Consider the following 57671-nt stretch of genomic DNA (forward strand, 5'->3'; position numbering starts at 1 on the left):
GGGTAAATTGTATCATTTTGTGAAAGTGACTGAGTAAAGGGATAAGAAAGGACATATAATGTAATGGGAAAAGTAAGAATGGCTGATATTGCCGCAAAGGTAGGAGTCAGCACTGTAACTGTTCATAATGCTCTGGCCGGCAATAAGGGCGTTAGTGATGAGATGCGGGAGAAAATCCAAAAGGTGGCAGATGAGCTGGGTTATCATCAGATGACGGCAGCAGCCAAGCGTGAACGCAACAAAGGCGGTCTGCGCAATATCGGTGTTATTATTTCTGAGAGATATTTGGCTACATATACTACTTTTTACTGGAAAATGTATCAGGAGCTTGCTTTGGTTGCTACTGATAAGAATTGCATGGCTGCAGTGGAAATACTGAAGCGGGATATGGAGGAGAATTTCATCCTTCCGAGAATTCAGGAAGAGCATACTGTGGATGCTCTGATTGTAATGGGGGAAATCAGCAGGGAATATATTCATTTTATGAAGAAACATACAGATATGCCGGTGATATTTCTGGATTTTTATGACAAAGAACTGGCTAAAGATGCAGTTATTGCGGACAATTTTTATGGTATGTATCTGATGACTGAATATCTGTTTGAACAGGGGTTTACAAAGATGGCTTATGTTGGTTCTATTCATGCCACCAGCAGTATCATGGATCGTTACTGTGGTTTTTATAAAGCTCAGTTAGAACATGGACAGATTCTTCCAGAGGAATGGCTGATCGAAGACCGTGATGAAAAAGGTTCTACGCATATTAAGCTGCCACAGCATATGCCGGAAGCCTTTGTATGCAATTGTGACCTTACTGCCGGAATACTGATTCTGGAACTGGAGAAACAGGGATATCGTGTACCGGAGGATATTTCTGTAGTCGGTTTCGATAATTACCTGTATCCTGGATTCCCGGATAAAAAGATTACCAGTTATGAGGTAAATACCCTGGTAATGGTAAAAGTAGCACTGGAAAAGGCACTGAAACAGATTAAGAATCCGGATTCAGGACGAGGCTTAAGTATTGTTTCAGGAAAAATCGTAGAAAAGGAAAGTGTACAGAAAAGCTGTAGAGAAAGTTGAAAAACTAAATGAAAAATTAAATATAGGAATATGAAACATAAAAAATAATCTATTAAAGATTAAGCGTTAATGCTTGTAGCTCGCAGGAAAATCAAGAAAATTGGTTTACCTGTGAGCTTTTTTGCTGTGAAAATATACAAAAACAGAACTTAAATATTTGTGGTTTTTCCAAAACTATTTTTTAAGCAATTAAATATTGATAATTAAGTTAATCGTGGTACAATCAAACCAGAAAATATCAGGACAGAATGACAGGAGGAGAAAAATGGGTACATTTGTGAAGGAAATTGAAGAGGAATTAACACAGAAGCTGATCCCTTTCTGGGAAAACCTGAGGGATGAAGAATACGGCGGTTTTTATGGCTACATGGGTTATGACCTTAAGGTGCAAAAGGATTATGAAAAGGGATGTATCTTAAACAGCAGAATCCTGTGGTTTTTTGCCAATGCCTATATGACACTTGGAGAAGAAAAACTGAAAGAGGATGCAGATCATGCCTATGCATTTCTGAAGGAGAAATGTCTGGACAGAGAATATGGTGGCATGTTCTGGTCAGTCACTTATGACGGGAAACCGTCAGATACAACGAAGCATACCTATAATCAGGCATTCGCAATTTATGCTCTCTCTTCCTATTATGATGCAACAGGAAACAAGGAAGCACTGGAGATTGCCAGAGGTCTTCAGAAGGTGATCGAGGACAGATGTACGGATGAGTATGGATATCTGGAAGCTTTTAACCGCAAATTTGAGCCGGAAGAGAATGACAAGCTTTCTGAGAATGGTATTATTGCAGAGAAAACGATGAATACCCTGCTTCATGTTTTTGAGGCTTATACAGAATTGTACCGTGTGACAAAGGATCCGTTTACAGGAGACAGGCTTCGTTTTATGATGGATCTTTTTGCAGATAAGGTATATAACAAAGAACTTGGCAGACAGGAAGTATTTTTTGACAGAACCTGGAACAGTCTGATTGATCTGTATTCCTATGGACATGATATAGAGACTTCCTGGCTGATGGACAGAGGTCTGGAAGTACTGGATGATGAAAAATATACCGCGAAGATCACACCGATCACAACAGAGATTGCAGAAAATATTTATCACAGAGCTTTTGTGGATCATTCTCTGATGAATGAATGTGAAAACGGGGTCAATGATACGAGGAGAATCTGGTGGGTGCAGGCAGAGACAGTGATCGGCTTCCTGAACAGATATCAGAAGGATCCGGAGAAAAAGGAATATTTACAGGCAGCAGAGGATGAATGGAATTATATTAAAACTTATATGTGGGATCCAAGAGATGGTTCTGAGTGGTTCTGGTATGTAAAGGAAGACCACACACCTGGAGACGGACCTATTGTAGAACCATGGAAATGCCCGTATCACAACGGACGTATGTGTATGGAAGTAATAAGGAGGATGAAAAATGCTGAGTAAACAGTATTACGTTGAAAAAGCGAAAGTAGAAAAACTGATCGCAAGAAAAAATCAGAAAACAGATTTTTATCATGGAATTTATGATCGTTATGAGTATCCGGTACTGACAAGAGAATTTGCGCCGGTTGAATGGAGATATGACCTGAATCCGAAGACAAACCCCAATTTTCAGGAACGTCTCGGAATCAATGCAGTGATGAATTCCGGTGCTATTGAGCTGAACGGAAAATATTATCTGGTTGTCCGCGTAGAGGGAAATGACCGTAAATCTTTCTTTGCAGTAGCAGAGAGCGATACAGGAATCGACGGAGGAATCGGATTTGGTCTTTGTGACGATATTGAGCATGCAGTGATCGATGAAGAGAAGATTATCAGCAAGAGAATTTATCATCCTCTGACAGAGTCCAAGAACGGTGCAGGTGCAGTGCCGATCAGAGGTAAGAAATGCTGGATCAATATTGCTCACGGTGTAAGAAATACAGCAGCAGGACTTCGTTATGTTCTCTATGTATTCGGAACAGATTTAAATGATCCGTCCAAAGTGATCGCTGAGCCATCCGGTGTATTTCTTGTTCCGCTTGGAAAAGAGAGAGTCGGAGATGTTTCTAACGTAGTATTTACAAACGGTGCAATTGCAAAAGATAACGGAGATGTTTATATCTACTATGCATCCTGTGATACAAGAATGCACGTAGCGACAACTACAATTGATAAACTGGAAGATTATCTGTTCAACACACCAAGAGATCCGCATCGTTCTCCTGACTGTGTAAAACAGCGCTGCGAGCTGATTATGAACAATACATACCAGCGTTGGTGCGAAGATGAGTATTTTGACACAGACACACGAGCTGAGTTAAAAGCCATCGCAGATGATCCACAGGAGATCAAAGAACGCTTCTACAAAGATCTTGAGTTTGGTACAGGCGGACTCAGAGGAATTCTCGGTGCCGGTACAAACCGTATGAACATTTATACAGTAAGAAAAGCAACTCAGGGACTGGCAAACTTTATCATCAAAGAGAATGCTCAGGCTAAGGGTGTTGCCATCGCATTTGATTCCAGACATATGTCACCGGAATTTGCCAAAGAGACAGCTCTTTGTATGGCTGCGAACGGAATCAAGGCATACATTTTCCCATCTCTGCGTCCGACTCCGATGCTTTCATTTGCACTTCGTGAGTTAGGCTGCACAGCTGGTGTGGTTGTAACTGCAAGCCACAATCCACCACAGTATAACGGATACAAAGTTTACTGGGAGGACGGCGCACAGATCACAGCTCCTAAGGACAAAAGATCATCACAGAAGTTCAGGCAATCACAGATTTTGCTCAGGTGAAGACAATGTCCGGGGAAGATGCAAAGGCAGCAGGTCTTTACGAAGTGATCGGTGAAGAGATCGATGATAAATATATGGAAGCTCTTAAGAAACTGGTTCTCCGCCCGGAAGCCATCAAAGAGCAGGAACTTCCTGACGGAGATTTCCCGACAGTAAGCTATCCGAATCCGGAAGATAAGAATGCATTTACACTGGCTCTGAAACTTGCGAAGGAAGTAGACACAGATATCGCAACAGGAGAGACTTCTGTACTGTCACTTCCGGAATCCAATGTTCTGTACTTTGAGCTGGAAGATGGCGCATGGTTCTGCGTAAGACCTTCCGGAACAGAGCCGAAGATTAAATATTATGCAGGCGTAAAAGGCGCAGATGCACAGGATGCGACAGAGAAACTGGAAGCATTATCCAAGGCGGTTGTAGAACTGTAATTGTCTGGATTCAGTATTACTCAGAACAGGCTATGAGCAAGATGTAAATTGGATAGTTGTTCAGTTATTGATAACATACAGCAGCAACCTGGAATATTAGATTTAATTACAGAAATAATATTGAAATATCTATTTGGTTTAGGTAAAATAATGGATAGATAATAAAGGAAAAAGGGCACGCAGGAGAACCTCTCAGGCGTGCCTGAAAATAAATGGAGGGATTTTTCAAATGGCAATTTTGAAATTAAAACCAAGCTGCAAAGATTATCTCTGGGGCGGCACAAGATTAAGAACAGAGTTTGGAATTGAATATGACAAAGATCCTCTGGCAGAGTCTTGGGAACTTTCCTGTCATCCGGACGGACCAAGTTATATCGTAAATGGGGAGAGTGCAGGAAAAACTCTTCAGCAGTATATTGATGAGAATGGCAAAGAGATTCTGGGAACAGACTGCCAGTCTTTTGGGCAGTTCCCGGTTCTGATCAAATTTATTGATGCGAAGAAAGATTTGTCTATTCAGGTACATCCTGACAATACATACGCGCTGAAGAATGAAGGACAGTATGGTAAGACGGAAATGTGGTATGTTATGGATGCTGAAGAAGGTGCAAGTCTTTTCTACGGATTTGCAAGAGAAGTTTCTGAGGAAGAGTTCGAAGAACGTATCCGCAATCACACTTTACCGGAAGTCCTGAACAAAGTTATGATTCATAAGGGTGATGTACTTTTCATTGATCCGGGCACCATTCATGCAATCGGAGAGGGAAGCCTGATCGCTGAGATTCAGCAGAATTCCAATGTTACTTATCGTGTTTACGATTACGGACGCAAGGGACCGGACGGAAAAGAAAGAGAACTTCATGTAGAGAAAGCTCTTCAGGTAACCAAACGTGAGCCGGCAGCTAAGAACAGAGATTTCGGACCGCATGTTGCATCCTGCGAATATTTCACAGTAGATAAAGTGGTTCTGGATGGCCTGAGAAGAAAGAAACTGACAGGGGAAGCAGACGGAACTTCCTTTGTAAGTGTACTGGTTATGAGCGGGGCAGGTAAGGTTACTGCAAGTGGCGAGACCATGGAAGTGAAGAAAGGTGACAGTATCTTTATCACAGCAGGTTCCGGTGAGTATGAGCTGGAAGGTGATATGGAGGCACTGATCACTACTGTGTAATTTGAAAGAGAGTGTCTGATTCAAATTCAGAGTTCTGTTGTTGCTGCCAGCTTTTTGGAAAAGACAGTTCCGGAAAATTTCACTGTGTAGCAGTCAATCAGGAGATTAATCTCAGCCGGGATAAAACAGTTTCCGGAAGCAAATGAAAGCTTCTATGAATACTGCAAACGTCAGGGTGGAGAAATTTATTAAATATGTGAAAAGCTTGTAAGTTTGGATAATGTCTGTGACAGCGGATAAGATTATGAAAAAGGTTTCTGCAGAAAATAAAAAAATCTGTGGGAACTTTTTTGTACTTTTTACAAAACATTTCCATATATAATGCTAAACAAAGGGATTTTAAGCGGAATCAGCCTTGCAATTTACAGAGGATACGTTATAATTAGAAAACGTAACAAATCGTAATTGGTTAGACCAATATAAAGGAGTTGAATATTTGAAAGAAAAGAAAGAACGAGATTGGAAGTTCATTATTGGTATGGTTGTTCTGATTGCCATCTTCGCAGTGATGGGAGGGGCTTTCTGGAATATGGTCGGAAAGCAGGCACAGATCGTAAAAGAGGAAGAGCAGGAGCAGGAAGCAAACGCGATATCCGCAATCTATATCGAGACAGGAGAATTTCTGAAAACCGGACTTTTTGTAGATCTGAACAATGGTACGATCTTCGATGCAAAAGTACCGGCAGAAGGTATTTACAATAAAAAGGGAAAATTAATTTCTGATGATGTATTGGAAAATGGGGATAAAGTAAAAATATACGGCGATGGGATCATGCTGGAATCTTTTCCGGGACAGTACCCGGGTGTGACGAAAATTCAGAGAACCGGAAGGACATCTCTGGAGGAAACACAGGAGTATGAAGATAAGGTAAACGAACTGATGAAACCTGTGGCAGTTCAGTAACTTTTGGGATGTTCAGTGCCGTAGAATCAGGTACGGTTATTCAAAAATGATGTACTTGTACCAGAAACAGTGGTGATGAATGTTCTGCAAAGTGGAGTGGACGGAGAAATCGTCCATGCTACATCAGCAAGAACGAAATTAGAGGAGACTGAAAATGAAATACGTAAGACAATTCTGGATTATTTTACTGATATCCGCAATGGGAGAGGCATTACATGTTCTAATCCCGCTTCCTGTACCGGCAAGTGTGTATGGACTGGTGATCATGCTGATCGCATTGTTAACTCATATTATCAAATTAGATCAGGTAAAAGAAGCAGCTGAATTTCTCATAGAGACCATGCCGGTTATGTTTATTCCGGCAGGTGTCGGACTTCTGACAGCCTGGGGAGTATTAAAACCTGTATGTGTGCCAATCATTTTAATCGTTGCGATCACCACAGTTGTGGTAATGATTGTGACAGGACGTGTCACTCAGGCAGTTATTCGTATGGACAGAAAGAAAGGACAGAAGAAATCATGACAAACTTTATGAGTAACTCAATATTTTTTGGCGCGGCGCTCAGCCTGATTGCATATGAGGTGGGACTTCTTTTAAAAAGAAAATTTAAGATGGCGATTTTTAATCCACTTTTGATTTCGATCATCGCAGTGATCGCAGTACTTTGCTTATTGCATATAGATTATGATACTTATAATCAGAGCGGTCAGTATATCAGCTATCTGCTCACACCTGCGACGGTCTGCCTGGCAGTTCCGCTGTATCAGCAGATGGAACTTCTGAAAAAGAACCTGAAAGCTGTTGTCATTGGGATTGTTTCCGGTGTACTTGCCAGCCTGGTCAGCGTGCTGATTCTTGCAAGGCTGTTCAGACTGAGCCATGAGCAGTATGTGACACTTCTTCCGAAGTCTATTACTACTGCAATCGGAATGGGTGTTTCAGAGGAACTGGGTGGTATCGTGACAATTACAGTTGCAGTTATCATCATTACAGGTGTTCTTGGAAATATGGTCGCAGAGACAGTGATCAAACTGGCACATATCGAAGAACCAATTGCCAAAGGACTTGCGCTTGGAACTTCCTCACATGCCATTGGTACTGCAAAGGCAATGGAACTTGGCGAGATAGAAGGTGCCATGAGCAGCCTTGCTATTGCGGTTGCAGGTTTGCTTACAGTTGTAGGAGCATCTGTGTTTGCACAGTTTATGTAAAATAAGTATGTAGAAAAATAAAGAAGATTATCATGCAGACAAAATCAGCATGGTAGTCTTCTTTTTGCCTGCAAATAAAATCAGTCGGATGAAATTATGAAATTGTGACGGAAGAAAGGTCATTTATTATCGGCAAAAAAAGTAAAACATAGAAACTGCAAAAACAGAATTTATTGCCGATAATGTGTTATAATAAGTAGTAGCATAGTAGAAACTGTAAAAGGGAGTGAATAATCTTATGAGATATCTTTTAGTAAAAGAAGTTGCAAAGAAATGGAATATTTCAGAGCGAAGTGTAAGAAATTACTGTACGCAAGGTCGTGTAGATGAAGCAAGACTCAATGGAAAAACATGGGAAATTCCGGAAGATGCACAGAAGCCGGGGCGTATTAACAGAAAAAAAGAAGTACCGAAAACTTTGCTGGAAATTCTACAGGAAGAAAAGAAAAACAGATATTCCGGTGGTATTTATCATAAGACGCAAATTGATCTGACATATAATTCTAACCATATCGAGGGCAGTCGTCTGACTCATGATCAGACAAGATATATTTTTGAAACAAATACGATTGGTATAGAAAATGAAGTTCTTAATGTAGATGATGTTATTGAAACAGCAAATCATTTTCGCTGTATTGACTTGATCATTGACAATGCAAAATCTACATTGACAGAGAAGTTTATTAAGGAACTACATTTGATTTTGAAAAATGGTACCAGCGATTCCAGAAAAGATTGGTTTACGGTTGGGGACTATAAAAAATTTCCAAATGAAGTTGGGGGTATGGAAACGGCGAGTCCGGAAGAAGTTTCCGAAAAAATGAAATCTTTTTTGATGGAATATAACGGTAAAAAAAGAAAGACATTTGAAGATATTCTGGAATTTCATGTAAAATTTGAACGGATTCATCCATTTCAGGATGGAAACGGTCGCGTAGGCAGACTGATTATGTTTAAAGAATGCCTGAAATATAATATTGTTCCATTCATTATTGAAGATGATCTGAAGATGTTTTATTATCGTGGACTGAAAGAGTGGAATATTGAAAAAGGTTATCTGACAGATACGTGCCTTACTGCACAGGACAGGTATAAAGCATATCTTAAATATTTTAGAATAGATTTTGCAGAATAAACAAAACAAATGTTCGAAAAAACTCTTCCATTTTCGAACAGGGTGTGGTATCATATAACAAAACAGAATATACGTTCGGAAAATATGTTCGATATAATCAAGGAGGAGACGGATTATGACAAATACAGCAAATACCACACAGGGAATGAGAAGAAAAAAAGCAAACCGTAAACTTTCTAAAACAATGGCCGTTATTCTGGGACTGATCGTGACAGCAGAATTGATCATTGCAGGTGGAATGATTTTTAATATTGATTTTCATTCTACGGATATGATTGCTTTATTTATGGGGTTTATGGTGTTATATGCGGGAGTGGTGGCGTTACTGACGGATAATTAATGTAATCATTAGACAAAAGACTTTCAAGATGGTATGATTGATATATTATAACTAGTGTAAAAGGGGTAAAGATGACCGTAAAATCAAGTCTTTTGGAAATGTTAGAGAAGAATAAGGGTGAGGTATTATCGGGAGAGCGTATTGCCGGAGAACTGGGATGTACCAGAGCAGCAGTGTGGAAGGCAGTGAAATCTCTTCGGGAAGACGGATATCGTATTGAGGCAGGTCCTAATAAGGGATATATGCTTGCAAAGGATACAAACCGTCTGTCACAGGAGGGAATCCGTCTGTTTCTGGATGATCCGAAAGTTAAAATAGATATTTATGATAAACTGGAATCTACAAACCAGACAGCCAAGAAAGAAGCCATGATGGGAGAGACCGGACACGGGGCATTTGTCATTGCCAGAAGTCAGACTGCAGGCAGGGGACGCAGAGGACGGGAATTCTATTCCCCTGCAGATGCAGGTCTTTATATGAGCGTGATCCTGAAGCCGCAGGGAACCATACATGACAGTCTGCTGATCACAACTGCGGCAGCAGTGGCAGTCTACAGAGCAGTTGCCCAGATCTGTGGAATCCAGCTTGATATTAAATGGGTTAATGATCTGTTTTATAAAGGAAAGAAGGTCTGTGGAATACTCACAGAGGCTGTCACAGATTTTGAGAGTGGAAATATTGAGTTTGTGGTAGTTGGCATGGGATTGAACCTTTATCTGGACCAGGAGAATCTGCCTGGGGAATTAAGAAATATAGCGGGAGCTCTTTATGAGACAAAAGAAGATGCAGAACAGACTGACCGTAATAAACTGACTGCAACGATCGTGAACGAGCTGCGAAAAGAAACAGCAGATCTGAAACTATCTCCGGATTATGTGGAACATAACATGATCCTGGGACATCAGATCACAATCACAGACGGGAACTCTTCCAGACAGGCATTTGCATTGGAGATATGCAGGGACGGACGGCTGAAAGTACGGGAAGAGGACGGGCAGGAGACAATATTGTCCTTTGGAGAAGTTTCGGTATCCATGTGAGAATAATAAGAATGGGATTGTTACATGAAGGTAGATTCCTTGATGTGACAATCCCATTTTGAGTCATGATTCAGAATTTGTTGTTTGTGATGAAGCATCCTCCTGAGACACCCCGGCAACAGAATCTTTTTTCAGAGATACCGGGCTTTTGTTGTTTGCGGTATCCGTGATATCGGTATCTGTACAGCAGTCAGGATTTATGATGTCTGTGGTATTTTTCTCTGCGTCAGTTGACATATTCGGAACACTCTGCTGATACGGACGATAAGGTGTCCAGTAATGTTCTTCCTCAGTGAAGCTGTCAGGCTGTTCTTCATCCAGTGCATCCTTCTTGCGGGTGAGAATATAAATTCCTGCAAAAATGATAGCAGCTGCAATCACAAGCTGTGGCAGATGATATGTGAATCTGCCGATAACATCAGCCAGATATCCGGGTAAGATCATATAGAGGAAATCTACCAGAGTGTTCCACAGAATAGAAGCACCAAGGAAAATCAGCAGAATCGCAGTTATCTTTCCGTGATGTTTAAGCAGAGAACTGATATCTCCTGCCAGTTCATCCATATGAAGGACATAGGAATCTTCTATGGAGTAAAATTCTTCCTCGGAAAGAGATTTCAGATTGTGCACATTAAAGAAACTGTAGAACCAGATGATCGGGATCAGGAACACCAGCCAGTCCATTCCGGTACAGGCTCCGATCGCAAAGACACCCCAGAATAAGAACATAATACTGATTCCCTGTTTTTTGAATCCCATGTACATTTCTCCTGCGCCTGGAATCAGGGAGAAGATAAAAAGCCAGAATCCACGTTTTTGTTTTTGCATACTTTTATTTGCCTCCATTCATTAATTTGCTGGAAAAATCACTGACATATTTTATAAAAGAACTGGTGCCATCACCAATGTTCTGTCCGAGTTCTCTGGTGAACTGGTAGAGCCTGCCGTTTTCATGTTCGGGCAATATTCTGTCTGTCTGAGAGGAAGTATCCTGATGTAAGGAAGTGAAATCCAGATTTGGGATACTGAATAAAAGCAACAGGGCAACCATCACACCTGCAGCAGTCTGAAGACTGTAATGAAGCAGCTGGATTTTGCGCGATGCTTTATTTGCTGCCCGGGCAAGCTGCACTTCACCAGAGTCTGCTTTGTCCAAAATCTGTTCCATCAGATAGGAGGGAGCAGTATCCGTACTGTTGTCTTCCTGTTCCATCATCTGATCCAGACAGAAATCGCAGTGATCAAGATGTGACAGAAACTCAATGACCTCCTGTGTGTTCATATTTCCGTTATCAAATTCTATTAAACCCTTCTTATTAATATGCATCTAATCACCCCTTTCAAGCATTTTTTTCAGCATTGCCCTCGCGCGATAGAGCTGTGTCTGAACTGTTTTCGGATTTTTCCCTGTCTGCTGTGCAATCTCAGGTACTGACATTTCCCTGCAGAAATGTGCGTAAGCGACTTCTTTGTAAGGACTTTTCAACTGCATACACAATGCCTCTACGTGAGTATTGGATGCAGTTTTCATATATTCATCTTCGGGAGAGGATTGCCTGTCCGGAATCTGGGAAAAGTAGGTGTCTTCTGTTGGAATACTTCGCCGTCCGGCTGCCTTCAGATAATCCAGACACTTTCGGACAGCAATCTTGCTTAGCCAGGCTTTTTCGTATGTTCCATCGAAACGGGAAAGGTTTTTGTAGGCAGACAGAAATACTTCCTGAGTCAGATCCTCGGCGTCGAATGGATTGCCGACGGATTTCAGGCAGATCGAATATATTAAGTTCTGGTATTGTTTGATAAGATATTCCAGATATTGCTTTTCTGTGATCATTACTGTCTCCTTTTCCCTGTTCATTTAATTATAACGCGGGAGAGGGGGGAATGGATTCAGATATTGAGGAATATAAAAAAATCTTTTGATAAGGGACGCGCAGAAAAATAGTTTGTTTTGGGTGCGGTTTCGGACGCTAAGATATTCTAAGTCATCAAAAAGCTGCTAAAACCATGAGAAATCAGAGCCAAACTCGCTTCGCTCAAACAGTGTCTCTGATTTCTCATAACGCAGTTTTTTGATAACTAAGAATATCTAAGCATCCTGCAAATGCACCCAAAACAAACTATTTTTCTGCGCTGGGTACTGGATATAACAGTTTTGGAGCTTTTTGTTTTGCGATGAGGTGAGGGGGAATATGGTGTAGAGGGTGGACGTGGACTTGATAAGGATGATTTTTTGTTTTATACTTGAGGGCAGTGAAATATAGATGGTGCAACGTAAGTATGGGAATTGTAAGTTTGAAGATTGGCAAAGGAGAGACAGCAGTTATGACAGAGACAAGACGTTTATATTATGAAGATGTATATAAGAAGGAATTTACCGCGACCGTTCTGGAGTGTAGGGAGCGTAAGAATGGGTTTGTTGTGATTCTGGATGAGAGTGCTTTTTACCCGGAGGGTGGCGGCCAGCCGAGTGATGTGGGAACTCTGGGAGATGTGAAGGTGACGGAGGTTCATGAGAAGGATGGCGAGCTGCTTCATTATACGGAGCAGGCGTTGGAAGTGGGCGCGAAGGTTGAGGGTAAGATTGACTGGGAGCGTCGGTTTGATTTGATGCAGCAACATTCCGGAGAGCATATGGTGAGTGGTGTTATCCATGCGAAGTATGGTTATGATAATGTGGGATTTCATATGGGGAGTGATGTAATCACAGTGGATCTGAATGGGATGCTGGATGAAGCGCAGCTTGCGGAGATTGAGAGAGAAGTGAATGAGAAAGTGTGGGAGGATAAGGAAGTTGTGATTACTTATCCAACTGCGGAAGAATTGAAGACTCTGGATTACAGAAGCAAGAAGGAGCTGACAGGTCAGGTTCGTATTGTAGATTTTCCGGGAGTGGATGTCTGTGCGTGCTGTGGAACTCATGTGACTCATACAGGTGAGATCGGAATGGTGAAGCTTCTGTCTGTAGTGAAATTCCATGATGGTATTCGTATGGAGATGATCTGCGGTAAACGTGTTCTGAATTATCTGAATATGGTGAATGAGCAGAATCATCAGATTTCCATGAAGCTTTCTGCAAAGATGGACAGAACAGCAGATGCGGTACAGCGTCTGCAGGATGAGAACTTCCGCCTGAAGGGACAGGTTGCCCGTATGGAGGAGGATATGTTCCAGGCAGAGGCGAAGAAGTGGGAAGGCGCAGGAAGTGTCTTGATTTTTAAAGAAGGGCTGGAGGCAGATTCTGTTCGTAAGCTTGCAGATGCGGTGATGAATACCTGTCAGGGATGCTGTGCGGTATTTTCCAGAAATGAGGATGGAAGCTACAAGTATGCTATGGGCGAGATTGACGGAGATCTGCGCCAGTATACAAAGGAGATGAATGCTGCATTAAATGGCAGAGGCGGCGGCAAGCCATTCTTTGTGCAGGGATCTGTGCAGGCAACAGAGAAGGAAATTCGTGGTTTTTTTGAGAAATAAACAAGTCATAGAAAATATCTGCTTATTCAATGTGTTGTAAAACGTTTTGTTTTAACTATTGGGAGCATTAACGATAGAGTTATATTGAGTGAAGGTTAATTTTGATGACAAATGAGTCTGGCTATTAAAAAGAAAAATGGATGGAAGTAGCGAAACGAATGAAAGCAGAGGAACAGAAGAAATGTTTGGAGAATGTCATGCGCATATAATTATGGACGGTGTGAATTACCGCCATGCGATTGATCTGCATAGGAATGGACCGGATGACAATGTGATAAGGGAACATTTGAAAATATATCAGGACAGAGGGATTATCTTTGTGCGTGATGGCGGAGATGCATTGGGAGTTTCAGCGCGGGCGAAGGAACTTGCACCAGAGTATGGCATTGATTATCGGACGCCTGTGTTTGCTATTCATAAAGAGGGGCATTATGGTTCAATTGTCGGGAAAAGCTTTTCTACGATGCCGGAATTTTATAAACGTGTGCTGGAAGCGAAAGAGCAGAGTGCGGATTTTATTAAGATCATGACGACAGGACTGCTGGATTTTAATGCACATGGAGCAATTACCGGAACACCGTTGGATGCGACGGAAGTAAAGGAAATGGTACATATTGCGCATGAGGAAGGTATGGCTGTGATGTCTCACACCAATGGAACTTACGGTGTGCAGGCAGCAGTGGAGGCTGGCGTGGACAGTCTGGAGCATGGGAATTATATGAATGAAGAAAGTCTTACCATGTTATCTGAGAGCCATACTGTGTGGGTGCCTACTCTGGTTACTGTGCGAAACCTTCTGGGTGACGGGCGGTATGCGGATGAGACTTTAAAACCAATTATTGAGACAGCAGAGGAAAATGTGAGAAAAGCATTTAGGCTTGGTGTGAAGGTGGCGCCGGGAAGTGATGCAGGAGCTTACCGAGTTCTTCATGGACAGGGGATTCAGGATGAAATGCAGGCATTTGTGCAGATTCTGGGAAATGAAGAAAAGGCTTATCAATGGCTGATGGAAGGCGAAATGGAAATCCGAAAGAAATTTTGTAGATAGAATAAAATAGACCGTAGCAAGTATTTTCAGAATTTAACTGAGAGTATTTGCTACGGTTTTATTTTTTACGAATCTTGTACTTTGACAGCAGTATAAATATTGGAAGATTTTGACCTGGAAGGATGGAAAGTAATGCGGACATAATCTCCGTATTCCATGCCTCCCTCGGTAAGGTTTTCAGCATTTTCGATGCGGAAGGTATCTACAGCTCCATCGTCCGTCTGTAAAGTGATTGTATTGGCGGTGCTGCCAATGATCGTACCGGATGCGGTAAAGGAAATATGTTTATTGTCAATGGTATCAGGATCCTCACCGGTTACGGCAATGATACGGACTGCTTCAAAAGGATTGGTCTGCAAGTCCCCGATATAGGTAACATTTACGTGAGAGCCAGGTGCAATCCCGCCTTTGAAGTAAGCTGGTATTGCGGACATATCAAGATTGAAGGTAGTATCACTTCCGGCTGGAAGAATCTGGAGGATGTTTGCATTTACTCCCTGTATAGTTGCCAGAAATTGTTTTTCGGTATTGGCAATCTGTTCAGGAGTTAATGTGACATTTGGAGCCGGAGTTGGTGTCGGATCAGGAATCTGCAAGTTTTCCAGATCGGAGATACTGAGTACTTTCAGATGACTTGCATTCAGGGATGCGGAAGCGTCATCGGAAGTGTCTGGAAATTTACCTTTGAATGTCAGGTAAACCCAGTTTCCGACCTTGATTCCGTTTTGATAATATTGCTCAGTTCCGGTAATCGGGTAGGTAGCAGTTTTACCCTTTTTTGATTTTATGGTAATTGTATTGGAGGTCAGGGAGATAACCTGTCCATGAGCAGTTCTTTTCTTTAGTTTGTTTTTTTTGTGATATTCATCTACGACTTTGAGAACATGCACGCTGCTGGTATCTGTACCGGAGAGCTGCCCCTCATAAATAATACTGATCTCGTCACCGGTGATCATTCCGCCCTTACATTCCAATGTGGCATTAGAAACATTAAATACATAAGAGGCACTGTCTGTATTCAGGATGAGCTGACTTCCGGAAAAATCCTGCAAGGTGCCGGAGAGCTCATCCATATAAACGCGGTCTTTGGCTTCGGTTGTAGTTGTGGTATCAGATGAAGAAGTGAGTTCCCGGACGGATGTATCTCCGGTAGATGTAAATTGTTCCAGTACAGTTCCAGGGCTGCATCCGGCAATAGAGAAGCTAAGACCGGCACAGACACATGCAGCAAGCAGTTTTTTCATAATATAGACAGGACCTCCGATAAATCATTCGTTTGAACATGATTCCTGCCGTATGCAATAATTATTTACAGAGAGGGATACCGTCTTCTGGTGGTTCAGGGATAAAATCAAAAATTTTCCGGTAGCTTTCCCATTCGTCATTGTCTTTGGCAGGAGTGCATATCAGGCCGGTACATTCCGTACAGGCGTTGGTATTCAAGTAATTATCATAACATATATTATAAGGATTTTGGCAGTTATTTTTGCATATTTCTGACATTTTTTTACCTCCATGATTATAGCAGACCGGGACGGAATATCTGTATTCATGTAATTTCTCATTGCTGAAGATGCCGGACTGCTGCATAATGTTATAGTATTAGTATATGCGGCTGTTTTATTCATAGACTTATGAGTGTTTGCAGCAATACTCTCAAGTAAAAAAGCAGATTATTCGTATAGAATGAACAAAAAGCAGCATTCAAATTTGTGAAAATAATAACGGAAAATATATTGTAATTTTTATGAATTGTGTTATAATTTCGATAAATAAATAATAGCGAAGTAGGATTTTATGCGTCAAGTGTTCACAGGCTGGGGAGTCGCCGTGAAACGAAAAGCAGAAAAGCGAGCTGCTTACGATATAATTTCCGCACCCGTTGCTACATGTGAGGACATCTCATAATGTGGAGGGATTATTATTTATGTAACTACTCTATTTTTTTAAACACATTATGGAGGTGTTTTTATTATGCAGAAAAAACAATATTGGAACGTAAAAACATTGGTGTTCATGGCTCTTCTGATCGCCATGCATCTGGTACTCACACGAGTTCTGGTCATTGATCTTGGTGCGTATCGTATTTCTGTGGGAAGTGTATGTACAATCCTTGCTGGTCTGTGGCTGGGCCCGGTAGCAGGTGGTGTCTGTGGATTATGTGCAGATATTATCGGATGCTTCATGAAAGGTTATGCGGTAAACCCGTTTATTACAGTTGCGGCAATCCTCTGGGGTGTTCTTCCTGCTCTTGCGAAACCATTGTTTGCAAACAGAAAGAAAACCGGAAAAACAGTTGGTATCTGTGTATCTATCGTGGTGACTGCAATTCTCAGTTCTCTGGTATTTACAACAGCTGGTCTTGTAATCATGCTTGGTTACAACTTCTATGCGATCATGCCGGGAAGACTGGTACAGTTTGCAATTATGATTCCGATCTACTGTGTACTGACCTGCCTGCTGTACTTCAGCCCGCTGACAGCAATGGTTGTTGGTAATGCGGCACCGGCAGTATTGAAGAAGAAAACCGTATAAATAAGGTGAAGGCAGAGAGCCAGAATTCAGAAAAAAATGATGGATCTGTTGAAATCAGAAAAACGGTAACAGAATAAGACTTGAATAATGGACTGATAAGATAACATAGCATGCGCGAACTATGTTAATTACATATCAATCGATTCCCCGAAAAAGAAAAAAGTGAAGATAAAGAAGCCCGCTGTGGAGCAGATAAATGAAACTGCTTTATAGTGGGCTTCTTTGATTTGAGAATATCATCGGATTTATTTTTGTACTTTCATTTATTTCTCAGGTGGGAAATTCCCATTTTCATCCGGCTGCACGCGGAACCAGTAGGTATAAAGCTGGTGAAATCCGAGTGATTTATAAAGTGCCCGGGCATTATCATTTCCTTCAACGACCTGAAGGTAAGCATTCTGTGCACCTTTTTTCATCCCCTCTTTCAGAAGTCCGGTGCAGATCTGGCGTGCATAGCCATGCTTGCGATATTCTTCTTTGACGTGGATAGCGTAGATACCTATATAATCACGATCCAGAATTCCAAGTCCGGTTGCAATAATCTGTCCGTCTATACGGATGGAAGCGCAGATCGTTTCTTTCAGGATGGCCTGATACATGGATGGAACGACCTTTCGATGAATCGGATTTGTGGTATTCTTTAAACGGAACAGACTTTCAATCCATTCGGAAGGAATGTTATCGCAGAAAGTCACGTCAGGATATGGTGCCTCCAGATGTGCTGTTTTCAAACTCATTGCCATGACGTTTGTTGTATGTTGGATTGCATATCCGCGGTTCTCCAGGACATAATCAAAGTCCGGGGAAACAAGGGGGCTGATTTTAAAAACAGCAGGAGTTCCCAGGCGTTTGTAGACGCTTTCGCAGTAAGGGATTTTTTCTCTCCATGTGAGAGTGGAATTTCCAAACTGCTCTACGCTGTTGGTTCTGTGTGTATAAAAATAGGAAAATCTCAGAATCCAGCCATCATACAGTTCCATCTTGTGAGAAGGCCAGGCATTCAGGGACATATCTTCGATTTGCTTAATTGTAGTTTCCATATAATAAGGAAGACTCCTTTCGATAAGATACTTATATACTGAAGTGTCTTTTTTGAATTATACAGAGTTTGAAAAAAATGTGCAAGGTTGTTTGGCATGAAGATCTATGATTTCAAAAGGATTAAAGGTAGATGAAAAAAACAGTTTTGAAATTGTTATGAATAGAAGAGAGTGTCATATGATCATCGAAAGTCAATCGGATATTCGCAATCCGCTTTCGCTACTTGCTCATAACCAAATAACTGCTTCGCAGTTTATCAGAAGGGGCTTGTACCCCTTCTGATACAAGCAAGTCCCCACCCACTGCTTATTGCTCTTCGCAATTGAAGCAGGGGACTTACTTGATTTGGTTAAATGGTCAGTGGAACTCTTTTATTATTACTTCATACAACAGAGTAGCAAGTAATTCGTGTCCATATCGAGTAAGGTGAATGCCATCAGTAGTAATCTGGTCAAATCCCTTTTGAATTGCTTCATTATTAAAGTAATCATGTAATGGCAGAAAAGGCAGATTGAACTTTTCGGAGAGCTGTCGGATATGAGTGGACATGGTTCGGACGTAAGGAATCCATGTCTGATATTCTTCGGGGTGAGGAAAGATAAATGGTTCCATGAGAATCACCTGTCTGGCATCTCTGGTAAGCAGTTTTAGTAATTCTTTATAATGTGCAACAAAGTCCTGCATCATTTGCTTTTTCTGGAACTCGGTGCGGTCAGTGTTCATCATCAGACCGATATCATTGACACCAATCAAAAGTGTGATAATTGGAGAGCGGTGCAGGGGAATTCTTTGCAGTCTGATATTTTCCAGAACTCTTGCTACAGTGAATCCATCAATGCCGTAATTTTTGAATTGCATTGTATCAGATATATTTATAGTATGTTTCTGAAACATTTCAGAAAGCATCTGTACATATCCGTTTCCCAGAGGGAAATCTTCGAATAAATGATTACAGTCCGTGATGCTGTCTCCGAGACAAATGATCTGCATAAAAATTTTCTCCTGTATAGTATGTCTTAAAATGGTATTACCAATATATAGATTGGTAAGTTTGGGAATATAAAATTTATATAAAAACTATATAAAATAATATCATCAGCTTACAGTTCGGTCAATGAAAAATGCCGTTTTTTCGTGAAAATGCCTTGGGAAAACTGTGAAAATAGATTTTTAATCAAAAATAACTGGATAGAATGTACAAAAAACAGAACTATTTTTGTCGGAAATGGTCAAAATGATTGTTGACTTTTTAATAGATTCGAATATAATAAACTCAAAATCTTGAATCTCTTAAAGAATTTATAAACAAATTATAAATTTTAAATATGATTATCCGGATGAATCCCAATCCTTAGCGGATGTGGATTAAATAAAATTTCTACCGGATAAAAAGATACTTTTCAGGCTTTCCGATAAGAACAGAAACAACAAAGACGGACCTCAAAATGGAAGAAGTGAAAAGAAATCAGAGGGATTCGAAATAGAAAAGGAGGGAAAAGAAACGGGTAATTTAGCAAGCACGTTAATGGAAGAACTTCAATGTAAGACAGTTTTTACCATACCTGTGTTTGGAGGAATACCGATCGCAGAATCAGTAGCAGTGACATGGGTGATCATGGCAGTGCTTTTAATTTTGTCATTGGTGCTCGTAAGAAACCTGAGTGTGGAAAACCCTGGTAAGAAACAGCTTTTATTGGAAGCAGGAGTAGGTTTTCTTCATAACTTCTTTGAGGATATCCTTGGAGAAGAGGGAAAAATGTATATTCCCTATCTGATGACAGTTGTCATTTACATTGGAATTGCAAACATTTTCGGTGTGTTTGGATTTGTACCGCCTACAAAGGATTTAAACTGTACGATTGGACTGGCCATTATCAGTATTTTCCTGATCGAGTATGCAGGATTTCATAAGAAAGGTCTGAAAGGCTTTCTCAAAAGCTTCGCAGAACCGTCTCCGGTCATGCTGCCGATCAATATTCTGGAGATCGCCATTCGTCCGACATCACTTTGTATGCGACTTTTTGGTAATGTGTTAGGAAGCTATGTGGTTATGAAACTTCTTGAGTTTATATGCCCGGCAATTCTTCCTATCCCATTCAGCCTGTATTTTGATTTCTTTGACGGATTCATTCAGGCGTATGTATTTGTATTCTTAACTTCTTTATTTATTAAGGAAGCTATTGAATAAAAAAGATTACTGTTCATACAGGAATATGACATCTATATAAGACCTGAGACGCGGGACATAAGGGATAAGACAGCAGTTATGAACAGCGCTTAAATGCTGTCCGGATAATCCGGTGGGTCATAACGGTCATAAACAACCGTTGGTACAGACATCTGTTGCACAGGCATCAAATGATCTCATCGGAATATCGACAGGATAGCATATTGTGAAGAAAGATTTGTAATATTTAGTTTATTTCAGTTAAACAACAGGAGGAAAAAGTTATGTTAGTAGCAATTGGAGCAGCAATCGCAGTTATGACAGGTATCGGAGCAGGTATTGGTATTGGTATGGCAACATCCAAAGCAGTTGAAGCAATCGCAAGACAGCCAGAAGCAGAAAGCAAGATCAGTAAAGCACTTCTTTTAGGATGCGCCCTTGCCGAGGCAACAGCTATTTACGGTTTCGTTATCGGTCTTCTGATCGTTATCATGCTTGGCTAATTAATGGATAAAGAATACATACGAAAGGCAGGTGGGACAGGTGATCGAGATTAACATCAACCTGGTCTTTACAATTATTAACCTGATTGTTCTTTATCTTTTAATGAAGAAGTTTCTGTTTGGTCCGATCCTTAACGTGATGGAACAGAGAAAAAACATGATCGACCAGCAGTTCGCAAGTGCCAAAGAAACTGAAGAGAAGGCATACGAACTGAAAGGCAAATATGAAGATGCACTCAAATCTGCGAAAGACGAATCCATGCGAATTGTAAACCAGGCGAAGGATGAGGCAAAAGTACAGGCTGACCGTATTGTAAAAGATGCAAATACACAGGTCGGTGAAATGCTTAATAAAGCAAAGGCAGATATCAAGACAGAGCAGGAAAATGCTATGAAAGCTATGGAAAGCAGAGTGGCAGAGATTGCGCTGGATGCAGCCTCAAAGATCATGGGAGAGAAAAACAGCAGTCAGCAGGATTTGTCCCTTTATGACCAGTTTATAAAAGAGGCAGGTGATTCCAATGACGGAAACAAGCATTAATTATGCAAAAGCATTATATGAGCTTTCTGTCCCGGAAGAAGCTGTTTTGGAGACAGAAAAGATTTTCGAGGGTACCCCGCAGTTAAAGGGTGTCCTTGAGAATCCGCTGGTTTCTTTAAAAGAAAAAGAACATGTAATTGACAGGGTTTTCCCACAGGAGATGAAGAATTTCCTGAAGATAACCTGTAAATATCAGAAAATCAGCAGCATTGAGGAGATTCTGGAAGCGTACGGTGATTACAGCCGTAAGCAGAAAGGTATCCTGAAAGCTGTCCTCACATATGTAACAAAACCGGAAGAAGCCCAGAAAGAGAAGATGGAGGATTTCCTTCGCAGGGAATTCGGAGCAAAGGAAGTCATTCTTATTCTGAAAGAAGACAAATCTTTGATCGGTGGCTTCATTCTTTCTGCCGGAGACAAAGAGTATGACTGGAGTCTCCGCGGACGTTATACGAAATTAAGACAGAAATTGACACGGAGGTGAATAAAAGTTGGCTGCAGTGAATCCAGATGAAATCATTTCGATTCTGAAAGAAGAAATAAAGAATTATGACGAAATCAGCAAGGACCAGGAAGTAGGAACAGTCATCTCCGTCGGAGATGGTATCGCCACGGTATATGGTATCGATCATGCCATGTACGGTGAGGTTGTAACCTTTGAGAATGGTCTGAAAGGTATGGTTCAGGATATCCGTGCAAACAGCATCGGATGTATCCTGTTCGGTAAAGATACAGGAATCAAAGAAGGAACAAAGGTGGCAAGAACCCAGAAACAGGCAGGTGTGCCTGTAGGTGACGCTTTTATCGGAAGGATTGTAAATGCTCTGGGAGCACCGATCGATGGTAAAGGCGAGATCAAGGCAGACGGGTATCGTCCAGTAGAGAATCCGGCACCTGGGATCATTGAGAGAAAATCTGTAACAGTTCCGCTGGAAACAGGTATTCTTTCCATTGACTCCATGTTCCCGATCGGCCGTGGCCAGCGTGAGCTGATCATCGGTGACAGACAGACAGGTAAGACTTCCGTTGCACTGGATACCATTCTTAACCAGAAAGGTAAAGATGTAATCTGTATCTATGTTGCAATCGGACAGAAAGCTTCCACAGTAGCTAAAATTGTATCTACTCTGGAGAAACATGATGCTATGGACTATACAACAGTATTCTCCTCCACAGCCAGTGACTGTGCACCACTTCAGTACATTGTTCCTTATGCAGGTACTGCACTTGCTGAGTACTTCATGTACAAGGGAAAAGATGTATTAATGGTTTATGATGATTTATCCAAGCATGCAGTTGCATATCGTGCACTGTCATTGCTTCTGGAACGTTCACCGGGACGTGAGGCTTATCCTGGAGATGTATTCTATCTCCATTCCAGATTACTGGAGCGTTCCAGCCGTCTGAATGAAAAGGCCGGCGGTGGTTCTATCACTGCACTTCCTATCATTGAGACACAGGCAGGTGACCTTTCCGCATATATTCCTACAAACGTTATTTCCATCACAGATGGTCAGATCTTCCTGGAGAGTGACCTGTTTAACTCCGGTATGCGTCCGGCGGTTAACGTAGGTCTTTCCGTATCCCGAGTTGGTGGTGCTGCACAGGCAAAAGCCATGAAGAAAGCAGCAGGAAGTGTCCGTATCGATCTGGCTCAGTATCGTGAGATGGAAATCTTTACACAGTTCAGTTCTGATCTGGACGAGGCTACAACTCAGCAGCTGAAATACGGAAGCGGACTTATGGAACTTCTGAAACAGCCGCTTTCAAGCCCGTTAAGTCTTCATGAACAGGTCATCACTCTTTGTGCGGCAACACACAAGGCAATGATGCACGTGGAAACTAAGAAGATGAAGAAGTATCAGAGAGATATGCTGGACTACTTTGACAGTGCTTATCCGGAAATCGGAAGAGAGATCGAGGAGAAGAGACAGCTTCCGGATGAACTGGCAGAAAAGATCGTGAAAGTGGCAGAAGAATTTGCAGATAAGAGCAGGTAGGTGTTGATATGGGCAGTACGAAAGAGATTCAGACTCGAATGAAAAGCATTCAGGACACCATGAAGATCACCAATGCCATGTATATGATTTCTTCATCCAAGATGCAGAAGGCCAAAAGAATCCTGTCCGATACAGAACCGTATTACTATAATATGCAGGCGGCAATTTCCCGAATCCTGCGTCATATGCCGGATACAGAGCATCCTTTTTTCAGTATCCGTCATAAAATCGCAGAGGAAGACCGTAAGATCGGTTGTATCGTAGTTACCGGTGATAAAGGTATGGCAGGTGCCTATAACCATAATATCCAGAAAATAACAGAACAGTTTATGGCAGAGCATGAGCACTGCAAGCTTTATGTGCTGGGTATGGTAGGCCGTCAGTATTTCACGAAGAAACATATGGATATCGCAGAGAACTTTCCATATACAGTACAGAAACCGACCATGCACAGAGCGCGTCTGATCTCAGAGGAGATTGTCAGAGCGTTCCTGGACAGAGAACTGGACGAAGTACGTATTTTCTATACGGAGATGCAGAGTGCAGTTGCAATGGAGCCGGTGAATATGCAGCTTCTTCCATTGAAGAAAGCAGAGTTCCTGCCAAATCAGGCAATGCTTGCGGACATGCCGCAGGAGGAAATTGTGCTGTCACCATCAGCCGATGTACTTCTGAATACCATGATCCCCAATTACCTGACCGGCCTGATCTATGGATGTCTTGTAGAAGCGTATGCCAGTGAAAATAATGCCAGAATGATGGCAATGCAGTCCTCTACGGACAGTGCAAAGAAGATGCTCAGGGAGTTATCCATTGAGTATAACCGTGCGCGTCAGGCTGCCATCACACAGGAAATCACTGAGATTGTCAGCGGTGCAAAAGCACAAAAAAGGAAGTGACGACGATGAACAAAGGTAAAATTGTACAGGTTATGGGACCTGTTGTAGACGTTGTTTTTGAAGATGGAAATCTTCCTGAGATCAAGGATGCCCTTGAGGTAGAGAACAACGGTAAAAGATGTGTAATGGAAGTTTCCCATCATCTGGGAAACAATATGGTACGCTGCATTATGCTGAGCGCAAGCGAAGGCTTACAGCGAGACAGAGAAGTCATCGCCACAGGAAGCGGCATTAAGGTTCCTGTAGGTGATAAGACACTGGGACGTTTATTTAACGTACTTGGTGATACAGTAGATGATGGTCCTTCCCTTGAGGGAGAACAGAAATGGGTCATCCACAGAGATCCGCCGGATTTCGAACATCAGAAACCGGCTGTAGAAATCCTGGAAACAGGTATTAAGGTTATCGACCTTCTTGCACCATATGCAAAAGGTGGTAAGATCGGTCTGTTCGGTGGTGCCGGTGTTGGTAAGACAGTCCTGATCCAGGAGCTGATCCAGAACATTGCTACAGAGCATGGCGGATATTCCATTTTCACAGGTGTTGGAGAGCGTTCCCGTGAAGGTAACGATTTATGGTCAGAAATGAAGGAGTCCGGCGTTCTTGAAAAAACAGCCTTAGTGTTCGGACAGATGAACGAGCCGCCGGGATCCCGTATGCGTGTTGCTGAAACCGGACTGACAATGGCCGAATACTTCAGAGATGAAGAACACAGAGATGTGCTTCTTTTCATTGATAATATTTTCCGTTTTGTACAGGCCGGTTCCGAGGTTTCCGCCCTTCTTGGACGTATGCCTTCAGCCGTAGGTTATCAGCCTACACTGGCTACTGAGATGGGTGAACTTCAGGAACGTATCGCTTCTACTAAGGATGGTTCTGTAACATCTGTACAGGCTGTCTATGTACCAGCAGATGACCTGACTGACCCGGCTCCTGCAACTACATTCGCTCATCTGGATGCAACAACCGTTCTTTCCAGAAAGATCGTAGAGCAGGGTATTTATCCGGCTGTTGATCCGCTGGAATCTACTTCCCGTATCCTTGAGCCGGATGTTGTTGGTGAAGAACATTATGAAGTAGCACGTAAAGTACAGGAAATCCTTCAGAAGTATAAAGAACTTCAGGACATCATCGCTATTCTTGGTATGGAAGAGCTTTCTGAAGAAGATAAGAGCACTGTATTCCGTGCAAGAAAGATCCAGAAGTTCCTTTCCCAGCCATTCCATGTAGCTGAGAACTTCACAGGTATCAAGGGTAAATATGTTCCTCTGAAAGAAACCATCCGTGGATTCAAGGCAATCGTTGATGGTGAGATGGATCAGTATCCGGAAAATGCTTTCTTCAATGTTGGTACAATTGAGGATGTTATCGAGAAAGCTAAAGCTGAGATGGGTCAGGCGTAAAGTTTCAGGTTTTCATCATGTTTAAGTCAGAGCGTTCAAAAGGAATGCTAAAGTGATAGTTGAAAAGTGAAACAAGGATTGAATAAGGAGACTTCATATGGCAGACACATTTGGTCTTGAGATTTATGCCAGTAATAAGTTGGCATTTGCAGGACGTGCCAGGACTCTGACCATTCCGGCTGTTGACGGCGAGCAGGCTTTTCTGGCACAGCATGAGAATATCGTTGCGGCTATCATTCCTGGGGAAATGCGTTTCGAGGAAGCAGATGGTACAAAGCATGTTCTGGCTGTGAGCAGTGGGTTTGTAGAGATGATCAATAACCGTGCGAAACTGTTCTGCCTGACAGCAGAGAGTCCGGAGGAGATCGATATCCGCAGAGCACAGGAAGCGAAGGAAAGAGCAGAGGAGCAGTTGAGACAGAAGCAGAGTATTCAGGAGTATCATATGAATCAGCTGGCGCTGTCGAGAGCTATGGCACGACTTCGAGTTACGAGTCATAAAGAGATATAGGGTTACATTTTGGTAAATGTAAGGAAAACCCCAAAGGGAAGTTCCCAAAGGGGACGCTTGAGCAGCGTCCCCTCTGGACACCCCTTGCGCTTCTTTTAGGAGCGCGAGGTTTTTTATGTGGGAATAAACTAACTTGGCGGATTTGCCAGGTTGGGTTAAAAAAGTCACCGCGGATTGCGGTGGCTTTTTTTCGGTAGTGGGTAGTTGGGGGATTGTGGGATGGATTTACGGTGTTTTGGGTATGGGGAGATTTATGAGGAGAGCTGGGAATGAAAATGAGAAAAACGGCTGCCGGGTACTTGGAGGTATCTGGGCAGCCGTTTTTGGGATAAGTTAGTTTTGAAAATTTATATTTTGTTCTGTAAGAACTGGATAGCGGACTAATGTAGTAGTGTCGAGATTTTCATGATGCATGTTTACGGCGGAAATCTGGTGGTTTTCGTAGGTTGTGTAGTAGTAGATTCCTTTGGTGGCGTTGCAGCAGGAGGTGTACAGGGTGATTTCGTATTTTCCTTCTGTTACTTCGCAGCAGCCTCTCTGCTGGTCTACGGAGCCGAGGATGTGGAAGAACTGGCTGACGCTTTCTGACTCGGTTTCACCGGATTTGGAGTTCATTTTGGTGAAGGCTACTTTGGCGAAGCGGGAGGCGGAGGAGAGGTCTCCCGGCAAGCCGAGGGCACCCATGCCGCGGCTGTAGGACTGGAGGTTCAGGCCTGGGGCAAAGGTGTTTTGTGGCTGGCGTGGGGATAGTCCCTGGTAGTTGTTTAGCTGGAACATCTGCTGTGGGAATGGCGGGTTGTTTGTCAGTACGCCTACCGGGTTATCGTAAATATGAAGGCCGTCTTTCATGGATTCGATTACGATACAGCCGGAAACATCTGCAAGGATCCAGTGGAGCTGGGCACAAGGGAAGTTTTTGCTGAACTGGGTGTTGGTGAGGTTCATGGCGGAGAGTTTCTGGCGTGCTTCTTCTAATGTGGCACACTGGCTGAGAATCCATGGGATAAATTCAAACTGGGCAACGTTTTCTTTTCCGGATACGGGTTCTGCGTAAACAGCGTTTCCGACGAAGTTCAGGCCTGCCATTCCGAGTCCTTTTTCGTTAATAGCATCATAATAAAGGGGATAATCATCGGCAACGTGAGCCATGCCAATGATGGCATAGTGGTTGTCCAGAACTTTGTCTGAATGGCGGAAATGGAATGGATAGTTTCTTGGTGTGATGGTGATTTCGTCACCGTAGGAAAATTCGTAATCGAGAGTTCTGCCGAAATAGAAATCTTTTGTTTTGTAAGTTGCTGCTGTGCACATATTACTACCTCCTGTTGTATGAAAATTATGTCAGTCAATGGCTGATAATATACGGGTAAAACATTTATTTTTTGAGAATATTACCACAAACTTTCTGGTTTATGCAAGATATATGTGGCTATTTTGGAGATATATGTAGTATACTGAGTATTGTTTATATGCTACTGGCATAACGCTTTCCAAATAACTATACCACGTAATTGATATAGGTATTTATGAAACGGCACACTGGCTTGTGAGGTACTTGACATTACTTGTTGTTCATGTAGCATATTATCGAAAGAAGTAAGGGGACGGACAAAAATGGTTACGATTAAAGAAATTGCGGAAATGGCAGGGGTGAGCACAACAACAGTATCTAATGTGCTGCACAAAAAGACGGCACGTGTTTCTGCAAATACAATAGAAAAAGTGGAAAAACTGCTTGCAGAAAACAACTATATTCCCAGGCTGGGATTAAATGCGCTTACTAATAAAAGCTCTAAAATTATCAGCATTTTGATCAATACGCCTGCATTTGCCAGAGGTTCTGCATATGAAAGTCCTTTTTACGGACGGATTATTGGTAAGCTGGAGGAGCTTTTGCGGAAAAAGGGATATTATATCATGATTTTTTCGGATAAGAATGTAGAAGAAATCGAGAAAATGACACTTGGATGGAACGTAGACGGGATTATTTCGATTTCTATGCCTTTTGCATACTGTAAAAAAATCTCGGGGCTTTCGGATAAGCCTATGGTTTCCATAGATATGGGAGAAATTCCGAAAGAGGAAGAGAAGTTTTATCTTGTGACTTCCGAAGATGAAAAAGCCGGAGCCGAGATGAGTGAATATCTGATTTCCAATGGGACAAAAAAAATCATATATCTGGCAAATGCCGTTCATGGAGCTGACTATCGTAGATATCAGGGAGCAAAGAAAACAGCAGACAGGAAAAGCTGTGAGCTGGAGATGAAGTTACTTCCGACAGAAACAGAAGGAAGACAGATGGTATATGGGGAATTGCTGAAATATGCAGGAACAGATACAACGCTGCTCTTTTCCACAGATAAAAATGCAGCGGAGATGATTTCTTTTCTTCACAGAAATGATGTAAAAGTGCCGGAAGATATTTCTGTAGCAGGAATAGATGATGATGTGTTTGCGACTATTGTATATCCGACGATTACGACCATGAAAATTGACGTAGAGGAAAAGGCAAATATGGCGGTGGAGATTCTGATGAGACTGATCCAGGGGGAATCATGTATGCCTTATATTTATAAAACAAAGGTGCAGCTGATAGAGAGAGAAAGTGTAAAAAAGAGATAGAATAACATAGAAGAACTGACAATAGAGTGAAAAGAAAATATTCTGTGTAGAGTCACGTAGTGGAAGCGGATTGCGAATAGCATAAATTCTGTGCATCGCGAAGCGTGTTACTGAGAACGGAGTGAACAGAAACTGCCTTTTGGATATCATGAGAAAAGGGCAGTTTTTTTATTTAGCTTAGGTTATGAAGAAAACCTACAATAAAAATGACAAAAATACAAAATAAAATGTTGACAATGCACATAACATCGATTATATTGAAAATATCAAAAAGCAACAGTTTGAAAGAGAATTGTCAATAAAAAGTTAGTGTATCAATTTGTCAATGCGTGATTTATGAGATTAAAACGAGGAGGATCAGGAATGAAATTCACAGAAGGTTACTGGGAGAAGAATGAACGTGCCAATGCATCTTATGCAATGCAGGCTTTTACAGCAGAAGAAATTCCGGGAGGAATGAGAATTGTTTCTCCGTTTAGAGAAATCAACGACAGAGGCGGCGCTCTTGACGTAGGAACGATTACTACAGAGTTTACTTCTGTGCGTAAGGATATTATCAGTGTCAGAAGCTATCATTATCAGGGATATATTAAGGGTGAGCCAAGATATGAACTGAATGAGGATCCGCAGGAGACAGAAGTAGAGATCACAGATGCTGAAGCTGTTATGAAAGCGGGCAGAATGACAGTAAGAGTAGATCTGAAAGATTTTAAGATCACTTATGAGGCAGATGGAAAGGTTCTTACCGGTATCGCATTCCGTAATCTGGGATATATGCAGTATGACAGAGCAACACTGACCAAATTCCCGGAACCAAACTATATGGCAGCACAGTATCAGCCATATATGGTAGCAGAACTTTCTCTTGATCCGGGAGAATGTGTATACGGACTTGGAGAAAGATTTACAGCATTTGTAAAGAATGGACAGGTAGTAGATGTATGGAATGAAGACGGTGGTACTGCATCTCAGATTTCCTATAAGAATATTCCATTTTATGTAACTAGCAAACATTACGGTGTATTTGTAGATCACAGCGACAATGTTTCTTTTGAAGTTGCAAGTGAGAAAGTAGAAAACGTAGGATTTTCTGTAAAAGGTGAAGAAATCCGCTATCATGTAATCTACGGTGATGATATCAAAGGTGTGCTTGAGACTTATACAGACCTTACCGGAAAACCGGCACTGCCACCGGCATGGTCCTTTGGATTATGGCTTTCCACATCCTTTACAACTAATTATGATGAAAACACGACAAACTCCTTTATCCAGGGAATGGCTGACAGAGATATTCCGTTAAATGTATTCCATTTTGACTGCTTCTGGATGAAAGAACTTCACTGGTGCGATTTTGAATGGGATGAGAGAATTTTCCCTGATGTACCGGGAATGCTGAAACGTTATAAAGATAAAGGCCTGAAGATCTGCGTATGGATCAATCCTTATATTGCACAGGGAACTGCATTTTTCAAAGAAGGAATGGAGAAAGGGTACCTGGTACAGCGTGCAGATGGAAGAGGAGTAAAACAGATTGATAACTGGCAGCCTGGAATGGGACTGGTTGATTTTACAAATCCGGCTGCAACAAAATGGTATACAGATAAGTTGAAAACATTGCTTGATGCCGGTGTTGACTGCTTCAAGACAGACTTTGGTGAGAGAATTCCGATTGATGTGAAATATTATGATGGTTCCGATCCGGTTTCCATGCATAACTATTATACATACCTCTACAACAAGGCAGTATTTGGTCTTCTGAAGGAAGTAAAGGGAGAAGGAGAAGCAATCCTTTTCGCAAGAAGTGCGACAGCAGGCGGACAGCAGTTCCCGGTTCACTGGGGAGGTGACTGCTCTGCAACATATGCTTCCATGGCTGAGAGCTTAAGAGGTGGTCTGTCATTTACCTTATCCGGATTCTCCTTCTGGAGCCACGATATGGGTGGATTTGAAATGACAGCAGCGCCGGATGTATACAAACGTTGGCTGCAGTTTGGCCTTCTTTCCACACACAGCCGTCTCCACGGATCCAAGAGCTATCGTGTACCGTGGCTGTTTGATGATGAAGCGGTAGATGTGTGCCGTAAATTTACAAAACTGAAATTAAGATTAATGCCATATCTGTATTCCATGGCTGTGAAATCACATAAGACAGGTATTCCGTCCATGAGAGCGATGATCATGGAATTTAATGATGATCCTGCGACAAAATATCTGGATATGCAGTATATGCTGGGTGACAGCATTCTGGTTGCACCGATCTTTAACAAAGAAGGTCATGTAGAATATTATCTTCCAAATGGAAAATGGACTCATCTGTTAAGCGGCGAAGTGAAAGAAGGCGGCAGATGGTATGCAGAAGATTATGACTTCTTCTCATTACCGGTATTTGTAAGAGAGAATACACTGCTTCCGATCGGCGCAGTGGATACAACCGCAGATTATGAACTGGAGAAAGATGTACAGATTCAGGTTTATGAGCTGAATGGTAAAGGCTCCTGCAAAGTTGTGACACGTAAGGGCGAAGATGCATTTACAGTAAATGCTGTAAAAGAAGGAAATAAACTTACACTGGAAGCTTCCAGAGAGAATCCGGGAATAACATATCTTCTCAGAAATATTCATGAGGTTTCTTCTGTTGCGGGCGGAAGTGTAGTAAAAGACACAGAAGACGGTATCATCCTGGCACCGGAAGGATGCAAAATAGAAGTTGTATACTAAGTAATCATTTTATAATTATTTTAGAAATTCGACAAAAAATAGGACTGGACAAATCGATTGTCCGGTCCTATAATAATATTCACCAGAGTTCTTCTGGTAATTCAATCCCGCCAGTTCGGCGGTAAATTCCACTTTTAATTTTTATAAAAAACGAAAGAATAAGCAGTTATGAGAAAAATCTAAGATGGGAGGTGATACGATATGGATTTTTTCACCTTTTTCCTGTAGTAGTTGCCGCAGTAGCCATGATTATGGACATTCGCGTTGCGAAAGTCGATAATGGATGGATCTTGTTCTCTCTGATTCTGGGGCTGACCGGATGTATCTGGCGAAAAGGAATTGCAGGAATAAGCTATTTCGTTGTGGGAAGTATAATGCCTTTGTTTCTTATCGTTCTGTTCATTTTCGGAATGATGGGTGCGGGAGACATTAAGTTGTTTTGTGCACTGGGAGGAGTAATGGGCCTTGGGGCTATCTGGAAATGTATTCTTTTTTCTTTTCTGGCAGGCGCATGTATTGCTGTTGTGCTTCTGATCTTCAATCACAATTTCTGTGAACGGATTCTTTATTTTATAAAATATGCAGAGAATACAGTGAGTACGGGAAAGATCACTCCTTATCGGAGTAAAGATATTTCTGCACCGGAGAATTTCCACTTTACGATTCCTGTTTTTGTAAGCGTGCTGTTATATGCAGGAGGTATCTATTGAAAAGAAATATTTTTGCAGTATGTGATCTGGAAGTGGATTATGCGCTGAATTTTATGGACTATTTAAATCAGAAAAAGAATATTCCATTTGAAATACAGGCATTTACAACTGTGGAGAAGCTGATTGCCTATGGGAAACATACACATATAGAGTTGCTGCTGATTTCCGGGCGCGCAATGTGCCGCGAAGTCCGGGAAATGGATATTGGAAAGGTCATTATTTTATCGGAAGGGGTACATCCTCCGGAACTTGACCAGTATCCGAGCGTGTATAAGTACCAGTCTTCTTCGGATGTACTTCGGGAAGTGATGGCATGTTATGGTGCTGAAAAAAAGACAGTATCTGATCAGCTTGCTGTCTTAAAAAAGACGACAGAGCTTATTGGAGTTTTTTCTCCGTTGGGGCGTTGCCTGAAAACTTCTTTTGCATTGACACTTGGACAGATACTTGCCAAAGACAGGGCAGTCCTTTATCTGAATCTGGAGGAATATTCCGGGTTTGAAGAACTGATGGGAAAGGGATTTGCGCATAATTTAAGTGATCTTCTTTATTATGTGCGGCAGGATAACCAGAATCTTCTCTATAAGATGAATAGTATGATACAGACTATAAACAATCTGGATTATATACCGCCTGTGCAAATGCCGGCAGACATTCACACAACAGCCTGGCAGGACTGGGAAAGGCTTTTGCAGATGATCATGCTTGATAGTTCATATGAGATGATCGTGCTGGATATAGGATGTGGGATTGACGAGAATTTCCAGCTTCTGGATATGTGTAAGAAGATTTATATGCCGGTGTTGTCTGATACGGTTTCACAGTGTAAGATCGCCCAGTTTGAAAATCTGGTCCGAATCTGGGATTATCCTCAGATACTGGAAAAGACAGAGAAGATCACTCCTCCTTTTCATATGATGACCGGTCCGCCGTCAGGATATATTGAACAGTTGATGTGGAGTGAACTGGGAGATTATGTGAGAAACCTTCTGAGAAAGGAAAAAGGATGAATAAAGATGTATTTAGAACTTTGCGCCAGATGTTAATGGAGGAACTGGATCTGTCGAGAGAGTTATCAGATAAAGAGATTCTTGATGTAATTGATGAACTGATCCTGAATCAGATGAAGGATGTCCGTCTTGCACTGAAAGAAAAAGTGCAGCTTCGTCAGGAACTTTTTTATTCTGTGCGTAAACTGGATGTTTTGCAGGAACTGGTGGATGATGAGACAGTTACTGAAATTATGGTAAATGGACCTGACACGATTTTTGTGGAGCGGGACGGCAGACTGATCAGATGGCATAAAAGCTTTACGTCTGCTGAAAAGCTGGAAGATGTGATTCAGCAGATCGTAGGTAAATGTAACCGCGTGATCAATGAATCTATGCCAATTGTGGATGCCAGACTGGAGAATGGTTCCAGAGTCAATGCAGTAATCTACCCGGTAGCGTTAAACGGTCCGATCCTTACGATACGGCGTTTCCCCGAACACCCCATTACAATGGAAAAGTTGATTGCGCTGGGAAGCATTACCAAAGAATGCGCAGATTTTCTGCAGAAACTTGTAAAAGCGAGGTATTCCATGGTCATAGGCGGTGGAACCGGAAGCGGTAAAACTACATTTCTTGCAGCTATGTCAGAATATATTCCCAAAGATGAAAGACTGATCACGATTGAAGATAATGCAGAGCTTCGCATCAGGGGAATAGACAATCTGGTACGTCTGGAAGCAAAGATGGCCAACATGGAGGGTGCAGTGTCAGTTACGATCAGGGATCTGATCAAATCAGCACTTCGAATGCGCCCTGACAGGATCATAGTGGGAGAAGTCAGAGGCGGAGAGGCAATGGATATGCTTCAGGCATTGAATACAGGGCATGAAGGGTCGCTGTCAACTGCCCACGCCAACTCTGCCAGAGACATGCTATCCCGTCTGGAAACAATGGTTCTTATGGGTGTTGACCTTCCATTGGAGGCTATCAGGAGACAGATTGCATCCGGTGTGGATATTCTGGTACATCTGGGACGAATGAGAGATAAATCAAGAAAGCTATTAGAGGTAACCGAAGTGTGTGGTTTCGAAAATGGAGAAATCCAGATTCGGCCATTGTATCAATGGAAGGAGGGAAAAGGACTGGTAAAGACTGCTTCCCTCCTCAATGTGGAAAAACTGGAAAGAGCGGGGATTGAACTATGAAAGGGAAAGAAAAAGAACAGCGTTATCTGAAACGGGACTATGGTCATTATCATTTTACGGTGAAGGAATTTATGAAATATACAGGACAGGCAGCGGGACTTTGTGCTGTGGCAGATTATCTTTTTTACAGAAGTGCCTGGGTACTGCTTCTTATGCTTCCGGCGTTAGTATTTTATCTGAAATGGCAGCAGAACCGTATGATCAGGGAAAGAAGAAAGAAGCTGAATTACCAGTTTAAGGATGCGCTAACCTCTCTGAGTGTTGCGGTTCAGGCAGGATATTCCGTGGAAAGCGCAATAAAGACCTGTGTCAGGGATCTGGAGCGGTTATACGGAAAAGGAACTGATATTGTAGAAGAATTTCGCTACATTGAAAGTCAGCAGCATATCAGTGTTCCTTTAGAGGAATTGTTTCTGGATCTGGGGTCAAGAAGCCAGGTGGAAGATATCGAGAATTTTGCATCAGTGTTTTATACAGCCAAGCGTACAGGTGGTGATATGAATCGTGTGATTCAGAAAGTAGCGCGCATGCTGGGAGATAAGATCGATGTAAAAAAAGAAATCGAAGCAACTCTGGCTGCCAAGAAATCGGAGCAAATGATCATGAGTCTTATGCCTGCGGGTATCATTATGTATTTACAGTTGACCTCGCCGGGCTTCTTAAGTGTTCTTTATGGAAATCCCTTTGGAATTGCAGCAATGAGTATCTGTCTTGCTATTTATGCTACGGCATACTGGCTTGGCAGAAAGATCGTAGATATTGAGGTGTGACAGTACAAATGTGGGTACATATTGTCATTTTTATCATACTTTTGTGTGCACTGGCCGGGTGGGAAAAAGGGTGGATTCCATCTTCCGGGATTGGGGGAAAAGAAGGAATCAGGCTATTCATGGTGGTGGCAATATCCGGGAATTTACTTGGAATGATCCTTACCGCGGGAAATGGCAGACAAGTGTATCCTCAGGGATACCGTCTGGAAAAGGAGGATACAGGATCATATGAGAAGGAATTTATGGTATCCGTGGATGGAGAAGAGCCGGTCTCCATGTACATACAGGTACCGGAAAAAGAACTGGAAGAACAGGAAGAACCGAAACAGGATAAGAAACTGACCAGAGAAGAGCAGGCGCAGAAAGATCTGGCGGAGGCAGTGACACGATATAATGAACAGCAAAACGATCCGGATTATTATTACCTTCCGGATAAGCTGGATGGAAAAAAGATACAGTGGGAAAGCCCTGCGGATACTTCAGGAATGCTCCTGACAGGTTTGTTTCTTGTTGCGGCGATGGCAATTCTTGTAATGAAGGGAAGGGAAGAACAGGTTCAGCTTCAAAAAAGGTATGAAGAACTTCTGATGGATTATCCCGGGCTGATCATGAAATTTACACTTCTGGTTCAGGCGGGAATGACTGTAAGGAAGGCATTTCAGAAAATTTCGCTGGATTATAGCAGAAAGAAAAAATCAAAGCCAAGACCGGCGTATGATGAGATACGAATCGTTTGTTATGAAATGGAAAGCGGAGTTTCTGAGAGTGAGGCGTACAGAAGATTCGGAGAAAGATGTGGACAGGCGAAATATAAAACTTTTGCCACACTTCTCATCCAAAATCTTCAGAAGGGCAGCAGACAGATGGCTGATATGCTCGAAAGAGAGTCTATGGAGGCCTGGGAAGAACGCAAGAGAAAGGCACGTGTTCTCGGAGAAGCTGCCGCAACAAAGCTTCTGGTACCGATGATCATGATGCTGATGGTCGTGATGGCAATCGTTATGATTCCGGCCTTTCTGTCATTTTATGGAACATGATAAAGGAAAGAAGATATGAGACATACGGAGGAAAAGATGGGACGATTGATATGGAAAATAAAAAATCAAAACGAATTAATACGAAGATTCGTGGAGGAAGAGGACGCTGTAGGTGTTGTAGAGATCATTTTAATTCTGGTAGTCCTGATCGGACTTGTCATCATTTTCAAAGAGCAGCTGACCGAACTGGTGCAGAGCATTCTTTCAAAGATCGCCAAACAGAGTAATTCTATTTAACCAATACATTGTTTGGGAGTTCAACTGTGCAGGCACAGGAACTTATAGTTAGTTGTGCAATAATGTATTGAGAAAGAGAAGGAGGTGTACTTCCTGCATGAGAAATCATAAAGAAATGAGAGGAAGCATTACAGTATTTCTGGCACTGATACTTAGTCTGCTTTTATCTCTGGTATGTACAAGTATTGAATCTGTGCGGATGGCATCTGCCAGAACGCAGATTCTGAACAGCATGGATATTGGACTGTATTCAGTGTTTGGACAGTATGATAAGAAGCTTCTTGAAGACTATGATCTGTTTGCACTTGATGGTTCTATGGGAGGCGGACAGCTGAATCTTGCGAAAATCTGTGACAATCTGGAATCCTATATGAAACCGGTATTAAAGCAGAATAGTCAGAAACTTAGTCTGGAGCATAGCGGGCTTACCGGATACCGGCTTCTGACAGATAATAACGGAGAAGTTTTTTATCAGCAGATCGTGCAGTATATGCAGGAAACTCTTGGAAGTCAGGGAGTACAGGCCCTTCTTAACAGAATGTCTGATCGCGAAAAGAAAACAGAAGAAGCGAATCTAAAAGCAAGTCAGGCAGAGACAGGAGGATCGATCGACAGATATGATTCTGAAATGAATCAGGCATCTCAGAAAAGCCAGCAGGCCGCAGAAGAGGCGGCTAAGAAACAGCAACAGGAAAATGCTTCGTCAGATCAGCAATTTGGAAGTGGAGATACACAGACAACACAGCCGGCACAGCAGAATCCGGTGAATAATCCGATTACTGTGATAAAAAGAGTTATGAAGATGGGAGTGTTGGAACTGGTTCTGCCATCCGGATGTGAAGTCTCTACACGTACAATAAGTAAAAACACGCTAGTTTCCGGGAGACAGTTACAACAGGGAATGGAGATGCCGGATGGAGTGATCGCAGATAATAGCTATACTTCCCAGGTTTTGTTCCAACAATATCTGATGAATCATCTGGGAAATTATATGGATTCGTCCAAAGAAGGTCTGGCATATCAGATGGAATATATCTTTGCAGGAAAAGATGAGGATATGGATAATCTGAAATCTGTGGCATCGAAACTTTTGTTTATCAGAGAGGGAGTAAACTTTGCCTGCCTGATGGCTGATAATGTAAAAAGAACAGAGGCACAGGCTCTTGCATCTGCGATTGCAGCAGGATTTCTGGTTCCGCCGGCAGCTGTAGTGATAGAAACAGCGTTGCTTTTATGCTGGGCATTTGCAGAAAGCGTACTGGATGTGAGAGAACTTTTTGCAGGAGGTAAGATTCCGCTTGTGAAGACTTCAGCAGACTGGCAGATATCTCTGGCCAATCTGGGAAATCTGATGGAAGGACTGGATTCTATGCGAAAAAATAATGACCATGGGATGTCCTATGAGGACTATATTCAGGTTCTGGTATTGTCTGTTTCCAAGGAAAAGAAAGTGATAAGGGCTATGGATATGATAGAGAACACAATAAGAAATAAAGGAAGAGCACATTTTAATATGGATTCCTGTGTGGTGGCACTGGAGGCATTTGCAGATGTAAAAGCGAACAAGAGAAAAGAGTTTCATATAATACGTCAGTATTGTTATGAATAAGAGAATGAGTTTGGGATTGTTGTTTGATTTTCTTTAGCAATAGTGTAGATTACTCTCTTTTTATTATTGACATCATGTAACTATTCAGCAGTCTACTATCCCGCGAGGTGTTTTGGCATGAACATGCCAAAATCCCGAGACATACAAGTCAAAATCCCATCGCCGAAGGCGATTTTTAATGGATTTTGACTCGTAACTGTGAAGGTACTGAACAGTTACGACATCATAATAATGGGGATTTTAAGAAAAGAGGTGCAAAAAGATGTTTTTACAGAAGGAAAACAAAAGCATTGATGAAATCAGAATGAAAGAAAAGATAATCTATGAAAGGAGAAAAAGCTCTCTAAAAGAAATTTTCCTGGCTTTTTTATCCCCGAAGAAAAGCCGGGAGGTTCAGATGGCAAAATTGCAGAAAAACTCCAGAGAAGTTCGTTCTGTAAAGGCATCTTTGTGCACCTCTTTTCTGAAAAAAGGAAGTATGGCGGTAGAAACCGCACTTGTTTTTCCGTTGTTTTTTCTTGGAATGGTTACACTGATCTCTTTTATGGATATATATAAGCTGCAGACGGAGCATTTGTCTGATTTATGTAACCGGGCGAAACAGGCAGGAATGTATGCTTATATTACGGGAGAAAGCGGCGTGGAGGATATTACGATTCCGGATGTTTACACATATAAATCTTTTGGAGGGCTGGTACCACTGCCGGGAGTGGTGGTCTATAACCATGTGAAAGTTCATGCATGGACAGGAACAGAATTTCCTGACAATGGAGGCGAACAGGGAGAGATAGAACAGATGGTATATGTGACTGCTTCCGGAAGTGTCTATCATAAAAATCCCGGCTGCAGTTATCTGAATGTGTCATTGAAACAGATTCCGGGAAGTTCTGTCCGGTCTGCAAGCAATCAGTATGGGGAACATTATTCTGCATGCGAAACATGCAGCAGAGGGCAGAATCCGGCGGGAGTAGTATATGTCACAGAACAGGGAAACAGGTATCATAATCTGGAATCATGTAGTGGTTTGAAAAGGTCTGTAAGGCTGGTAAAGGCATCCTCTGTCTCGGGAATGAGTGCATGTAGCAGATGCGGATAATAAAGAACAAAGTGAACAGTTACACATAATAAATAAAAAGCAGACAGGTGAAAAATATGGAAATAAATAATGTAAGGGAAGCATGTGTGATCGCGTTTCTGGGAGTGAATTCCTGGATAGATATTCGGAAAAAACAGGTTTCATTACTGCTTATTGCGGTATTTGCAGGGAGTGGAATCTTATGGACAATATGCAGCAGAAGTGCCGCATTGGATTTTCTGGTATGTGCAGGAACAGGACTGATTTTTGTGGGAATAAGTATTATTACAGAGGGAGCTGTCGGAATGGGAGATGGATGGCTTATTATGGCATTAGGTACAGTGATGAGTGCTGAAGAATTTTTTATGATGCTTTTCTTATCCCTGATATGCAGTGCTGTATGGGCGGGAATTACGATGATATTTTTTCATAGAAAAGGAAATACGGAAATACCATTTGTTCCGTTTTTACTGGCAGGATATTTGGGAGGAATTCTGATATGAAGGGTAATTTAAATATAGATAACAGATCGGGAGTATTTCACCGGGATGATAAAACAGCCAGAACAGAGAACTATAATTGTGTCCGGAAAGGAAGCCTGACTGTGGAGACGGCATGTGTAATGCCGTTGATCCTGCTGACGCTTATGGGGCTTATCTATCTGAGCTTTTTTGTACATAACAGAGCCTGGCTTACAGCTGCGGCATATGAGTCAGCAACCAGTGGAAGTATGGAAGGTATTAAAAAGAATGGACAGATATATGACACTGCAAGAATGCGAAGCGAAGAACTGGGGAGTATAGGATTTTTCGGAGCAGAGAATTTAAGTACACAGACAAATGTTGGAAAAGAAGTGCAGGTGACATATGATCTCGATACGATTTCTTCCTATGGAAATATGAAGTGGCATTTAAGAACAGAAGGAACTTCTTCTGTCATAAATCCTGTAAAACATATTCGTAAACTCAGGGCGGCAGCTGCCATTCTAAAGGGGATGGGGGATTAGTATGCGGGCGGAATATAAAAGAGATATGAACCATAATTACCTGATCTTATATGGGGAAGATGAAATAAATACTGATTCTTATCAGGTAAGAATGTTGGTGGGAAATGTGATTCCATCTCTTCTAAAATGCAGAATACAGGGGATGGATGGACGTTTTCTGGTCTATTTCGATATTACCTCAAAACAGGCATTGAGTGTTTTATATGAAGAGAAGAAGATGGGAGTAGAAGATCTTCGCCTCATCTTTGGAGGCTTTGTCAAAGCAATGGAGGATGCGGCGGAATATCTGATGAATCCAGGACAATTTATCATATCACCGGAATATATTTATACAGATATTGAAAAGCAGGAAATTTATTTCTGCATGATGCCAGGATATGAGAAAGACATTAAAGAACAGTTTCAGTTTTTGACAGAATATATTCTTCCGAAGATTGACCATCAGGATCAGGATGCGGTAATCCTTGGGTATGGCGTGTACAAAAGAGCGATGGAAGACAGTTTCCATCTGGAACATATCAAGGAAGAACTATACAAAACCCAGGGGCAGCAGGGTACGACAACAACCAAAGCAGAACAAATGAAAACAGAATCAGAGCAGAGACAGGAATCAGAAGATTTTAACCCGGAGGAAGAGGGCTTCTGGGAAAACGAAGAAATAAATCAGGAATTTGTAAGGGACGGGGAAAAATCAAAAAGACTTAGTCTGCCCCAAAAGACAGGTGTTATTGTACTGGCAGCAATACTGCTATGTGGAATAGCAGCAATAACTTTGATGGGATATCTGCCTTACCTGGAAACAGGAACAATACTTGGGATTATTATTGTTCTTGTGGCTTGTGTGATGCTGTTTGTATATGTTTCGAAAATAAAGAAAAAACCTGGAGAATTACGGCAAGGAAGGGAAGAAGAACGAGACAAACCCAAAGGGATAACCGGAAAAGTACCAACAGACCAGACTGATCAGAGCCAGAACACCATCAAGTCAGTTGTGAAATCAACCAATAAACCAGTCGTGAAATCATCGCAGTTGCATGCAGATTATGGAGAGACAGTAGTATTGTCAGCAGGAGCAGTATCCGGACCGGCCAGTCTGGTAAGCAAAGAACCGGGAGAACTGGCAACTATTTATATAAATGAAGATCTGACGGTAATCGGAAAGCTGGAAACTGCCTGTGACGCAGTGATCAGTCTGCCGACAGTAAGCCGTATCCATGCAAAAATAAGAAAAAAGGAGGATGCATACTATCTTACAGATATGAATTCAAGAAATGGAACAGCCGTAAACGGACGACTGCTTTTGCCAGATGAAGAATATCGGCTTGAACCAGAAGATGAAGTAGATTTTGCCCAGGCGAGATACATTTTTCTGCCATAAATGTTTTGAAAAAACACAATATGTCTGATACAATAAGCTTGTCGATATATGATTCCTGATTATAGCAATTTCATAAAATACTGGAATTGCTATAGAAAGAGGTAAATTTTGGAAGAATTAAAAAAACAGCCAGTCACAGTGTTCCTTATTCTGATCAATATTCTTGTTTTTCTGGCAGTGGAATTAACAGGTGGATCAGAGGACACAATGCATATGCTTCAATGTGGAGCAGGTTATACGCCAGCTATAATACAGGGAGAATACTACAGAATTTTTACAAGTATGTTTCTGCATTTTGGACCACAGCATCTGGGAAATAATATGCTGGTACTTTTTGTACTTGGCGGAAGACTGGAACGTACAGTTGGAAAACTGAAATATCTTCTGATCTATCTCCTTGGCGGAATGGGCGGAAATCTGCTGTGTATTTTTCTTGAATTAGACAGCGGGGATTTTGCAGTATCTGCCGGGGCTTCCGGCGCTGTGTTTGCAGTGATGGGAGCCATGATTTATGCAGTGATCAGAGGCAGAGGACATATTGAAGATCTTTCTGCCAGACAGGTGGTGATTATGGTCGCATTTTCACTTTATTTTGGATTCACAAGCGAAGGAGTAGATAATGCAGCGCATGTGGGTGGTCTCATCTGCGGATTCATCATGGCTGTATTACTTTATCATCCGCTGCGATCATATCATCGGGATACTTCCGGAGTATAAGGCAGATAGATATAGAAGACAGAGCCTTTTCCAGGAGCGCTTAAAACATCAATCTGCCCGTTATGGGCATTTATGATTTCTGCTGTTACAGCAAGGCCAAGTCCGGTTCCCTCGGGCTTATATGTAACAAATGGACAAAAGATATTCTGCATTTGTGTCTGAGTCATTCCACAGCCGTTATCCTTTATAGATATACAGATGCCGCTATCTGTTTTATAAAGGTTTACCGTAATCTTTCCTTTGGGATGATTAATGGATTCACAGGAATTTCTTATCAGATTAAATATAACCTGACGCATTTTTACACGGTCAAGTAAAATGGTTGAAGAGATATTTTCTATATGTGTTTCCAGAGAGATACCAAGGTAATCCAGGGTATTTTTCTGACAGGACAAAATGGTGTTCAGAAACTCGGCGGGATCGACAGAAACCAGGTTAACTGTCTGGGCATGGCTGAAATCAGAGAGTTCATTTAATAATTCTTTGACATAATCAAGATTGTCCATAAGACTGTCCCATTGTCTGTAGCTGCACAGCTCAGGATGGGAGGCTGCCATTAACTGTAGCTCACTGTTGATCAGGGTAATCGGATTACGAATCTCATGTGACAGCCGGGAAAGAGTAAGTTTAAAATCTTTTTTTAATTGGTTTGTTGTTTCCATCTGCATATTATCACCTCAGGAAAAGTGTATCATTGCGGATTTTTGACTGCAACTGATTTCGTCCTGAAAAATTCGCGAAAAAACGACATTCAGATATTATTCACTGATATTCTCGGTGAATAGTAATAACACATTAACTCAGCTTCTGTCAGATTACAGAGGCTCAATTATTAAGAAAGAAGGATTAAAAATGGATAATTGTATTTTTTGTAAAATAGCTAATGGAGAGATTCCCGCTGCAACACTTTATGAAGATGAGAATTTTCGTGTGATCCTTGATCTGGGCCCGGCAAGTAAGGGACATGCCCTGATTCTGCCTAAATTTCATGCTGCCAATATCTATGAATTACCAGATGAAATGGCTGCAAAGGTAATGATTCTTGCAAAGAAAATGGCAACAGCAATGACAGAAGCACTGAAATGTGATGGATTTAATATTGTACAGAATAACGGAGAATGTGCAGGTCAGACAGTATTTCATTTCCACATGCATCTGATTCCGAGATATAAAGGAGACAATGTTGGAATTACATGGAATCCGGGTGAACTGACTGATGAGGATAAAGAGGAGATCCTGTCAAAAGTAAAGGCGCAGCTGTCCTGATATTTTGACATTACACAGTACATAAGATGGAAAATATAGATTTTATAAGCATTTACAGGAAATATCGTTCACGTGCAGTTAATGTTGCCAATACCGTTTTAAAGGATAAAGATGAAGCGGAGGATGTATGCCAGGAAACATTTGAGATTCTGTACAAGCTGGGAGAAAAAGTGGATTTTTATGATGAAGAGAAACTGGCTAATTTTATTTCCAGAATCAGTTATCATAAAGCGCAGGATCATTGTAAAAGGGCATTCAGACAACATGAAGTCGGTTCTGATGATATTATAATGACCGCTGATCAGACGGTAAATAGTGGCGATGAAGTGGATGAAATGATTGCGGCTTTGGAAGCAACAGGATATCTGCAGACGATATTTCAGAAATTAAGAGAGAAAAACAGAATGGATTATGAAATCTATGTCGGTGTAACAGTATATGGCATACCATCGCGCCTCGTTGCGGAACATTATCACATCACAGAAAATAATGTGAATAATAAAGTTATGAGAACGAGACGCTGGCTTGCCAGAGAATATGATGCTCTTTGCGATGCACAGGATCTATATTGATCCAGACACAAGATGGTTCAGAAAATCAACTTGCCGGTACACTGGATCAGTACATATTTATATTATTTGTTTACGCAGTCTTCAATCAGACCTGTGATTTTTTCGATAGAGTTCATATGGCTACTTTCGGACATGGCATCGATGTAAGACTGTCTGTTCTGATACAGCTCACGAATGGAGTTAAGGAGTGTGCTTTCTGTGATTTCTTCTTCCTCAAGTACCATGCTGAATCCCTGACGTTCGAAGGAACGGGCGTTGAGAATCTGGTCGCCGCGGCTGGCATTTGCGGAAAGAGGAATCAGGAGATTTGGTTTCTTTAAAGCGTTCAGCTCGCAGATAGCGTTGGCACCTGCACGTGAGATGACGATATCTGCCAGGGCAAACAGATCAGCAAGTTCCTGTTTGATATATTCGTACTGGACATATCCTGCGGTATCTTTGAGACTTTCATCCATTTTTCCCTTACCACACAGATGGATAACCTGAAATTCTTTCAGAAGTTCCGGAAGAATCTTGCGGACATTTTCATTAACAGATGCAGCACCAAGACTGCCGCCAATAACCATGAGAACAGGTTTATCATCTGTGAGACCACAGAATTTGCGGGCTGCTTCCTTGTTTCCGCTTAATAATTCCTGACGAATCGGAGTTCCGGTAAGGACCGCTTTATCTGCCGGAAGATTTTTCACTGTTTCAGGGAAGTTACAGCATACCTTTGTAGCAGATGGGATACAGATTTTATTTGCAAGACCCGGAGTCATATCTGATTCGTGGATAATTGTTGGGATTTTACGCTGGCCGGCAGCAATTACGACCGGAACAGTTACGAAACCGCCTTTGGAAAAGACTACATCAGGTTTTAACTGTTTTAACAGTTTTTTTGCTTCGCCAAATCCTTTTAATACGCGGAATGGGTCTGTAAAGTTTTTGAGGTCAAAGTAACGTCTCAGTTTACCGGAAGAGATGCCATAATAAGGGATGTTCATTTCTTCGATGAGCTTTTTTTCAATTCCGTCATAAGAGCCGATATAGGAAATTTCATATCCCAGTTCTTTCAGACGTGGGATTAATGCGATATTTGGGGTAACATGTCCGGCTGTACCGCCGCCGGTAAGTACAATATGTTTCATAGGGATTCCTCCTGTTTCATTCTGAAAATAAAGTAACTGTTTAGAAGTATGTTACTGTTCATGATATGCCCGGTAATTTGCTTTATTTATGTTACTAAACTTTAACAGTTACGGCATTTATTATTTAATATGAACCCAAGGGGAGAAATTGTCAAGGAAAGTTGAAGATTATGGAGAATAAAATAAACAGACAGACAAAGAACGAAGAAATAGACAGATTGCTGGAAGAACAATATTATGCGGAGACAAAAATACTGGAATCTGCAATTCTCAAAGCTGCAGGAAAATCCTCTTGGGAAGAATTTCCGGAAGAATCTGAAGAGGAAATACAGCAGGGATATGACCGACTGATAGCACGCCTTAAAGAAAAGGGTGAATACAGAGAGTCGTTGTCTGAAAATAATGATCACAATGTAAGCAAAGCCGGTAGAATTTGTGCGGAAACAGATAAAGAAATAGATGGAGTAAGAGAAGCAGGGGAAAGCAAAGCCCGGGAGATAGAAGCAGAGGAAACAGAATCGGTAAAAGAAGCAAAAACAGTAAAAGAAAATCTAATCAGGCTTGACTATGAATGGAATAAAACTCACCGGATTTTAAAACCTGTAGCAGCCGTAGTGGCCGTAGCAATGCTGACTGCGCTGATCGGAATGAGTGTGACCGCTGATTTTCTATTTTCAGATGTGAGCGTTCAGGCATACAATACATCAATTCCTGAAAAAAAATAAAAAATTTATTTTTTGTGTGATATTTTCCATTTTGATTCGTATAGTATATGTAATGGGAGTTTACGAAAGCGGTTTTTAACCGTGTCTCGGAACGAAACGTTATATACTTGCGGAAGCTGACATGGGATTATTAAAATATCAGCAAAATTTTAATCGTACGTGGCAGACGCAAAGAAAGGTGGAAACAGTCAAATAAAAACTGTTTCCATTTTTTATTTTCAGAAAAATACTGTTAATCAATTCTATTGTAGTGTATAATATGAACTATGAAATTACACATAAAAGTCCGAAAGGGGGTTTTTATATGAAGATTACATTTATCGGGGCAACTCATGAGGTTACGGGCTCATGCTATTATCTGGAAGCAGCAGGCCATAAATTTCTTGTAGACTGCGGTATGGAACAGGGACCGGACTATTATGAGAATGCAGAGATACCAGTTGCTGTGGGAGAAATTGAGTTTGTTCTTCTTACCCATGCGCATATGGATCATTCCGGAAATCTTCCTGCTATTTATGCAAAAGGATTCCGAGGGCCAGTATACGCAACGAATGCCACCAGTCATCTGTGTGATATTATGCTTAGAGACAGTGCTCATATTCAGATGTTTGAAGCTGAGTGGAGAAACCGCAAGGGCAGACGAGAGGGCAAACCGGAATTTGTGCCGGCATACACAATGGAAGACGCAATGGGTGTGATCAGAAATTTTGTAGGATGCCCGTATAATAAGGTGATCACTCCGGCAGAAGGAATTTCGGTACGTTTTATTGATGCAGGACATTTGCTTGGATCTGCCAGTATTGAAGTGACGATCAGAGAAGAAGAGGCGGAGAAAAAGATCGTATTTTCCGGAGATATCGGAAACACCTGTCAGCCATTGATAAAGGATCCGGAATATCTGCACCATGCGGATTATGTGATCATGGAATCCACTTACGGGGACCGCAGTCATGGAGAAAAACCGGATTATGTGCAGCTTCTGGCAAAGATCATTCAGGAAACATTTGACAGAGGAGGTAATCTTGTAATTCCTTCTTTTGCAGTTGGCCGTACGCAGGAAATGCTATATTTTATCAGACAGATCAAGGCAGATGATCTGGTACATGGACATGATTATTTTAAGGTATATGTGGATAGCCCTCTTGCGAATGAAGCGACTACCATTTTTTCAGAACATCAGTATGACTGCTTTGATGAAGAGGCAATGGAACTGATCAAAAAGGGAATCAATCCAATCAGTTTTCCAGGTCTGAAGATTTCTGTTACAAGTGATGACTCAAAGGCAATCAACTATGATGAAGAACCAAAAGTAATTATTTCTGCCAGCGGTATGTGTGATGCGGGTCGTATCAAGCATCATCTGAAGCATAATCTGTGGGATGAGAAGAATACGATTCTTTTTGTAGGATATCAGGCAGTAGGTACACTAGGAAGGGCTCTTATTGAAGGAGCAACAGATGTGAAACTTTTCGGAGAACCGATTCATGTAGCTGCACATATCTGCCAGATGCCGGGAATCAGCGGTCATGCAGACGTAAACGGTTTGATAAACTGGGCGAGAGCATTCGAAGAAAAACCGCAGAAAGTTTTTGTTACTCATGGAGAGGATGCGGTAACAGAGATTTTTGCAAAACGCCTGCAGGATGATTTGGGTTACGATACAATGGCTCCGTTTAGTGGAACGGTGTATGATCTTGCAAATAATGTATGCATCTATGAAGCTAAAGGCGTCAAGGTTCAGAAGGCATCTGCATCGCCGAAAGCAACAAGAGCAGCGAGAGCATTCGAGAAACTTCTGGCACTTGGTTACAGATTACTGGCAGTGATCAAGAAGAATGAGGGAACACCGAATAAAGATCTGGAACGCTTCTCAAGAGATGTGCAGTCCCTGTGTGATAAATGGGACAGACCGGATATGTAGTAATATTGTGGTAATGTTATGAAATAAAAATATCCCGCAGAAGTTGTTGTGAATACAGCTTTTGCGGGATATCTGTCTTTTTTGTGTTTTTTGCTGCTGCTTATAGTGTTTCCGGAAACTAATGTCGTAGTAGTTTGGTGAAAGCAGCTGAATTGTTAAAAAACCAGGAAATTATTTATTCAGAACTTCCTCTAAGGCAATAGAAAGCTGATCTGGACATGAGGTGTTTTTAAAACCACATTTAATACCCTTCAGTCTGCTGATCACTTCATTTGCATCCATACCTTCTACAAGGCTGGCTACACCCTGAGTGTTTCCGCTGCATCCGCCGATGAAGCGTACATTGTGAACTTTCTTATTGTCATCTACTTCAAATTCAATATGGCTGGCACAAACACCTTTTGTCTTATATGTCATGATATAATTCCTCCTGTGTTAAATAATGTACCCTCAGAGTCTTTATTGCACTTGCTTTTATGGCTGATTTTTCGCCAGATGCACCCGGATTTTATCAACGTACGCACCGCGTACGCCTCAAAAATCCGGGCACATCTGACAAAAAATCCTCTCATAAAATCAAGTACAAAAAGATTCCGAGAGTACATAATAAGTTCTGTGTCTACTGTTCATGTGATTAACAAGCAGATTTCTCAAATAATCTTGCGTCTGGATTTCTTGTTTCAAGAATCAACTTGCATAAGTCCAGGCCATCGCGCAGTGTGTTACTGGGCTCGAAGTGAACAGTAACTTTTCGTTACGCAAGATATTATAGCAGAATATAAAAAAAGTTTCCATATAAATTAAAGTTTTGCTATAATAAACAATGAATGCATAAAAAACAAGAAATGCAACTGTTCAGTATCTTCACAGTAGACCGCTGAATAGTTGCCAGGAAATTACAAATATACAAAGAAGAGGTGTTTTAATAATGAAATGTATCGGAATTATCGGAGCAATGGAACAGGAAGTTGCAAAAATTAAGGAAAAAATGCAGGATGTTACGATCACATCCAAGGCTTGTATGGATTTTTATGAAGGAACTCTGGAAGGTAAAAAGGTTGTAGTTGTACGTTCCGGAATCGGCAAGGTAAATGCAGGAATGTGCACACAGATCCTCGCAGATGTATTTGGCGTGGAAGCAGTGATTAACACAGGAATCGCAGGAAGCCTGAATAATGATGTAAACATCGGAGACATTGTTCTTTCCACAGATGTACTGCACCATGATATGGATGCAACCGGATTTGGATATAAGAAAGGGCAGATTCCACAGATGGATGAGTTCTCTTTCCCGGCAGATGAAAACCTTCGCAAATTAGCAGCAAAGGTATGTCAGGAAGTAAATCCTGAGATCAGTGTATTTGAAGGCAGAATCTGCTCCGGAGACCAGTTCATTTCAGATAAAGGTGTGAAAGATGCTATTATCTCAGAATTTGGCGGATTTGCCGTAGAGATGGAAGGCGCTGCCATCGGACAGGCTGCTTATTTAAATCATATTCCATTCCTTGTAGTAAGAGCAATCTCCGATAAAGCAGACGGAAGCGCAAATATGGATTATGCTGAATTTGAAATGGCGGCAATCGAGCACAGCGTAAAATTAACTGTAAGAATGATTCAGGAATTATAAAGTTAGATAACAGTTTCCTGCATTTTGCATATACTGAAATAGATAACTGATAAGGATGCAGGATATCCATATGTATTTCGAACAATATTTTCCGTTTTATGCGGCATATTCGAATCCCCTGTTGTATGACGGAGAGCGGATGCAGGAGCAGGAATTCAATCTGATGAAATCTTATTATCCTCAGACTGTACAGCGTATTCAGGAGAAGATAGAAGAGGAATGTGATCTTCTCGACTATGAAGGAAGCCGTCTTTATGATGAGTATCCGGATAAATATATGCTTTATCACTTAAGCTGTAAGATTAAAGAAGATCTTCAGCCAGAGATGAACAGTCAGGCAATAAGGGAAAGTTTTCTGGATGAACTGGTACAGGTAATGCTATATCAGGAAATATCCAGAAGAAGATGCCGCAGACACCGATGCAGGATATATTTTTAAATTACTGATTATGGAGTGGATAGATTGTTACTGTTCATACACCACTATCTTTATCCGCTTAACAAGAATTGAAATTTGACAGATAGAAAGAATAATGAAAAATTTAAGAGAATATTTAGAAGAACAGATTAATGAAAATCTGATACAGGCAACTTTAAGTGCCAGCAGAAACAAAAATGGCATATCAAAGGTAAAAATACGCCCAATCCAATTAAAAGGGCAGATTTGTTATCAGGCATCTGCTACAGAAGGGACAAAAGTCCTCCACAAAAACTATGAGCGTATGCAGCTGATAGAATATCTGGAATCAGAGCTTGCAGAGAATTTCGGACAGTTTCAGGCGCAGGGAGCAGTGACGGATGGCGTAGTCCTTGTGAGTAAAAAAGGAAAAATGACCATCAAACAGAAGCACCATGCGCCAAAAGAAAAAGTCAAGATTCAGGCACATAACCGGGTAAAACAATACATTCTTAAAGAAGGTGTTCCGGTTCCATTCCTGATCGATCTGGGAGTTATGAACGGACAGGGAAAGATCGTTCATGCCAGATATGATAAATTCAGACAGATTAACCGTTTCCTGGAATTTATAGAAGATATTCTTCCGAGACTTTCCAGAGAAAGAGAAGTAACGATACTGGATTTCGGATGCGGTAAAAGTTATCTTACTTTTGCAATGTATTATTATCTGAGGGAACTGAAGGGATATGATGTAAATATCATAGGTCTTGATCTGAAAACAGATGTAATTGAGAAATGTAACTCTCTGGCAATCAGATATGGATATGAAAAGTTACATTTCTACCATGGCGATATTGCAGACTACGAAGGAGTATCCTCGGTAGATATGGTAGTAACACTTCATGCCTGTGATACCGCGACTGATTATGCGCTTGCGAAAGCAGTAGAATGGGGAGCAGAAGTAATTTTATCTGTGCCATGCTGTCAGCATGAGGTCAATAAGCAGATCAGAAATGAAATGCTGGAACCGGTTCTGCGCTACGGAATTCTGAAAGAAAGAATGTCTGCGCTGATCACGGATGCAGTACGTGCCAACCTGTTAGAGAGCAAAGGTTACGAAACACAGATTCTGGAGTTTATTGATATGGAACATACTCCGAAGAATCTTCTGATCAGGGCAGTTAAAACCGGAAAAAGATCAGACGCAGGCAAAACACAGGAGATGTTTGCTACTTTAAATATTCATCCTACACTTGACCTGCTTCTGAATGAAAAAACACAGGAAGGAAGTGTGCGATGATAAGAATACTGAAAAAAACAGGTATTCTCCTTTTTGTATTTTTGTTGGGGGTAATTGGAACTGCATTGCTTCTTAACAGCGAATCCACAGACAACAGATCAGATTTTAATGATGCTACATTTCCTGAAGTTATGATAGACATGGACGGCACGCTGATGAACCGTATGTATGGCTATGCACAGCCAATGCAGACGGATTTTACCAGAGACAGCGTGACTCCGCTGGATACATCAAAAAAACTGACTTTTAAGGTAAATCCGTATAATTCTGAGGTGAACAGCTTTTCCTATGAGATCCGCACATCCGACGGAAGTAAAGTTCTTGAAAATAAGAAAATCAAGAATCTCCAGAAAGAGGATTCCTATTTATCAGTAGATGTGGAAATCAACAGTGATCTGAGAATGAATCAGGAATATTCCATGCAGATTGCTCTGGAGTTGAATGAAAGTACTGCATATTATTACACACGCGTTGTCTCAAGATCACAGGTGCATGCATCAGAATATGCAGCTTTTGTCAAATATTTTTATGAAGCGAGTCTGGACAAGGAGTCAGCAGATGCTCTGGGCAGTTACCTGGAACCGGCGTCAACAGGAGCATCGACCAACTATTCCGGAATTAATATCAATTCCTCTCTCAGCGAAGTCAGCTGGGGAACGTTAGCTCCTCAGTTGTATCAGGAAGGAATTCCTGTCATTAAAGATATCAATGAGACGACTGCCAGTATTTCAGTGGAATATCAGATTACATCGCAGAATTCTGATGGGGATACAGAACTATATGACGTAAAAGAGTTCTATAGAATGAGATATCTGGATACCAGAATTTATCTGCTGGATTTTCAACGCAGTGCAAATCAGGTATTTGACGGGACACTTCCTGTCTATTCAGATGATGGAATCATCCTGGGAGTCCGAGACAAAAATGTGGAATATATGATGAATGACAGTGCTACGGTGCTGGCATTTGTCCAGGAGGGGGATCTTTGGTCTTATTCACCTGGAAATGGAAAAGTAAATCAGGTTTTCAGTTTCAGAAAAACTGAAGACGGAGATTTTCGTGATTCCAGAATCCAACATGATATTAAAATTGTCAGGGTGACAGATGCCGGAGATATTGACTTCGTACTTTATGGATATATGAACAGAGGAAGTCATGAAGGATACGAAGGAATTGGCGTTTACCATTATAATCCGGACAAAAATGTTGCAGAGGAAAGAGCCTTTATCCCTGTTTCAGAATCATTTGAATTCCTGAAAAAGGATCTTGAGAAATTATCTTATGTAAATGAAGAGAATGAGTTGTTTCTCCTTCTGGCAAAAAGTCTCTATAAAATCAATATAGAGGATAATTCCAGCGAAGTTCTTGAAGAGGGGATAAAGAATGCGAATTTTGTTTCTTCTAATAATAATGACCATGCGGCCTGGCTGGTTTCAGAAGGTGATGAGAAGGGAAATATCAAAGAAATTAATTTTGATACCGGTGAAACGAGACTGATCGAGCATGAAAAAGGCAAGAGACTTCGGGCAGTTGGTTTTATGAATGAAGACCTGATCTATGGAATCCTGAACAAGTCTGATATTTTGACAGATGAAGACGGGCATAAATCAGAAGGAATCAGCATTTTACGTATAGAAGATTTCGATGGCAATGTGAAGAAGGAATATCAGAAAGACGGATTATACATTACGGATATTTCTGTTGGAAGTACACTGATCGAGTTCGAACTTTCCGCAAAATCGGGAGATACCTCCTATGTTGCCCAGAAAAAGGACAACATTATGAATAATAAGAAAGCAACGGAAAACACAGTGAAAATTGAGCTGGTTTCAGCATCAAGAACCGGCATCCGTGTAAAACTGGCATTGAACGGAACTGCTCAGACAGATTCTCCGCTTACTATGTATGCAAAAGTAAGCAGTACAAATCAAAAAGACATTGTACTGGATACGCAGATTCCGCAGGAGTCCACATATTATGTCTATGGACAGGGTGGGCTGGACAGTATCTATACAGATCCTGCAAAAGCCATATTACAGGCAGATGCTTTGGGCGGTGTTGTTCTTAACCGTGCCCAGCAGTATATATGGGAACGCGGAAATAAGAAGACAAAAACACAGATGGATACTGCGGAACTTCCGGAAGCTATTCTTGCAGGAACTATGGATATAAAAACGTTGAAAAAGAGCGTTAAAAATACCGGAACGGTCATCGACCTTACTGGCTGCAGTCTGGACAGTGTTTTGTATGAAGTAAGTGCCCAGCGCCCGGTGATCGCTAAAACAGGTTCTGATACCAGTGTGGTGATTGTAGGATATGATGAATATAATACGTATTTGTATGATCCGGTTAAAAAGGAGACATATCCATATGGAATGAATGATAGCACAGACTTATTCCAGAAAGCCGGGAATGTGTTTATCACATATGTGGAGTCAGTTAGTTATTAGACTGAACAGCCTTCTGGCAGGATTGCACTGCGGCAGAGAGAAATTATGTCGCTAAAGCGATTCCTGCGGGCGGAGAATTCTGCTAGCAGGATTCTTTCCGGATATAAGATAGCGAAAAGAGTATAATTAAGAACATGGGCAGATTGCTGTTAGAGAATTTAACAGCAACCTGCCCATTATTATTTTAAAAAATTGTGAAAATGCTTCTTTACATTTATCCATTATTTGAGTATCCTAAAAAGGAATAACAGTGGCAGAAAGAAAATGTTATTACGTTACTGCAAACCAAGCGGACAGTAACAACGAAACGGAGGAAATGTACCAATGCTATATGCAAACATTAAGAAATTAGTACAATACGGAGTAGAAACAGGACTGACACCGGCCTGTGAGAAGAATTACACAACAAATCTTCTGCTGGATGTTTTTAAAGAAGATGAATATGTAGAGCCTGAAGAGGAATACACAGACATCAATCTGGAAGTAGTATTAAATGCACTTCTGGATGAAGCGGTAAAGAGAAACCTTATTGAAGACAGCATCGTTTACAGAGATCTTTTTGATACAAAGCTTATGAATTGTCTGATGCCTCGTCCGGCACAGGTACAGAAGGAATTCTGGAGCAGATATGAGAAAGATCCGCAGGAGGCAACCGATTACTTCTATAAACTCAGCCAGGACAGTAATTACATTCGCCGTTATCGTGTAGAGAAAGACCAGAAATGGACAGTAGACAGTGATTATGGTAAGATTGACATTACCATTAATCTTTCCAAACCGGAGAAGGATCCAAAGGCGATCGCAGCAGCCAAGCTTGTAAAATCCAGCAGCTACCCGAAATGCCTGCTTTGCCCGGAGAATGAAGGATATGCAGGAAGAGTAAATCATCCTGCCAGAGAGAACCACAGAATTATCCCGATTACTGTAAATGACAGCCCATGGGGATTCCAGTATTCTCCATATGTATATTACAATGAACATTGTATTGTTTTCAACAGCCAGCATATTCCAATGAAGATCGAGAAGAATACATTTATCAAGCTTTTTGATTTTGTTAAACTTTTCCCACATTACTTCCTTGGTTCTAATGCAGACCTGCCGATCGTTGGCGGTTCCATTTTAAGTCACGATCATTTCCAGGGTGGACATTACACATTTGCAATGGCTAAAGCGCCGATCGAGAAGCATGTGACGATCCCAGGATACGAAGATGTAGAAGCAGGAATTGTTAAATGGCCATTATCCGTCTTAAGAATCCGTCACAAAGATGAGAAGAGACTGGTAGAGCTTGCAACACATGTTCTGGAAGTATGGAGAGACTATACAGATGAGAGTGCATTCATCTTTGCTGAAACTGACGGAGAACCACATAATACGATCACACCGATCGCCCGCCGCTCAGGAGACATGTTTGAGCTGGATCTTACTCTGAGAAATAATATCACTACAGAGGAACATCCTCTCGGTGTATATCATCCGCATGCAGAGTATCATCATATTAAGAAGGAAAATATTGGTCTGATCGAAGTAATGGGACTTGCTGTTCTTCCGGCAAGACTGAAAGAAGAACTGGAGCTTCTGGCAGAATATATTCTGGAAGGAAAAGATATCTCTTCAAATGAGAAGATTGAGAAACACGCAGCATGGGTTGCAGAATTTCTTCCAAAATATGACAACCTTGATAAAGACAACATTCAGGATGTTCTCAGAAAAGAAGTCGGCAATGTATTTGTTCATGTACTGGAAGATGCCGGCGTATATAAATGCACTGCAGATGGCAGAGCTGCATTTATGAGATTTATTGATACATTATAATCTTATGTAACTATTCAGCAGTTTACAGGTTAAACAATACCGGACACCGAACAGTTACAGTTTTACCAACATAAGAAAACGAAAAATGTTACTGTATGCACAGTAACCAAAAGATTACATAATCAGGACATAAATTTGTTATTATTTGTATAGTGATCCGTAATTTATTTAAGGTTATGTGATGGGAGCAGCTGAAGAAATTTGGGCGAAAAGAGATATTTTGTTTTTGAATGTTTGGGAATGAATAAAGAACGTCCCGCACATTTAATGGCGGGACGTTTTTGTAAAATGGAGGTAATTATGTATAGAAGAAGACACAGAAGAGGAAGGCGCCTGGCTAGTGTGATTCTTGCAGCGGTAATGATAACGACTGCAATTCCAGCGCAGGCAGCAGAGTTTGGTGCTCCGGAAAATTTAGAGGATATTTTCAGTTCAGGAGAAGAGGATTCTGTCACAGGAACCGATGATGGAACAGCAACAGTGGCTTCATCACCGGAAACAGGAACACAGGATACAACATCTCCAATATCGGAAGGAACGGTTACCCCGACAGTGACACCTTCAGCAGATGATACTCCAACAGTAACACCGTTGCCGAGTGAAACGCCAATCCCGTCAGTTACACCGGCTTTATCAGTTACGCCGACTCCGGCTCCAACACCAACTATTAATCCGGAGAAAGAAGTGATGCTTCGTTTTATAGACGGAGAGGGAAATGAGTGTGAACAGCTCAGAACAGTGCTGAAGTGGAATGAGTCTCTGATTCTGCCAAATGTGCCGGATTCACAGGCACCGGATCTGTGGAAACTTGAGAAAGATGAGAAGCTTAATGATGCGATTACACTTAAAGGCGGTGATCTTCTCACTCTGAAGAAAGGCGAGAGCTGGAATATATTCATTCAGAATGGAATTTTAAATTTCTATATGCCAAAGAAATGCACGATTTCTCTTTATAATAATTCAGGAACAGGTGTATTTCCAAATGGTATTCTTCAAGTATACGAAACAAATACGGCTATACTTCCGGATATGCCATATAGCAAATATATCAATTATGGCTGGACCGACACAAAAGGCAGCAGTGAAGTGAAATATGACCTGAATTCAGAGTATACGGTACTTGAGGATACAAACTTCTATATCGTACGCCGTACAGCGCTGCAAGTGAATTTCATGACAAATACCGGGGCAAGTAACAGTAACTTTACCAGTCTTAACCAGAAGATAGGAAAGGGGCTTACTGTGAAAATGCCGGAAGTACCTGCCAAAACAGGATACCAGGCACTGGGTTGGTCTAAGAGTAAAAATGCAACCAAGGTTACCTATAAGGTTTCACAGGAAGTAAAAGTATCATCAACGCTGAATCTCTATGCAGTATATAAGAAACTGCCATATAAAGTCAGCTTTAACAACAACAGTGGAACAAGTACCAGTAAAACATATACAGCACTTATGATGTATGCGTCCGGGAATCAGACCGTCACATTACCGGCAGTTCCGAAGGCAAAAGGCTATACAAATCTGGGATGGACAACTGTAAAAGGTGACACCACAGTGGAATATAACGAAGGGGACACTGTAAAAATTACAAAAAGTGTGCAGTTTTACGCGGTGCGCAGAAAGAGTAAGTATTACACAGTCAACTATTATCTGGGAAATGGAAGCAGTAATTCGGCTTATAAGAAACTCAGCCAGACAGTAGAAGAAGGAACAGTTATTACATTTGCAAAAGTCCCGGCGAGAACCGGTTATGTCAATCTGGGCTGGTCAACCAGCAAGAATGCTACAAAAGCAACAACAAAGACAACCTATACGGTAAACAAAAATGTAAACTTTTATGCTGTACAAAAGAAGGCAGTATTATTGACACTTCGAAGATATGACGGAAGCGTATGGCAGAAGACGACTCTGGCGAAAGGATCTACCTATTCTCTGCCAGGAGTAAGAGATGCAGAAGGCTATACTTTCATGGGATGGTCATCAAAACCAATGCAGTCTGTGAATCCGGAATACGAGGCAGAAGAGAAGATTACAGTAAACGGTAATATGAACCTGTATGCAGTAGTATTTAACAGATCAACAGAAAAAGATCTTACAGAAGCTGAACTCCCGCAGGTAGATATCTATAAATACAAACAGGTAATCTTTGTGGGCGATTCCCGTACAGAATT

55 protein-coding genes, 2 pseudogenes and 1 riboswitch (1 of these 58 running past the window's edge) are annotated in these 57671 nt (G+C 41.5%); of the genes and pseudogenes, 47 read left to right on the forward strand and 10 right to left on the reverse strand.

Features of this window, described 5'->3' with window-relative positions:
* The first annotated feature begins 63 nt into the window (after nucleotides 1-63).
* The 12 genes and pseudogenes from WKT11_RS13020 (at nucleotide 64) to WKT11_RS13070 (ending at nucleotide 10096) form a co-directional block, all read left to right on the forward strand.
* Nucleotides 64-1083, forward strand: coding sequence for a LacI family DNA-binding transcriptional regulator (locus tag WKT11_RS13020; protein ID WP_118137162.1), 1020 nt, complete (start codon nucleotides 64-66; stop codon nucleotides 1081-1083).
* 265 nt (nucleotides 1084-1348) lie between these two features.
* Nucleotides 1349-2527, forward strand: coding sequence for an AGE family epimerase/isomerase (locus tag WKT11_RS13025; protein ID WP_117846340.1), 1179 nt, complete (start codon nucleotides 1349-1351; stop codon nucleotides 2525-2527).
* Nucleotides 2517-3329: pseudogene (locus tag WKT11_RS13030) on the forward strand (glycoside hydrolase family 130 protein); the annotation flags it as partial. The gene WKT11_RS13025 and the pseudogene WKT11_RS13030, both read left to right, overlap by 11 nt.
* Nucleotides 3321-4096: pseudogene (locus WKT11_RS13035) on the forward strand (phospho-sugar mutase); the annotation flags it as partial. The pseudogenes WKT11_RS13030 and WKT11_RS13035, both read left to right, overlap by 9 nt.
* 57 nt (nucleotides 4097-4153) lie before the next feature.
* A complete protein-coding gene (locus WKT11_RS20070; protein WP_445291946.1) occupies nucleotides 4154-4294 on the forward strand; it encodes a hypothetical protein in 141 nt (46 codons plus the stop codon).
* 229 nt (nucleotides 4295-4523) lie between these two features.
* Nucleotides 4524-5465 (forward strand): type I phosphomannose isomerase catalytic subunit, encoded by a 942-nt coding sequence (locus WKT11_RS13040; protein WP_118419974.1) that lies wholly within the window; start codon nucleotides 4524-4526, stop codon nucleotides 5463-5465.
* Between the two features lie 436 nt (nucleotides 5466-5901).
* Nucleotides 5902-6369: a hypothetical protein gene (locus WKT11_RS13045; RefSeq protein WP_117676692.1), complete on the forward strand. Its 468-nt coding sequence runs from the start codon at nucleotides 5902-5904 to the stop codon at nucleotides 6367-6369.
* Nucleotides 6370-6523: 154 nt separating this feature from the next.
* Complete coding sequence (locus WKT11_RS13050; RefSeq protein ID WP_117676691.1) at nucleotides 6524-6892, forward strand: CidA/LrgA family protein; 369 nt, start codon at nucleotides 6524-6526, stop codon at nucleotides 6890-6892.
* Complete coding sequence (locus WKT11_RS13055) at nucleotides 6889-7581, forward strand: LrgB family protein (RefSeq protein WP_117676690.1); 693 nt, start codon at nucleotides 6889-6891, stop codon at nucleotides 7579-7581. The genes WKT11_RS13050 and WKT11_RS13055 overlap by 4 nt, the downstream gene beginning before the upstream one ends.
* Before the next feature lie 238 nt (nucleotides 7582-7819).
* Entirely contained in the window at nucleotides 7820-8716 is an 897-nt protein-coding gene (locus WKT11_RS13060; RefSeq protein WP_118410737.1) for a Fic family protein, read from the forward strand.
* A gap of 115 nt (nucleotides 8717-8831) precedes the next feature.
* Nucleotides 8832-9056, forward strand: coding sequence for a hypothetical protein (locus WKT11_RS13065; RefSeq protein WP_118137154.1), 225 nt, complete (start codon nucleotides 8832-8834; stop codon nucleotides 9054-9056).
* A 71-nt stretch (nucleotides 9057-9127) separates the two neighbouring features.
* Nucleotides 9128-10096: a biotin--[acetyl-CoA-carboxylase] ligase gene (locus tag WKT11_RS13070; protein WP_340284846.1), complete on the forward strand. Its 969-nt coding sequence runs from the start codon at nucleotides 9128-9130 to the stop codon at nucleotides 10094-10096.
* 63 nt (nucleotides 10097-10159) lie between these two features.
* Here WKT11_RS13070 and WKT11_RS13075 read toward each other — a convergent pair whose 3' ends face one another.
* The 3 genes from WKT11_RS13075 to WKT11_RS13085 are packed head-to-tail and all read right to left on the reverse strand — an operon-like array spanning nucleotide 10160 to nucleotide 11930.
* Nucleotides 10160-10924 carry a hypothetical protein gene (locus tag WKT11_RS13075; protein ID WP_340284848.1) on the reverse strand — a complete coding sequence of 255 codons (765 nt, stop codon included), beginning with the start codon at nucleotides 10922-10924 and terminating at the stop codon, nucleotides 10160-10162.
* Between the two features lie 4 nt (nucleotides 10925-10928).
* Nucleotides 10929-11423 (reverse strand): hypothetical protein, encoded by a 495-nt coding sequence (locus tag WKT11_RS13080; RefSeq protein WP_117676686.1) that lies wholly within the window; start codon nucleotides 11421-11423, stop codon nucleotides 10929-10931.
* Nucleotides 11424-11930 (reverse strand): RNA polymerase sigma factor, encoded by a 507-nt coding sequence (locus WKT11_RS13085; protein WP_117845103.1) that lies wholly within the window; start codon nucleotides 11928-11930, stop codon nucleotides 11424-11426. It abuts the gene before it with no gap.
* A gap of 446 nt (nucleotides 11931-12376) precedes the next feature.
* Between WKT11_RS13085 and WKT11_RS13090 the strand changes: the two genes are divergently transcribed.
* Nucleotides 12377-13573 carry an alanyl-tRNA editing protein gene (locus tag WKT11_RS13090; protein ID WP_340284851.1) on the forward strand — a complete coding sequence of 399 codons (1197 nt, stop codon included), beginning with the start codon at nucleotides 12377-12379 and terminating at the stop codon, nucleotides 13571-13573.
* A gap of 136 nt (nucleotides 13574-13709) precedes the next feature.
* On the forward strand, nucleotides 13710-14621 hold the full coding sequence (locus WKT11_RS13095; RefSeq protein WP_330489878.1) for an amidohydrolase family protein: 912 nt from the start codon (nucleotides 13710-13712) through the stop codon (nucleotides 14619-14621).
* Between the two features lie 65 nt (nucleotides 14622-14686).
* Here the strand turns inward: WKT11_RS13095 and WKT11_RS13100 are convergent, their stop codons facing one another.
* Nucleotides 14687-15865, reverse strand: a complete 1179-nt coding sequence (locus tag WKT11_RS13100) for a hypothetical protein (RefSeq protein ID WP_118410739.1) — start codon at nucleotides 15863-15865, stop codon at nucleotides 14687-14689.
* 537 nt (nucleotides 15866-16402) lie between these two features.
* Nucleotides 16403-16508: riboswitch (THF riboswitch) on the forward strand.
* An 87-nt stretch (nucleotides 16509-16595) separates the two neighbouring features.
* Here WKT11_RS13100 and WKT11_RS13105 point away from each other — a divergent pair.
* Entirely contained in the window at nucleotides 16596-17156 is a 561-nt protein-coding gene (locus WKT11_RS13105) for a folate family ECF transporter S component (RefSeq protein ID WP_117676683.1), read from the forward strand.
* Between the two features lie 263 nt (nucleotides 17157-17419).
* Here the strand turns inward: WKT11_RS13105 and WKT11_RS13110 are convergent, their stop codons facing one another.
* Nucleotides 17420-18196, reverse strand: a complete 777-nt coding sequence (locus WKT11_RS13110; protein ID WP_118630291.1) for a GNAT family N-acetyltransferase — start codon at nucleotides 18194-18196, stop codon at nucleotides 17420-17422.
* Nucleotides 18197-18554: 358 nt separating this feature from the next.
* The gene (locus tag WKT11_RS13115; protein ID WP_117676681.1) at nucleotides 18555-19187 is read right to left on the reverse strand and encodes an SGNH/GDSL hydrolase family protein; all 633 of its coding nucleotides are present in this window, start codon (nucleotides 19185-19187) and stop codon (nucleotides 18555-18557) included.
* 535 nt (nucleotides 19188-19722) lie between these two features.
* On the opposite strand from WKT11_RS13115, the gene WKT11_RS13120 reads away from it, so the two are divergent.
* From WKT11_RS13120 to atpC, 8 genes are all read left to right on the forward strand, one after another.
* Nucleotides 19723-20385: a F0F1 ATP synthase subunit A gene (locus tag WKT11_RS13120; RefSeq protein ID WP_117676680.1), complete on the forward strand. Its 663-nt coding sequence runs from the start codon at nucleotides 19723-19725 to the stop codon at nucleotides 20383-20385.
* 263 nt (nucleotides 20386-20648) lie between these two features.
* Nucleotides 20649-20867: an ATP synthase F0 subunit C gene (gene atpE, locus WKT11_RS13125; RefSeq protein WP_019160512.1), complete on the forward strand. Its 219-nt coding sequence runs from the start codon at nucleotides 20649-20651 to the stop codon at nucleotides 20865-20867.
* A gap of 40 nt (nucleotides 20868-20907) precedes the next feature.
* Nucleotides 20908-21408 carry a F0F1 ATP synthase subunit B gene (gene atpF, locus WKT11_RS13130; protein ID WP_242986820.1) on the forward strand — a complete coding sequence of 167 codons (501 nt, stop codon included), beginning with the start codon at nucleotides 20908-20910 and terminating at the stop codon, nucleotides 21406-21408.
* Nucleotides 21389-21892, forward strand: a complete 504-nt coding sequence (atpH, locus tag WKT11_RS13135; RefSeq protein ID WP_340284863.1) for an ATP synthase F1 subunit delta — start codon at nucleotides 21389-21391, stop codon at nucleotides 21890-21892. The genes atpF and atpH overlap by 20 nt, the downstream gene beginning before the upstream one ends.
* Nucleotides 21893-21908: 16 nt before the next feature.
* The gene (gene atpA, locus WKT11_RS13140; protein WP_445291947.1) at nucleotides 21909-23408 is read left to right on the forward strand and encodes a F0F1 ATP synthase subunit alpha; all 1500 of its coding nucleotides are present in this window, start codon (nucleotides 21909-21911) and stop codon (nucleotides 23406-23408) included.
* A gap of 8 nt (nucleotides 23409-23416) precedes the next feature.
* Nucleotides 23417-24307, forward strand: a complete 891-nt coding sequence (atpG, locus tag WKT11_RS13145; protein WP_117676676.1) for an ATP synthase F1 subunit gamma — start codon at nucleotides 23417-23419, stop codon at nucleotides 24305-24307.
* A 5-nt stretch (nucleotides 24308-24312) separates the two neighbouring features.
* Nucleotides 24313-25710: a F0F1 ATP synthase subunit beta gene (gene atpD / locus WKT11_RS13150; protein ID WP_118247124.1), complete on the forward strand. Its 1398-nt coding sequence runs from the start codon at nucleotides 24313-24315 to the stop codon at nucleotides 25708-25710.
* Between the two features lie 97 nt (nucleotides 25711-25807).
* The gene (atpC, locus tag WKT11_RS13155) at nucleotides 25808-26221 is read left to right on the forward strand and encodes an ATP synthase F1 subunit epsilon (RefSeq protein ID WP_118247125.1); all 414 of its coding nucleotides are present in this window, start codon (nucleotides 25808-25810) and stop codon (nucleotides 26219-26221) included.
* A 333-nt stretch (nucleotides 26222-26554) separates the two neighbouring features.
* On the opposite strand, the gene bsh is transcribed toward atpC, so the two are convergent.
* The gene (gene bsh, locus WKT11_RS13160; protein ID WP_118630293.1) at nucleotides 26555-27532 is read right to left on the reverse strand and encodes a choloylglycine hydrolase; all 978 of its coding nucleotides are present in this window, start codon (nucleotides 27530-27532) and stop codon (nucleotides 26555-26557) included.
* A 303-nt stretch (nucleotides 27533-27835) separates the two neighbouring features.
* On the opposite strand from bsh, the gene WKT11_RS13165 reads away from it, so the two are divergent.
* From WKT11_RS13165 to WKT11_RS13230, 14 genes are all read left to right on the forward strand, one after another.
* On the forward strand, nucleotides 27836-28843 hold the full coding sequence (locus WKT11_RS13165; protein ID WP_118137136.1) for a LacI family DNA-binding transcriptional regulator: 1008 nt from the start codon (nucleotides 27836-27838) through the stop codon (nucleotides 28841-28843).
* A 363-nt stretch (nucleotides 28844-29206) separates the two neighbouring features.
* Nucleotides 29207-31561, forward strand: a complete 2355-nt coding sequence (gene yicI / locus WKT11_RS13170) for an alpha-xylosidase (protein ID WP_340284874.1) — start codon at nucleotides 29207-29209, stop codon at nucleotides 31559-31561.
* A 191-nt stretch (nucleotides 31562-31752) separates the two neighbouring features.
* Entirely contained in the window at nucleotides 31753-32271 is a 519-nt protein-coding gene (locus WKT11_RS13175) for a prepilin peptidase (RefSeq protein ID WP_243118106.1), read from the forward strand.
* Nucleotides 32268-33281, forward strand: coding sequence for a hypothetical protein (locus WKT11_RS13180; protein ID WP_243009266.1), 1014 nt, complete (start codon nucleotides 32268-32270; stop codon nucleotides 33279-33281). Before WKT11_RS13175 ends, WKT11_RS13180 begins: the two co-directional genes overlap by 4 nt.
* Complete coding sequence (locus WKT11_RS13185) at nucleotides 33278-34468, forward strand: CpaF family protein (RefSeq protein ID WP_117845133.1); 1191 nt, start codon at nucleotides 33278-33280, stop codon at nucleotides 34466-34468. The genes WKT11_RS13180 and WKT11_RS13185 overlap by 4 nt, the downstream gene beginning before the upstream one ends.
* Nucleotides 34465-35238: a type II secretion system F family protein gene (locus tag WKT11_RS13190; protein WP_182438325.1), complete on the forward strand. Its 774-nt coding sequence runs from the start codon at nucleotides 34465-34467 to the stop codon at nucleotides 35236-35238. The genes WKT11_RS13185 and WKT11_RS13190 overlap by 4 nt, the downstream gene beginning before the upstream one ends.
* Before the next feature lie 8 nt (nucleotides 35239-35246).
* On the forward strand, nucleotides 35247-36275 hold the full coding sequence (locus WKT11_RS13195; protein ID WP_181977708.1) for a type II secretion system F family protein: 1029 nt from the start codon (nucleotides 35247-35249) through the stop codon (nucleotides 36273-36275).
* Nucleotides 36276-36311: 36 nt separating this feature from the next.
* A complete protein-coding gene (locus WKT11_RS13200) occupies nucleotides 36312-36512 on the forward strand; it encodes a Flp1 family type IVb pilin (RefSeq protein ID WP_117676697.1) in 201 nt (66 codons plus the stop codon).
* A gap of 97 nt (nucleotides 36513-36609) precedes the next feature.
* Nucleotides 36610-38121: a DUF5702 domain-containing protein gene (locus tag WKT11_RS13205; protein WP_243098580.1), complete on the forward strand. Its 1512-nt coding sequence runs from the start codon at nucleotides 36610-36612 to the stop codon at nucleotides 38119-38121.
* Nucleotides 38122-38518: 397 nt separating this feature from the next.
* Nucleotides 38519-39217 carry a TadE/TadG family type IV pilus assembly protein gene (locus tag WKT11_RS13210; protein WP_243098442.1) on the forward strand — a complete coding sequence of 233 codons (699 nt, stop codon included), beginning with the start codon at nucleotides 38519-38521 and terminating at the stop codon, nucleotides 39215-39217.
* A gap of 56 nt (nucleotides 39218-39273) precedes the next feature.
* A complete protein-coding gene (locus tag WKT11_RS13215) occupies nucleotides 39274-39699 on the forward strand; it encodes a prepilin peptidase (protein WP_117676667.1) in 426 nt (141 codons plus the stop codon).
* Complete coding sequence (locus WKT11_RS13220) at nucleotides 39696-40202, forward strand: TadE family protein (RefSeq protein ID WP_118410762.1); 507 nt, start codon at nucleotides 39696-39698, stop codon at nucleotides 40200-40202. Before WKT11_RS13215 ends, WKT11_RS13220 begins: the two co-directional genes overlap by 4 nt.
* Before the next feature lie 25 nt (nucleotides 40203-40227).
* Nucleotides 40228-41580, forward strand: coding sequence for a DUF6382 domain-containing protein (locus WKT11_RS13225; RefSeq protein WP_340284887.1), 1353 nt, complete (start codon nucleotides 40228-40230; stop codon nucleotides 41578-41580).
* Between the two features lie 108 nt (nucleotides 41581-41688).
* A complete protein-coding gene (locus WKT11_RS13230; RefSeq protein ID WP_117676664.1) occupies nucleotides 41689-42297 on the forward strand; it encodes a rhomboid family intramembrane serine protease in 609 nt (202 codons plus the stop codon).
* Here the strand turns inward: WKT11_RS13230 and WKT11_RS13235 are convergent.
* Entirely contained in the window at nucleotides 42273-42959 is a 687-nt protein-coding gene (locus WKT11_RS13235; protein ID WP_243009263.1) for a sensor histidine kinase, read from the reverse strand. The genes WKT11_RS13230 and WKT11_RS13235 overlap by 25 nt on opposite strands.
* Before the next feature lie 190 nt (nucleotides 42960-43149).
* On the opposite strand from WKT11_RS13235, the gene WKT11_RS13240 reads away from it, so the two are divergent.
* Together WKT11_RS13240 and WKT11_RS13245 are read left to right on the forward strand one after the other, a co-directional pair.
* Nucleotides 43150-43563, forward strand: coding sequence for an HIT family protein (locus WKT11_RS13240; protein WP_117676662.1), 414 nt, complete (start codon nucleotides 43150-43152; stop codon nucleotides 43561-43563).
* Between the two features lie 26 nt (nucleotides 43564-43589).
* Entirely contained in the window at nucleotides 43590-44135 is a 546-nt protein-coding gene (locus WKT11_RS13245; RefSeq protein WP_117676661.1) for an RNA polymerase sigma factor, read from the forward strand.
* A 62-nt stretch (nucleotides 44136-44197) separates the two neighbouring features.
* On the opposite strand, the gene WKT11_RS13250 is transcribed toward WKT11_RS13245, so the two are convergent.
* Nucleotides 44198-45265: an undecaprenyldiphospho-muramoylpentapeptide beta-N-acetylglucosaminyltransferase gene (locus WKT11_RS13250; RefSeq protein ID WP_117676660.1), complete on the reverse strand. Its 1068-nt coding sequence runs from the start codon at nucleotides 45263-45265 to the stop codon at nucleotides 44198-44200.
* A gap of 170 nt (nucleotides 45266-45435) precedes the next feature.
* Here WKT11_RS13250 and WKT11_RS13255 point away from each other — a divergent pair, with 170 nt between their 5' ends.
* Together WKT11_RS13255 and WKT11_RS13260 are read left to right on the forward strand one after the other, a co-directional pair.
* Entirely contained in the window at nucleotides 45436-45990 is a 555-nt protein-coding gene (locus WKT11_RS13255; RefSeq protein ID WP_340284891.1) for a hypothetical protein, read from the forward strand.
* Nucleotides 45991-46294: 304 nt separating this feature from the next.
* Entirely contained in the window at nucleotides 46295-47911 is a 1617-nt protein-coding gene (locus WKT11_RS13260) for an MBL fold metallo-hydrolase RNA specificity domain-containing protein (protein WP_340284893.1), read from the forward strand.
* Nucleotides 47912-48082: 171 nt separating this feature from the next.
* On the opposite strand, the gene WKT11_RS13265 is transcribed toward WKT11_RS13260, so the two are convergent.
* On the reverse strand, nucleotides 48083-48328 hold the full coding sequence (locus tag WKT11_RS13265; RefSeq protein WP_117676657.1) for a TIGR03905 family TSCPD domain-containing protein: 246 nt from the start codon (nucleotides 48326-48328) through the stop codon (nucleotides 48083-48085).
* Nucleotides 48329-48839: 511 nt separating this feature from the next.
* On the opposite strand from WKT11_RS13265, the gene WKT11_RS13270 reads away from it, so the two are divergent.
* From WKT11_RS13270 to WKT11_RS13295, 6 genes are all read left to right on the forward strand, one after another.
* Nucleotides 48840-49538, forward strand: a complete 699-nt coding sequence (locus WKT11_RS13270) for a 5'-methylthioadenosine/adenosylhomocysteine nucleosidase (RefSeq protein ID WP_117676655.1) — start codon at nucleotides 48840-48842, stop codon at nucleotides 49536-49538.
* A gap of 55 nt (nucleotides 49539-49593) precedes the next feature.
* Nucleotides 49594-49977, forward strand: a complete 384-nt coding sequence (locus WKT11_RS13275; RefSeq protein ID WP_340284896.1) for a hypothetical protein — start codon at nucleotides 49594-49596, stop codon at nucleotides 49975-49977.
* 94 nt (nucleotides 49978-50071) lie between these two features.
* On the forward strand, nucleotides 50072-51235 hold the full coding sequence (locus WKT11_RS13280; RefSeq protein WP_117845154.1) for a class I SAM-dependent methyltransferase: 1164 nt from the start codon (nucleotides 50072-50074) through the stop codon (nucleotides 51233-51235).
* Nucleotides 51232-53685, forward strand: coding sequence for a hypothetical protein (locus WKT11_RS13285; protein WP_340284898.1), 2454 nt, complete (start codon nucleotides 51232-51234; stop codon nucleotides 53683-53685). Before WKT11_RS13280 ends, WKT11_RS13285 begins: the two co-directional genes overlap by 4 nt.
* Before the next feature lie 324 nt (nucleotides 53686-54009).
* A complete protein-coding gene (gene galT / locus WKT11_RS13290) occupies nucleotides 54010-55500 on the forward strand; it encodes a UDP-glucose--hexose-1-phosphate uridylyltransferase (RefSeq protein ID WP_117676651.1) in 1491 nt (496 codons plus the stop codon).
* Between the two features lie 300 nt (nucleotides 55501-55800).
* Nucleotides 55801-57671, forward strand: partial view of an InlB B-repeat-containing protein gene (locus tag WKT11_RS13295; protein ID WP_340284901.1) — the 5' portion only. The gene runs 547 nt beyond the window's last position; the window shows 1871 of its 2418 coding nt (coding positions 1-1871); it begins with the start codon at nucleotides 55801-55803; its stop codon lies off the right edge, out of view.

The organism is Blautia sp. HCN-1074, from assembly GCF_037890165.1.
Taxonomy (GTDB): Bacteria; Bacillota; Clostridia; order Lachnospirales; family Lachnospiraceae; genus Blautia_A.

Excerpts from the sequence above, each read along its gene's own strand:
- WKT11_RS13220 (WP_118410762.1), top strand. The coding sequence starts at position 39,696 with ATGAAGGGTAATTTAAATATAGATAACAGATCGGGAGTATTTCACCGG.
- WKT11_RS13200 (WP_117676697.1), top strand. The coding sequence starts at position 36,312 with ATGGGACGATTGATATGGAAAATAAAAAATCAAAACGAATTAATACGA.
- WKT11_RS13260 (WP_340284893.1), top strand. The coding sequence starts at position 46,295 with ATGAAGATTACATTTATCGGGGCAACTCATGAGGTTACGGGCTCATGC.
- WKT11_RS13020 (WP_118137162.1), top strand. The coding sequence starts at position 64 with ATGGGAAAAGTAAGAATGGCTGATATTGCCGCAAAGGTAGGAGTCAGC.
- WKT11_RS13095 (WP_330489878.1), top strand. The coding sequence starts at position 13,710 with ATGGATGGAAGTAGCGAAACGAATGAAAGCAGAGGAACAGAAGAAATG.
- WKT11_RS13255 (WP_340284891.1), top strand. The coding sequence starts at position 45,436 with ATGGAGAATAAAATAAACAGACAGACAAAGAACGAAGAAATAGACAGA.
- WKT11_RS13105 (WP_117676683.1), top strand. The coding sequence starts at position 16,596 with ATGCAGAAAAAACAATATTGGAACGTAAAAACATTGGTGTTCATGGCT.
- WKT11_RS13215 (WP_117676667.1), top strand. The coding sequence starts at position 39,274 with ATGGAAATAAATAATGTAAGGGAAGCATGTGTGATCGCGTTTCTGGGA.
- atpC (WP_118247125.1), top strand. The coding sequence starts at position 25,808 with ATGGCAGACACATTTGGTCTTGAGATTTATGCCAGTAATAAGTTGGCA.
- WKT11_RS13040 (WP_118419974.1), top strand. The coding sequence starts at position 4,524 with ATGGCAATTTTGAAATTAAAACCAAGCTGCAAAGATTATCTCTGGGGC.
- WKT11_RS13265 (WP_117676657.1), bottom strand. The coding sequence starts at position 48,328 with ATGACATATAAGACAAAAGGTGTTTGTGCCAGCCATATTGAATTTGAA.
- atpG (WP_117676676.1), top strand. The coding sequence starts at position 23,417 with ATGGGCAGTACGAAAGAGATTCAGACTCGAATGAAAAGCATTCAGGAC.
- WKT11_RS13050 (WP_117676691.1), top strand. The coding sequence starts at position 6,524 with ATGAAATACGTAAGACAATTCTGGATTATTTTACTGATATCCGCAATG.
- WKT11_RS13085 (WP_117845103.1), bottom strand. The coding sequence starts at position 11,930 with ATGATCACAGAAAAGCAATATCTGGAATATCTTATCAAACAATACCAG.
- WKT11_RS13115 (WP_117676681.1), bottom strand. The coding sequence starts at position 19,187 with ATGCAGATCATTTGTCTCGGAGACAGCATCACGGACTGTAATCATTTA.
- WKT11_RS13060 (WP_118410737.1), top strand. The coding sequence starts at position 7,820 with ATGAGATATCTTTTAGTAAAAGAAGTTGCAAAGAAATGGAATATTTCA.
- WKT11_RS13250 (WP_117676660.1), bottom strand. The coding sequence starts at position 45,265 with ATGAAACATATTGTACTTACCGGCGGCGGTACAGCCGGACATGTTACC.
- yicI (WP_340284874.1), top strand. The coding sequence starts at position 29,207 with ATGAAATTCACAGAAGGTTACTGGGAGAAGAATGAACGTGCCAATGCA.
- WKT11_RS13065 (WP_118137154.1), top strand. The coding sequence starts at position 8,832 with ATGACAAATACAGCAAATACCACACAGGGAATGAGAAGAAAAAAAGCA.
- WKT11_RS13195 (WP_181977708.1), top strand. The coding sequence starts at position 35,247 with ATGTGGGTACATATTGTCATTTTTATCATACTTTTGTGTGCACTGGCC.
- WKT11_RS13165 (WP_118137136.1), top strand. The coding sequence starts at position 27,836 with ATGGTTACGATTAAAGAAATTGCGGAAATGGCAGGGGTGAGCACAACA.
- WKT11_RS13245 (WP_117676661.1), top strand. The coding sequence starts at position 43,590 with ATGGAAAATATAGATTTTATAAGCATTTACAGGAAATATCGTTCACGT.
- WKT11_RS13240 (WP_117676662.1), top strand. The coding sequence starts at position 43,150 with ATGGATAATTGTATTTTTTGTAAAATAGCTAATGGAGAGATTCCCGCT.
- atpH (WP_340284863.1), top strand. The coding sequence starts at position 21,389 with ATGACGGAAACAAGCATTAATTATGCAAAAGCATTATATGAGCTTTCT.
- WKT11_RS13185 (WP_117845133.1), top strand. The coding sequence starts at position 33,278 with ATGAATAAAGATGTATTTAGAACTTTGCGCCAGATGTTAATGGAGGAA.
- WKT11_RS13080 (WP_117676686.1), bottom strand. The coding sequence starts at position 11,423 with ATGCATATTAATAAGAAGGGTTTAATAGAATTTGATAACGGAAATATG.
- WKT11_RS13285 (WP_340284898.1), top strand. The coding sequence starts at position 51,232 with ATGATAAGAATACTGAAAAAAACAGGTATTCTCCTTTTTGTATTTTTG.
- WKT11_RS13100 (WP_118410739.1), bottom strand. The coding sequence starts at position 15,865 with ATGAAAAAACTGCTTGCTGCATGTGTCTGTGCCGGTCTTAGCTTCTCT.
- WKT11_RS13210 (WP_243098442.1), top strand. The coding sequence starts at position 38,519 with ATGGCAAAATTGCAGAAAAACTCCAGAGAAGTTCGTTCTGTAAAGGCA.
- WKT11_RS13275 (WP_340284896.1), top strand. The coding sequence starts at position 49,594 with ATGCAGGATATCCATATGTATTTCGAACAATATTTTCCGTTTTATGCG.
- WKT11_RS13235 (WP_243009263.1), bottom strand. The coding sequence starts at position 42,959 with ATGGAAACAACAAACCAATTAAAAAAAGATTTTAAACTTACTCTTTCC.
- WKT11_RS13070 (WP_340284846.1), top strand. The coding sequence starts at position 9,128 with ATGACCGTAAAATCAAGTCTTTTGGAAATGTTAGAGAAGAATAAGGGT.
- WKT11_RS13025 (WP_117846340.1), top strand. The coding sequence starts at position 1,349 with ATGGGTACATTTGTGAAGGAAATTGAAGAGGAATTAACACAGAAGCTG.
- WKT11_RS13205 (WP_243098580.1), top strand. The coding sequence starts at position 36,610 with ATGAGAAATCATAAAGAAATGAGAGGAAGCATTACAGTATTTCTGGCA.
- WKT11_RS13110 (WP_118630291.1), bottom strand. The coding sequence starts at position 18,196 with ATGGAAACTACAATTAAGCAAATCGAAGATATGTCCCTGAATGCCTGG.
- bsh (WP_118630293.1), bottom strand. The coding sequence starts at position 27,532 with ATGTGCACAGCAGCAACTTACAAAACAAAAGATTTCTATTTCGGCAGA.
- WKT11_RS13270 (WP_117676655.1), top strand. The coding sequence starts at position 48,840 with ATGAAATGTATCGGAATTATCGGAGCAATGGAACAGGAAGTTGCAAAA.
- atpE (WP_019160512.1), top strand. The coding sequence starts at position 20,649 with ATGTTAGTAGCAATTGGAGCAGCAATCGCAGTTATGACAGGTATCGGA.
- WKT11_RS13120 (WP_117676680.1), top strand. The coding sequence starts at position 19,723 with ATGGAAGAACTTCAATGTAAGACAGTTTTTACCATACCTGTGTTTGGA.
- WKT11_RS13055 (WP_117676690.1), top strand. The coding sequence starts at position 6,889 with ATGACAAACTTTATGAGTAACTCAATATTTTTTGGCGCGGCGCTCAGC.
- atpD (WP_118247124.1), top strand. The coding sequence starts at position 24,313 with ATGAACAAAGGTAAAATTGTACAGGTTATGGGACCTGTTGTAGACGTT.
- WKT11_RS13225 (WP_340284887.1), top strand. The coding sequence starts at position 40,228 with ATGAACCATAATTACCTGATCTTATATGGGGAAGATGAAATAAATACT.
- galT (WP_117676651.1), top strand. The coding sequence starts at position 54,010 with ATGCTATATGCAAACATTAAGAAATTAGTACAATACGGAGTAGAAACA.
- WKT11_RS13090 (WP_340284851.1), top strand. The coding sequence starts at position 12,377 with ATGGGAATTGTAAGTTTGAAGATTGGCAAAGGAGAGACAGCAGTTATG.
- WKT11_RS13075 (WP_340284848.1), bottom strand. The coding sequence starts at position 10,924 with ATGCAAAAACAAAAACGTGGATTCTGGCTTTTTATCTTCTCCCTGATT.
- WKT11_RS13190 (WP_182438325.1), top strand. The coding sequence starts at position 34,465 with ATGAAAGGGAAAGAAAAAGAACAGCGTTATCTGAAACGGGACTATGGT.
- WKT11_RS13280 (WP_117845154.1), top strand. The coding sequence starts at position 50,072 with ATGAAAAATTTAAGAGAATATTTAGAAGAACAGATTAATGAAAATCTG.